Origin of the sequence: Clostridium ragsdalei P11 (assembly GCF_001675165.1) — a bacterium.
Classification (GTDB): Bacteria; Bacillota; Clostridia; order Clostridiales; family Clostridiaceae; genus Clostridium_B; species Clostridium_B ragsdalei.
In genome coordinates this window covers 1-57,671 of the sequence record NZ_LROS01000044.1, presented here as the reverse complement: position 1 = coordinate 57,671, position 57,671 = coordinate 1, and the positions used below count along the sequence as shown (strand labels likewise).

The 57,671-nt window shown below is 30.7% G+C and carries 46 protein-coding genes, 1 pseudogene and 2 other annotated features (1 of these 49 running past the window's edge); of the genes and pseudogenes, 38 read left to right on the top strand and 9 right to left on the bottom strand.

Annotated elements, in window-relative coordinates:
* Positions 1-2,765, bottom strand: the 5' portion of a protein-coding gene (locus CLRAG_RS15405; RefSeq protein WP_065079211.1) for an ATP-binding protein. 268 nt of this gene lie to the left of the window's left edge; 2,765 of the gene's 3,033 nt are visible here — the first part of the coding sequence; the start codon lies at positions 2,763-2,765; its stop codon lies beyond the left edge, outside the window.
* 335 nt (positions 2,766-3,100) lie between these two features.
* On the opposite strand from CLRAG_RS15405, the gene CLRAG_RS15400 reads away from it, so the two are divergent.
* The 6 genes from CLRAG_RS15400 (at position 3,101) to CLRAG_RS15375 (ending at position 12,978) form a co-directional block, all read left to right on the top strand.
* Entirely contained in the window at positions 3,101-5,128 is a 2,028-nt protein-coding gene (locus CLRAG_RS15400) for a urocanate hydratase (RefSeq protein WP_013238798.1), read from the top strand.
* Between the two features lie 217 nt (positions 5,129-5,345).
* The gene (hutI, locus tag CLRAG_RS15395) at positions 5,346-6,599 is read left to right on the top strand and encodes an imidazolonepropionase (protein ID WP_013238797.1); all 1,254 of its coding nucleotides are present in this window, start codon (positions 5,346-5,348) and stop codon (positions 6,597-6,599) included.
* A 71-nt stretch (positions 6,600-6,670) separates the two neighbouring features.
* Positions 6,671-8,191 carry a histidine ammonia-lyase gene (gene hutH, locus CLRAG_RS15390; RefSeq protein WP_065079210.1) on the top strand — a complete coding sequence of 507 codons (1,521 nt, stop codon included), beginning with the start codon at positions 6,671-6,673 and terminating at the stop codon, positions 8,189-8,191.
* Between the two features lie 385 nt (positions 8,192-8,576).
* On the top strand, positions 8,577-9,980 hold the full coding sequence (locus CLRAG_RS15385) for an APC family permease (RefSeq protein WP_013238795.1): 1,404 nt from the start codon (positions 8,577-8,579) through the stop codon (positions 9,978-9,980).
* Positions 9,981-10,187: 207 nt separating this feature from the next.
* Entirely contained in the window at positions 10,188-10,826 is a 639-nt protein-coding gene (locus tag CLRAG_RS15380) for a cyclodeaminase/cyclohydrolase family protein (protein WP_013238794.1), read from the top strand.
* 157 nt (positions 10,827-10,983) lie between these two features.
* Positions 10,984-12,978 carry a methyl-accepting chemotaxis protein gene (locus CLRAG_RS15375; RefSeq protein ID WP_065079209.1) on the top strand — a complete coding sequence of 665 codons (1,995 nt, stop codon included), beginning with the start codon at positions 10,984-10,986 and terminating at the stop codon, positions 12,976-12,978.
* A 35-nt stretch (positions 12,979-13,013) separates the two neighbouring features.
* On the opposite strand, the gene hutG is transcribed toward CLRAG_RS15375, so the two are convergent.
* A complete protein-coding gene (gene hutG / locus CLRAG_RS15370; RefSeq protein ID WP_013238792.1) occupies positions 13,014-14,033 on the bottom strand; it encodes a formimidoylglutamase in 1,020 nt (339 codons plus the stop codon).
* Between the two features lie 242 nt (positions 14,034-14,275).
* Between hutG and CLRAG_RS15365 the strand changes: the two genes are divergently transcribed.
* Entirely contained in the window at positions 14,276-14,878 is a 603-nt protein-coding gene (locus tag CLRAG_RS15365) for a molybdenum cofactor guanylyltransferase (RefSeq protein WP_013238791.1), read from the top strand.
* A gap of 74 nt (positions 14,879-14,952) precedes the next feature.
* Here CLRAG_RS15365 and CLRAG_RS15360 read toward each other — a convergent pair whose 3' ends face one another.
* Positions 14,953-15,708, bottom strand: coding sequence for a tRNA threonylcarbamoyladenosine dehydratase (locus CLRAG_RS15360; RefSeq protein WP_013238790.1), 756 nt, complete (start codon positions 15,706-15,708; stop codon positions 14,953-14,955).
* Positions 15,709-15,954: 246 nt separating this feature from the next.
* Here CLRAG_RS15360 and CLRAG_RS15355 point away from each other — a divergent pair, with 246 nt between their 5' ends.
* Entirely contained in the window at positions 15,955-16,788 is an 834-nt protein-coding gene (locus CLRAG_RS15355) for a carbon-nitrogen hydrolase family protein (RefSeq protein ID WP_083985751.1), read from the top strand.
* Between the two features lie 115 nt (positions 16,789-16,903).
* Here CLRAG_RS15355 and yedF read toward each other — a convergent pair whose 3' ends face one another.
* On the bottom strand, positions 16,904-17,485 hold the full coding sequence (gene yedF, locus CLRAG_RS15350) for a sulfurtransferase-like selenium metabolism protein YedF (protein ID WP_065079208.1): 582 nt from the start codon (positions 17,483-17,485) through the stop codon (positions 16,904-16,906).
* A 250-nt stretch (positions 17,486-17,735) separates the two neighbouring features.
* Here yedF and CLRAG_RS15345 point away from each other — a divergent pair, with 250 nt between their 5' ends.
* The 8 genes from CLRAG_RS15345 (at position 17,736) to CLRAG_RS15310 (ending at position 26,661) form a co-directional block, all read left to right on the top strand.
* Positions 17,736-19,133 (top strand): glycosyltransferase family 2 protein, encoded by a 1,398-nt coding sequence (locus CLRAG_RS15345; protein ID WP_065079305.1) that lies wholly within the window; start codon positions 17,736-17,738, stop codon positions 19,131-19,133.
* 138 nt (positions 19,134-19,271) lie between these two features.
* Positions 19,272-19,985: a pseudouridine synthase gene (locus CLRAG_RS15340; RefSeq protein ID WP_065079207.1), complete on the top strand. Its 714-nt coding sequence runs from the start codon at positions 19,272-19,274 to the stop codon at positions 19,983-19,985.
* A gap of 172 nt (positions 19,986-20,157) precedes the next feature.
* Entirely contained in the window at positions 20,158-21,033 is an 876-nt protein-coding gene (locus CLRAG_RS15335) for a MurR/RpiR family transcriptional regulator (protein ID WP_063557126.1), read from the top strand.
* A gap of 86 nt (positions 21,034-21,119) precedes the next feature.
* Entirely contained in the window at positions 21,120-22,358 is a 1,239-nt protein-coding gene (locus tag CLRAG_RS15330; protein WP_065079206.1) for a BaiN/RdsA family NAD(P)/FAD-dependent oxidoreductase, read from the top strand.
* A gap of 117 nt (positions 22,359-22,475) precedes the next feature.
* Positions 22,476-23,141 (top strand): (d)CMP kinase, encoded by a 666-nt coding sequence (cmk, locus tag CLRAG_RS15325; RefSeq protein ID WP_065079205.1) that lies wholly within the window; start codon positions 22,476-22,478, stop codon positions 23,139-23,141.
* A gap of 19 nt (positions 23,142-23,160) precedes the next feature.
* The gene (locus tag CLRAG_RS15320) at positions 23,161-25,074 is read left to right on the top strand and encodes a bifunctional 4-hydroxy-3-methylbut-2-enyl diphosphate reductase/30S ribosomal protein S1 (protein ID WP_065079204.1); all 1,914 of its coding nucleotides are present in this window, start codon (positions 23,161-23,163) and stop codon (positions 25,072-25,074) included.
* Positions 25,075-25,294: 220 nt separating this feature from the next.
* Positions 25,295-25,675 carry an adenosylmethionine decarboxylase gene (gene speD, locus CLRAG_RS15315; protein WP_013238781.1) on the top strand — a complete coding sequence of 127 codons (381 nt, stop codon included), beginning with the start codon at positions 25,295-25,297 and terminating at the stop codon, positions 25,673-25,675.
* A gap of 98 nt (positions 25,676-25,773) precedes the next feature.
* The gene (locus tag CLRAG_RS15310; RefSeq protein ID WP_065079203.1) at positions 25,774-26,661 is read left to right on the top strand and encodes a GNAT family N-acetyltransferase; all 888 of its coding nucleotides are present in this window, start codon (positions 25,774-25,776) and stop codon (positions 26,659-26,661) included.
* 22 nt (positions 26,662-26,683) lie between these two features.
* Here CLRAG_RS15310 and CLRAG_RS15305 read toward each other — a convergent pair whose 3' ends face one another.
* From CLRAG_RS15305 to CLRAG_RS15300, 3 genes are read right to left on the bottom strand one after another with little or no spacing between them, the layout of a single operon-like run.
* Entirely contained in the window at positions 26,684-27,880 is a 1,197-nt protein-coding gene (locus CLRAG_RS15305; protein WP_065079202.1) for a pyridoxal phosphate-dependent aminotransferase, read from the bottom strand.
* A 60-nt stretch (positions 27,881-27,940) separates the two neighbouring features.
* Positions 27,941-28,096: a hypothetical protein gene (locus CLRAG_RS20900; RefSeq protein WP_167351581.1), complete on the bottom strand. Its 156-nt coding sequence runs from the start codon at positions 28,094-28,096 to the stop codon at positions 27,941-27,943.
* Positions 28,097-28,151: 55 nt separating this feature from the next.
* Complete coding sequence (locus tag CLRAG_RS15300) at positions 28,152-29,336, bottom strand: aminotransferase-like domain-containing protein (RefSeq protein ID WP_065079201.1); 1,185 nt, start codon at positions 29,334-29,336, stop codon at positions 28,152-28,154.
* Positions 29,337-29,688: 352 nt separating this feature from the next.
* On the opposite strand from CLRAG_RS15300, the gene miaB reads away from it, so the two are divergent.
* The 14 genes from miaB to CLRAG_RS15235 all read left to right on the top strand — a co-directional run bounded on the left by miaB (position 29,689) and on the right by CLRAG_RS15235 (position 45,346).
* Entirely contained in the window at positions 29,689-31,032 is a 1,344-nt protein-coding gene (gene miaB, locus CLRAG_RS15295) for a tRNA (N6-isopentenyl adenosine(37)-C2)-methylthiotransferase MiaB (RefSeq protein ID WP_065079200.1), read from the top strand.
* 16 nt (positions 31,033-31,048) lie between these two features.
* Entirely contained in the window at positions 31,049-33,724 is a 2,676-nt protein-coding gene (gene mutS, locus CLRAG_RS15290) for a DNA mismatch repair protein MutS (protein ID WP_065079199.1), read from the top strand.
* 26 nt (positions 33,725-33,750) lie between these two features.
* A complete protein-coding gene (gene mutL / locus CLRAG_RS15285) occupies positions 33,751-35,580 on the top strand; it encodes a DNA mismatch repair endonuclease MutL (protein ID WP_065079198.1) in 1,830 nt (609 codons plus the stop codon).
* A gap of 8 nt (positions 35,581-35,588) precedes the next feature.
* Complete coding sequence (miaA, locus tag CLRAG_RS15280; RefSeq protein WP_065079197.1) at positions 35,589-36,524, top strand: tRNA (adenosine(37)-N6)-dimethylallyltransferase MiaA; 936 nt, start codon at positions 35,589-35,591, stop codon at positions 36,522-36,524.
* 49 nt (positions 36,525-36,573) lie between these two features.
* The gene (gene hfq, locus CLRAG_RS15275; protein ID WP_013238771.1) at positions 36,574-36,816 is read left to right on the top strand and encodes an RNA chaperone Hfq; all 243 of its coding nucleotides are present in this window, start codon (positions 36,574-36,576) and stop codon (positions 36,814-36,816) included.
* 75 nt (positions 36,817-36,891) lie between these two features.
* Positions 36,892-38,169 carry a methionine gamma-lyase family protein gene (locus CLRAG_RS15270; RefSeq protein ID WP_065079196.1) on the top strand — a complete coding sequence of 426 codons (1,278 nt, stop codon included), beginning with the start codon at positions 36,892-36,894 and terminating at the stop codon, positions 38,167-38,169.
* 220 nt (positions 38,170-38,389) lie between these two features.
* Positions 38,390-40,411, top strand: coding sequence for an oxidoreductase (locus tag CLRAG_RS15265; RefSeq protein ID WP_065079195.1), 2,022 nt, complete (start codon positions 38,390-38,392; stop codon positions 40,409-40,411).
* Positions 40,412-40,637: 226 nt separating this feature from the next.
* Entirely contained in the window at positions 40,638-41,051 is a 414-nt protein-coding gene (locus CLRAG_RS15260) for a CGGC domain-containing protein (protein WP_065079194.1), read from the top strand.
* A gap of 176 nt (positions 41,052-41,227) precedes the next feature.
* A complete protein-coding gene (locus CLRAG_RS15255; RefSeq protein ID WP_065079193.1) occupies positions 41,228-41,578 on the top strand; it encodes a GlpM family protein in 351 nt (116 codons plus the stop codon).
* A gap of 383 nt (positions 41,579-41,961) precedes the next feature.
* On the top strand, positions 41,962-42,261 hold the full coding sequence (locus CLRAG_RS20245; protein ID WP_083985749.1) for a methyl-accepting chemotaxis protein: 300 nt from the start codon (positions 41,962-41,964) through the stop codon (positions 42,259-42,261).
* 398 nt (positions 42,262-42,659) lie between these two features.
* Positions 42,660-43,286, top strand: a complete 627-nt coding sequence (locus CLRAG_RS15250; RefSeq protein WP_065079192.1) for a cobalamin B12-binding domain-containing protein — start codon at positions 42,660-42,662, stop codon at positions 43,284-43,286.
* Position 43,287: 1 nt separating this feature from the next.
* Positions 43,288-44,394, top strand: a complete 1,107-nt coding sequence (locus tag CLRAG_RS15245; protein WP_065079191.1) for a uroporphyrinogen decarboxylase family protein — start codon at positions 43,288-43,290, stop codon at positions 44,392-44,394.
* A 128-nt stretch (positions 44,395-44,522) separates the two neighbouring features.
* Entirely contained in the window at positions 44,523-44,756 is a 234-nt protein-coding gene (locus tag CLRAG_RS15240) for a DUF4829 domain-containing protein (RefSeq protein ID WP_065079190.1), read from the top strand.
* 131 nt (positions 44,757-44,887) lie between these two features.
* The gene (locus tag CLRAG_RS15235) at positions 44,888-45,346 is read left to right on the top strand and encodes a YbaK/EbsC family protein (RefSeq protein WP_065079189.1); all 459 of its coding nucleotides are present in this window, start codon (positions 44,888-44,890) and stop codon (positions 45,344-45,346) included.
* A 114-nt stretch (positions 45,347-45,460) separates the two neighbouring features.
* On the opposite strand, the gene CLRAG_RS15230 is transcribed toward CLRAG_RS15235, so the two are convergent.
* Positions 45,461-46,801 (bottom strand): MFS transporter, encoded by a 1,341-nt coding sequence (locus tag CLRAG_RS15230; RefSeq protein WP_065079188.1) that lies wholly within the window; start codon positions 46,799-46,801, stop codon positions 45,461-45,463.
* 224 nt (positions 46,802-47,025) lie between these two features.
* Here CLRAG_RS15230 and CLRAG_RS21135 point away from each other — a divergent pair.
* Both CLRAG_RS21135 and CLRAG_RS15225 read left to right on the top strand, forming a co-directional pair.
* Positions 47,026-47,115: pseudogene (locus tag CLRAG_RS21135) on the top strand (GNAT family N-acetyltransferase); the annotation flags it as partial.
* Positions 47,116-47,173: 58 nt separating this feature from the next.
* Positions 47,174-47,370, top strand: a binding site (T-box leader).
* A gap of 38 nt (positions 47,371-47,408) precedes the next feature.
* Positions 47,409-47,606: a binding site (T-box leader), on the top strand.
* A 103-nt stretch (positions 47,607-47,709) separates the two neighbouring features.
* Positions 47,710-49,047: an MFS transporter gene (locus tag CLRAG_RS15225; protein ID WP_065079187.1), complete on the top strand. Its 1,338-nt coding sequence runs from the start codon at positions 47,710-47,712 to the stop codon at positions 49,045-49,047.
* A gap of 108 nt (positions 49,048-49,155) precedes the next feature.
* Here the strand turns inward: CLRAG_RS15225 and CLRAG_RS15220 are convergent, their stop codons facing one another.
* Positions 49,156-50,304, bottom strand: a complete 1,149-nt coding sequence (locus CLRAG_RS15220) for a double-cubane-cluster-containing anaerobic reductase (protein WP_065079186.1) — start codon at positions 50,302-50,304, stop codon at positions 49,156-49,158.
* A 271-nt stretch (positions 50,305-50,575) separates the two neighbouring features.
* Here CLRAG_RS15220 and CLRAG_RS15215 point away from each other — a divergent pair, with 271 nt between their 5' ends.
* The 6 genes from CLRAG_RS15215 to CLRAG_RS15190 all read left to right on the top strand — a co-directional run bounded on the left by CLRAG_RS15215 (position 50,576) and on the right by CLRAG_RS15190 (position 56,886).
* Positions 50,576-52,300 carry an ASKHA domain-containing protein gene (locus CLRAG_RS15215; protein WP_065079185.1) on the top strand — a complete coding sequence of 575 codons (1,725 nt, stop codon included), beginning with the start codon at positions 50,576-50,578 and terminating at the stop codon, positions 52,298-52,300.
* A gap of 41 nt (positions 52,301-52,341) precedes the next feature.
* Complete coding sequence (locus CLRAG_RS15210; RefSeq protein WP_065079184.1) at positions 52,342-53,001, top strand: corrinoid protein; 660 nt, start codon at positions 52,342-52,344, stop codon at positions 52,999-53,001.
* Positions 53,002-53,016: 15 nt separating this feature from the next.
* A complete protein-coding gene (locus CLRAG_RS15205; RefSeq protein ID WP_065079183.1) occupies positions 53,017-54,093 on the top strand; it encodes a uroporphyrinogen decarboxylase family protein in 1,077 nt (358 codons plus the stop codon).
* A 30-nt stretch (positions 54,094-54,123) separates the two neighbouring features.
* Positions 54,124-55,149 carry a methylcobamide:CoM methyltransferase MtbA gene (locus CLRAG_RS15200; RefSeq protein WP_065079182.1) on the top strand — a complete coding sequence of 342 codons (1,026 nt, stop codon included), beginning with the start codon at positions 54,124-54,126 and terminating at the stop codon, positions 55,147-55,149.
* Between the two features lie 299 nt (positions 55,150-55,448).
* On the top strand, positions 55,449-55,901 hold the full coding sequence (locus CLRAG_RS15195) for an Lrp/AsnC family transcriptional regulator (RefSeq protein ID WP_065079181.1): 453 nt from the start codon (positions 55,449-55,451) through the stop codon (positions 55,899-55,901).
* Between the two features lie 307 nt (positions 55,902-56,208).
* Positions 56,209-56,886, top strand: a complete 678-nt coding sequence (locus CLRAG_RS15190) for a GntR family transcriptional regulator (RefSeq protein ID WP_065079180.1) — start codon at positions 56,209-56,211, stop codon at positions 56,884-56,886.
* Positions 56,887-57,671: the final 785 nt, after the last annotated feature.

Genomic DNA, 57,671 nt, shown 5'->3' with positions numbered 1-57,671 from the left:
TCATTTATTTTTAGTAAAGCCATAAAAGCCTCAGCTATGGAACGTCCCCAAGCTAGATCAAAATGCTTGTATATATTAAGAGACCTTTTAAAGTACTCATTTGCAGCAGCATAATTTCCCATGTCAAAGGCTGTTTCACCTGCATTTATACTAAATATAGCAGTGCTGGACATAACACCTTTACCTTCACACATTTTAATGGCCTTATCGTAGTAGCAAATAGCTTTAGAAAACTCTAAGGAGTGTCTCCTAATTTCACCTATATAATTGTAACAAGCAGCTATGTTAAGTACATATTTGTCCGATGTTATTGCATCTCTAGTAAATATATGTATTGCTTCGTTTAACAGTTTTTCTGCTTCCTTATAATTTCCACACATATTATTATAAAGAGCTTTTAATTTTAATATTATGGCTTTTTCATCCTCATAGTTTTGTTCTTTAGCAATGGAAAGTGCTAGGTTTATGTACATGATCATGTTTTCTACGTTATAAGTTTGAATACAATAATAAATCATTTGTTTATAACCTTCAATGGCATAACTAAGAGCAGCTATATTAAGAGCTTTATCTATCATATTTTTTATTATGGAAGTTCCATTTTCGTAATCTCCTATTTTAATTAAGTATCTTCCCTTCATAAGTAGAAATGTTATTTCTAAATCTACAGTTTCCTTGGATCTACTTTGATTTTCAACTTTATTTAAGAGTTTTTCCACTTTCTCTAAACTTTTCAAAGTTTTTTCATCACTAAAGTATAAATTGTTGTACTTATTTTCACCATAATGAAGTACAGGAAAGAGTTCATGGCTGAAACTAAGATATATATTCAGATTTTTCATCCTGTATGTTAGTTCCTTAATACGATTATTAGAATTTGAAAAATGATATATTAATTTATAGTAGGTATTTAGATCATTCTTATCTTTAAGGAGATTTTTCTCCAAAAATTCACCTATTTTATTATGTAAAATTTTTTTTCTAGCCATAGACTGGTTTGAATATATGAATTCTCTAAATTTTTGGTGGGTAAATTTTAAGCTTATATTATTGTCATTTAGTACTTCTTTAAGTATAAATTTGTTTTCCAGTTCTTCAACCACATCAATTATTTCAAGTTCATCCTTGCCAATAATGCTAGCTAATATATTAAGGGGTACTTCGTCAAAAAACATAGAACATATGTTTAAAATCTTTCTTCCTTCCTCAGAGACATCCAAATATCTGCTCCTTAATATATCTTGCATTTTAGAGGACATTAAGTTTATATTTCCATTGGATTTTATTATATTCATGTATTCAGTTAAAAAGAATAGATTTCCTTCTGTCTCACTGTATATTTTATTTGCCATTTTTTTAGACAAATTGTAGTTAGGTAGTGCTTTTTTTATGAAATCTTCTGTTTCTATATGATTGAGTCTCTCTAATTTAAGTGTATTTAATTTGTTATATCTATTCATGGAAGTTATGAATTTATCCAGTTCTTCATTGTATTCATTTCTACAGGTACAAATTAAAATTATATTTTTAGATTCACTTAGAAGTATACTATTTAAAAGAGATAGACTCATTGAATCCAACCATTGAATATCCTCAAAAACTAACATTATTTTTTTATGAGAACTAACTATCCCTAGTATATCTCCTAGAGCCTTTCCTATTATTTCATATTTTAAATTATTACTTTCAATTAGTTTTAGATTGTCTAAATAATTTTTACTAAACTCAGGAAAAAAACTAGCTATTATGCTTTTGCAAGATAAGGAGATATTTATATTATTCGTTTCTATTATTTTTGACAATTTTAGTGTAATATTATTCCAAGGTTTTAAAATATAGTCTTTTTCAAGGGGATAGCAGGGGGTTTCTAATACAAATATATTATTTTGAGAAATGCCTTCTAAGAACTTTTCTTTAAGTTTTGTTTTACCAATGCCAGCTTCTCCTAGTATCAGAATAGACTTTGCTTGTATTCCATTTTTAAATTTTAGGTAAGCAGCTTCTAAACATTTTAGTTCTTCATACCTTCCAAAAAAGAATTCTTTTGATTTTGAACTGCAATTTGTAAGACTCATTTCATTTAATATTTCATTAAATAATTTTTTTGTAGCTGGCTGTGGCTCTACATCTAATTCTTTGTTTAAAATTTCTGAAAGTTTATGATATACTTCTACAGCTTTATTGCATTTATTGCTATTTTTTAAGCTTTTCATAAGTTCTCTGTATGGTTCTTCATCAAACTCATCCATTTTTATGAGCAATTTACAGTAATTTTCTACTTTATTGTAGTTTTTATTTTCCTTTTCAATAGCTATATTTTCTTTTAGTCTATTTATATATATTTGCTGGAAATGTTCCCTAGTTTCTATTACCCAAGTTTGAAAAGTTTCTGCATTTTTCACATAAAAACCAGTCAAAAAGTGACCCTTATATGTATTTAAATCATCTGTATTACTCAAGAAATTATCTACATCCGTTTTTATTTCTATATTGGGATTTATCATAACTGTTGACTTTCTTGGTGATATTAATACTTCTAGGTCAAAAGCTTTTTTTATTTTATAAATAGCATTTCTTAAATTCTTTTTTGCTATGTTTTCTTCTTCTTCTGGCCATAAAAGACCAGCTAGCTTTTCTCTTGTACATTCTTTATTAATAATTAAGTAACAAAAAAGAGCTTGTACTTTGTTATATGGAAACAAAACTTTTTCGTTGTCTATAGTTACATTAAAATTTCCCAACATTTTTACATATATAATGTTCAATATATCCCTTCTTTCGTAACTCCTTAACCTAGTGTTTAATGTGTAATCATTTAGAGTACGTATTATATTATATTATAATACAATATCAGCGTAAATTTCCATTGATAAATCAAATTTTTGTTTATAATGATTAGAAAAGGTCGAAATTAAAAAATGATCTAACGTCTACAATATAAAAACATTTAAAAATATTTTTTTTATATTGTAGACAAATTTGACTTTTTAGAGACGTAAACGTTTTATTATATAAGCAAAGATAAATTTCATTAAATTTTTTATATTACAAATAGTTTAAATATAATGAAATTATTATATTTAACATAGGAGGACATGATATGATTAAGAACATTGATGTTAGTGAAGCTATGACTGTAAAACTAGATGATGAATTACCTGAAATGCCAAAATTTGTAGAAGGCATAAGAAGGGCACCGGATAGAGGATTCAATTTGACACAATCCCAGACGGAAATTGCTTTAAAAAATGCTCTAAGGTATATACCACCTAAATACCATGAACAATTAATACCAGAATTTTTAGAAGAGCTTACCACAAGGGGAAGAATTTATGGATATAGATTCAGACCTGAAGGAAGAATACATGGAAAACCTATAGACGAGTATAAGGGAAAATGTACAGAAGGTAAAGCCTTCCAAGTTATGATAGAAAATAACTTAGATTTTGAAGTAGCTCTATATCCATATGAATTAGTTACTTATGGAGAGACAGGAAGCGTTTGTCAGAACTGGATGCAGTATAGACTTATAAAAAAATACTTGGAAGTTATGACTCAAGATCAAACTTTAGTAGTTGAATCAGGACATCCTCTTGGACTGTTCAAATCAAAACCAGAAGCACCTAGAGTAATAATAACAAATGCCATGATGGTTGGAATGTTTGACAATCAAAAGGATTGGGAAATAGCAGAAGAAATGGGAGTTGCAAACTATGGACAGATGACTGCAGGAGGATGGATGTATATAGGACCACAGGGTATAGTTCATGGTACATTTAATACATTATTGAATGCAGGAAGAATGAAGCTTGGTATTCCGAACGATGGAGACTTGAGAGGACATTTATTTATAACTTCAGGTCTTGGAGGAATGAGTGGAGCTCAGCCAAAGGCTATAGAAATAGCAAATGGAGTAGGCATAATAGCAGAAGTAGACCAGTCTAGAATTGACACAAGACTTAATCAAGGATGGGTAAAAGAATCATCTTCTGACCTTGATAGAATATTTAAGGTTGCAAAGGAATACATGGAGAAAAAAGAACCTATGTCCATTGCATACCATGGAAACATAGTAGATTTGCTGGAATACGTAGTTAAAAATAATATAAAAGTAGAGTTATTGTCAGACCAGACTTCCTGTCATGCCGTATATGAAGGTGGATACTGTCCTCAGGGAATTAGCTTTGAAGAAAGGACAAGACTTCTTGCAGAAGATAGAGAAAAGTTTGATAAATTAGTAGATAAGAGTTTGAGAAGACATTTTGAATTAATAAAAGCTCTTGTAGATAAGGGAACATATTTCTTTGACTATGGAAATTCCTTTATGAAAGCAGTATATGATGCAGGAGTTAAAGAAATATCCAAAAATGGAATAGATGAAAAGGATGGATTTATATTCCCTTCCTATGTAGAGGATATAATGGGACCTCAACTGTTTGACTACGGATATGGACCATTTAGATGGGTATGCTTAAGTGGAAAGAGTGAAGATTTAATAAAAACAGATAAAGCTGCCATGGAATGTATAGATCCAAATAGAAGATACCAGGATAGAGATAACTATAACTGGATAAAGGATGCAGAAAAGAATAAGTTGGTAGTTGGAACCCAGGCAAGGATACTATACCAGGATGCAACTGGTAGAATAAATATTGCACTTAAGTTTAATGAAATGGTAAGAAAAGGTGAAATTGGACCTGTAATGATGGGAAGAGACCACCATGATGTAAGTGGAACAGATTCTCCATTTAGAGAAACTTCAAATATTAAAGACGGAAGTAATGTAATGGCAGATATGGCTGTCCAGTGTTATGCAGGAAATGCAGCAAGGGGAATGAGCTTAGTTGCACTCCACAATGGAGGCGGCGTTGGTATAGGAAAATCTATAAACGGAGGCTTTGGACTTATACTTGATGGAAGCCATAAAGCAGATGAAATAATAAAATCAGCATTAAGCTGGGATGTAATGAGTGGTGTTTCAAGACGTTCTTGGGCAAGAAATGAGCATGCTATTGAAACAGTAGTAGAATTCAATAAAAATAATAAGGGAACAGATCATGTAACTCTTCCATATTTAACAAATGAGGAAGATGTAAAGAAAGCAGTAAGTAAGTATTTTCAAAAGTAAAAGTACTTTTATAAACAGAGTTCTTGGCATGAGATGGAGTTTTGACTCCAACTCATACTTAGAAATCGTTATCCAGGGACGTAGCTGCTATTTACTCCAACTAAGAGAAAAGCAGATATCCCAAATCTTTGATTTGGTGATAGTCGCTTTCGCTGTGTGCGTGGGAGTATTAGAGCAGGTAGTCATCGGATAAAATTTTTGAAGGGAGGGAATTAGTATGATAATTAAAGATATAGATTGTCTTGTAACTTGTGCCGGCAGTTATCCAAAGACAAAAGAAAAGTTAAAAGATGCACAAATAATTAAAAATGGATACATAGTTGCAGACAATGATACAATAGTAGATGTTGGCAGCGGCGATGGATACAAAAAGTATTTAAATGACCGTGAAGTTGTAATAGACGGAAAAGGTAAAACTGTTACGCCAGGTCTTGTAGACAGCCATACCCATGTGGTATATGCAGGGTCAAGGGAATTTGAATTATCTTTGAAGCTGAAAAATGTAAAATATATAGATATATTGAAAGCTGGAGGAGGAATATTAAGCACTGTAAACAGTGTGAGAAATACTTCTCTTGAGAAGATCCAAAGTGAAACTAAAAAGAGATTGGATTTAATGCTTTTACACGGAACTACTACTGTTGAGAGTAAATCAGGTTATGGACTTGATTTTGAAAATGAAATAAAAATGCTGAATGTAAATAAAAATTTAAATGACGAACACCCAATTAGTATAGTTTCTACTTATCTAGGTGCTCATGCAGTTCCAGAAGAATTTAAAGATAACAGGGATGGATACATAGACCTTATAATAAATAAGGTAATTCCATATGTTAAAGAACAAAACTTAGCAGAATTCATTGACTGCTTTTGTGAAAAAGGTGTATTTTCAGTAGAAGAGGCAAGAAAAATTTTAGAAGCAGGCAAGAAAGCTGGATTTAAGGCTAAAATTCATGCAGATGAAGTGGAATCCATATCAGCAGCAGAACTTGCAGGTGAGATTAAAGCAGTATCTGCAGAACATTTAGTGTCAGCTTCTGACGAAGGTATAAAATCACTTGCAAATAATAAAGTAGTTGCAGTACTTTTACCTACGACTTCTTTTTACTTGATGTTAAATAAATTTGCACGGGCAAGGAAAATGATAGAAGAGGGAGTTATAGTTGCACTTGCTACAGACTGCAATCCTGGTACTTCTCCTACAGAATCCCTTCAAAGTACAATGACTTTTGCATGCTTTGGACTTAAAATGCTGCCAGAAGAAATAATAAATGCAATGACTATAAATGCAGCAGTTGCAATTTCAAAAGAGAAAGAAATAGGAAGTATTGAAAAAGGTAAAAAAGCCGATATATCTATATTTAATGCAAAAAACCTAGATTATTTAATTTATCATTTTGGTGTAAATGCAGTAGATACAGTAGTTAAAGATGGTACAGTTGTAGTAAAAAATGGACAGTTAGTATATTAAAAAGTAAAGATAAAAAACAGAAAGTTATAGAAAACAAATTAGCATAATGACATTAGGAGGTAATATAAGATATGAAAACTATTAATTTAAATGGAGAAAATCTTACTATAGAGGATATTATAAATGTTGCATACAACGGATATAAGGTTTCTGCTACAGAAGAAGCTAAGGAAAAAATTAAAAAATCAAGAAAAGTAGTAGATGGCATAGTTGAGAGAAATGATACAAAGTATGGAATTACTACTGGATTTGGAAAATTTTCCGATGTAACTATATCAGGAGAAGAATGCAAAACACTTCAGAAAAACTTAATAATGTCCCATTCATGCGGTGCTGGACGAAAGTTTCCAAAAGAAGTAGTAAGGACAATAATGTTATTGAGGGCAAATAACCTAGTTAAAGGATATTCAGGAATAAGACTTAGTGTTTTTGAAACTCTCTTAGATATGTTAAATAAAGGTGTACATCCATGTATACCGGAAAAGGGTTCTTTAGGAGCCTCTGGTGATTTAGCACCTTTAGCACATATGGTATTACCTATGCTTGGGGAAGGAGAAGCTGAGTTCCAAGGTGAAATTTTACCTGGAAAAGAAGCTATGGAAAAGGCAGGAATAGCTACAGTAGAACTTGTAGCTAAAGAAGGTTTAGCTCTTATAAATGGGACTCAGGTAATGACTGCAGTAGGTTCATTAGCTTTGTATAAAGCTATAAATCTTTTAAAAGTTAGTGATATTACAGCAGCACTTACTATAGAAGCTTTAAGAGGAGTAAGAGATGCTTTTGACTTAAGGACACATATGTTAAGACCGCATGCAGGTCAAATTCAAACAGCTAAAAATATAAACGCACTAACGGAAGGCAGTTCTTTTATGACTAATCAAGGTGACTTAAGAGTACAGGATGCTTATACTTTAAGGTGTGTACCACAAGTTCATGGTGCCAGCAAAGATGCTGTAAATTATGTTAAAAATAAAGTAGAAATAGAGATAAATTCCGTTACAGATAATCCCATTATATTTGACAATGCGGATGTAATATCGGGAGGAAACTTTCATGGACAGCCTATGGCTTTAAGTTTTGATTTCCTTGGAATTGCAATGTCAGAGGTTGCTAACATATCAGAAAGAAGACTGGAAAGATTGGTAAATTACCAATTAAATGATTTGCCTCCTTTCTTAGCAAAGAACGGTGGACTTAACTCAGGATTTATGATTACACAGTATGCAGCAGCATTGGTATCAGAAAACAAAGTGCTTGCACATCCAGCAAGTGTAGATTCTATTTCTTCATCAGCTAACCAAGAAGATCACGTAAGTATGGGCACTATTGCAGCAAGAAAGAGTTTAGCAATTGTAAACAATGCAACAAGAGTAGTTGCAACAGAACTTATGGCTGCTTGTCAGGCTATAGATTTTAGAGATGGACTTAAGCTTGGTAAAGGTACTCAGGAAGCATATAATGTAGTAAGAAATAAAGTAAGCTTTATAGAAAAAGATAAAATTATGTATAAAGAATTGGAAAAATGTGATGAACTTATAACAAGTGGAGAACTTCTAAAAGCAGTTGAAGAAAAAGTAAATTTAGGAATATAAAATAAAGTTCAGGATACTTGAAAATCATAATTCTATTAATAGTAGAAATAGATTGAGGCTAGGTATTTAATAATTTATGGCTGGCATTAAAATGAATATAAAATTCATTTTGTGTCCAGTTATAAATCAAGTACCTTATACAAATCATGCTGTAATATGTTATACTATGGAAAATTAAATTTTTATCAATGTAATCGTTTATCTAATTTTAACATTTTTAACACCAATAAAATATAGCTAGTCCGTTAAATTTGAATAAAGATATTCGATGAACAGGGTTATTATTAAAGTGTTATTTTCATCTACCACTTTTCTAGTACGCGTTTTGGTTATTGAAAATATGTTTTAAATTAACTACTAAACTAATTATATGGGGGGATTAGATGTGAATTTATTTAGGAAAAAAACCGTGGAGGATTTTAGCGTTTCTGTAAAAAAAAGTGGACTTAAAAAGGAACTAAATTATATGGATTTAGCATGCTTAGGAATTGGTTCCGTAGTAGGCAGCGGCGTCTTTGTTTCTGCAGGACAAGGGGCTCAAATAGCAGGACCTGCAGTTATAATGTCATTTATAATAGCTGCTATTACAAGTGGATTCTGCGGACTTACTTATTCAGAACTTGCTACTATGTTTCCTGTTGCTGGAAGTACTTATTCCTATTGCTATGTTGCTTTTGGTGAAATTATAGCCTGGATTATTGGATGGAATTTAATGCTTGAATATCTTGTTTCTGGAGCAGCAGTTGCTTCAGGATGGTCTGGTACTTTTGTTGGGGTTTTAAAATCCTGTGGTATCAATTTACCTGCAGCAATTACCGCTTCTCCACTTAAAGGCGGAATTGTTGACTTACCTTCTGTTTTAATTGTTGCTGCTATAACATGGGTATTATATATTGGTGTAACTCAAAGTACTAAAGTAAACAATATTATAGTTGCTATAAAAGTAGCTGTAATACTTATATTCATATTTATTGGCGTAACTCATATAAATCCTGCAAATTATCATCCTTTTGCACCATACGGAATGAAAGGTGTAATGTCCGGTGCTGCAATTATATTCTTTGCTTTTATAGGTTTTGATTCAGTATCTACTGCTGCAGAAGAAACAGCAAATCCTAAGAGAGATGTTCCTATTGGACTCGCTATTTGTTTAGGTGTAACTATTGTATTATATGTAGCTGTTGCATGTGTACTTACAGGAATGGTGCCATTTAAAGCTATAGATATAACTAATGCACTTCCAGCTGCTTTAGCTAGAGTGGGAATCAATTGGGGTTCTGCATTAGTTGGTGTAGGTGCAGTTGTTGGAATGATTTCTACAATTCTTGTAATATTGTATGGACAGGTTAGAATATTTATGGTTATGGCAAGAGATGGATTACTGCCTAAAGCATTTTCTAGTGTAAACAAGAAACATAGTACGCCAGGTATATGTACTATAATAACAGGAGTTATAACAGCTGTTATATGTGGACTTTTCCCACTTGACGTGATTATTGATTTATGTAATATTGGTACATTATCGGCTTTCTTGTTTGTATCCATAGGAGTAATTGTTCTCAGAAAAACTTTGCCTAATGTTGAAAGAAAATTTAAATGTCCGGGAGTTCCGTTTGTACCAATATTAACAGTACTATGTTGTCTATATCTTATGATAAGTTTGCCAGGTGTTACTTGGATTAGATTTGCTATATGGACTGGAGTAGGTTTGTTATTATACTTTGCTTATGGAATGAAACACAGTATATTAAATGATGAAAAACATAATTGTGTTGGAGATAAAAATTAGGGTATAGATTTTTAATGTATAAACAAAAGATTGTAATATATAATTAAAATAATTTATAAAAGGCACATTTTATAAATAGTGAAAATGTGCCTTTTTATAATAAATAATGAATTGAATTTATTTTAAGCACATTTTACATTGTGTTTGATGGAAGATAAAGTCGACTGCTAGTATATTAAAAAATTTTTTTGCTTAGGAGGAAAAAATATGCTGCAAGATTTAAAATTAAAAGATTTTATAAACGAGTTAGGTTCTAATTCACCAGCACCGGGTGGGGGAAGCATTGCTGCTCTTTCAGCAAGTATGGCTAGTGCTCTAGCAAGTATGGTTTTTAATTTGACTATAGGTAAAAAGGAATATTTAGAATACGATGATTCTATAAAAAAGAATATTGATACTTCCTTAGAGGAAGTTAGCTTGTGCAAAAAAGATTTCTTGAATTTTATGGAAAAAGACACAGATGCTTTTTTATCCTTGATGAAAGCATACAAGATGCCTAAAAAAACAGAAGAGGAAATAAAGTTTAGAAAAGAAGCTATAAAAAAAGGTAATGAAAATGCACAAAATATACCTTTTGAAGTAGCAAAGAGTGCTTATAAATTATATTCCTATATAGCCATAGCAGTAAACTATGGAAATAAAAATGCAATTTCTGATGCTGGTGTTGCAGCTTCATTAACGGAGACGGCAATAGAAGGAGCACTACTTAATGTAAAGATAAATATTCAGGGCATCAAAGATGAAGTTTATAAGAAAAAAATGACGGATGAATGCAGCAAGCTGTTGAAAAAGAGCACTGATAAAAAGAAAGAAATTATGGAAATTATAGAGGAAAAATTAAAATAGAGTTTAATTTAAAACAATTTATGATGTAATGTAGTAATATTTAGCATATGAAAAGGCACTTTTTAAAAATGTGTCTTTTCATATGCTTTAAGTTAGTACATTTTATTGTGATAGCTATAATAATTTAAGAAAAATATAACAAAATAGGAGAATATTTATGAAAAGTATTAAATCAAAAATAGTATTGCTTGCTTCATTAATATGCATTTTTAGCTTATTGATATCGTCTGCAGTTACATATTACATATCTTATCGAGTTGTTACTAGTCAAGCCAAAGATAAGATTTTAGTTTCATCAGACAAATATGCAGAGTCAATTGATAAATGGTTTGATGGCGAGGGAAAAATAGTAAATGAAATTGGAGACTCTGTAGAAAATATAGGTATTGTACAAAAAAGTAGTGAGCTCAGTTATCTTCAGGAAAAATTAAAAGATAATAAATCTGCTACAGACATATATATAGGAGCTGCAGATAAAAGCAATATTGATGCCGGTGGATGGGTTCCTCCAGCTGGATATGATTGTACACAGAGAGACTGGTACAAGAAAGCTGTAGAAAAAAAAGGAATAATCTATTCTTCTCCTTATTTAGATATGGATATAAAAAAAATGGTTATAACTATAGCTAGACCTATATTTCAAAATGGGAATATAGTTGGTGTTTTAGCCTGTGATATTAATTTGGAAACAATTACTAACATCATTCAAAAAGCAAAGGTAATAAATAATAGCTATGGATTTCTAATAGATAATGATAATAATTTTATAATTCACCCCAGCAAGGATTTTCAGCCTAAGGAAAAGAAACTTGAAAATGTGAATAATGTCATGAATGGACAATTTAAAAATATTTTAAGTAATAATTTTGTAAAGTTAAAAGATTATGATGGTGGTGAAAAATATTTTGTAACTTCCCAAATACCATCTACCAGCTGGACAGTTGGATTTTCAGTACCTGTATCCGAACTTACTAAAGCACTTCAAAGTTTAGTAAAATCCTTTATAATAATTATTGCCCTATGTATAATTGCGGCTTTTATGGTTTCTGTATATTTTGGTAAAAAAATAGGGGATCCTATATTGTCTCTATCAAAGATGGCAGATAAAATATCTAAGTTTGATTTGACTTATGATGATAAATATAATTACCTGCTAAATTATAAAGATGAAATAGGAAAACTATCAAATTCTTTTAATATAATGCATAAGGAGCTAGTTCAACTTATAAAAGAAATACTGGGTGATTCGGATGATATAAATAAATCCAGTACGGAATTAACTAAGCTTGCAGAGCAGTTATCTTTAAAGTCTGAAACTATGAATAGTGCAGTGAAAAATATAGTAGACAGCATACAGGAAACAAGCGCAGTATCAGAAGAAATCAGTGCCTCTATAGAAGAAATAGGTGGGAATGTAAACCAATTATCTGAAAGGGCTGTAGAAGGAAATAGTAGTGCAGAACAAATTCAAAATACAGCTGTGGATATACGAAATAAAACAGGTGAATCCATAGAGAAAACAAGAAAAATGTATGAAGAAAAACGAGAAAAAATGCTAAAAGTAATTGAGGACATCAAAGTAGTAGAAAATATAAAAGTTATGGCAGATACCATTGCAAGTATAGCAGAAAACACAGAATTATTGGCATTAAATGCAGCTATAGAAGCAGCTAGAGCAGGGGAAAAGGGCAAAGGATTTGAAGTAGTAGCAGGTGAGGTAAGAAGACTTGCAGAACAGTCCTCACAGGCTGTTGTAGCTATTCAGGGTACTATTTCAAAGGTATATGAAGCTTTTAAGTCTTGCTCGGGTAACGGAAATGATATACTAGATTTTATACACGAAAATGTAGATCCCCAATTAGAAGCTTTCAGAGATACAGGAGACAAGTATTACAAGGATGCTGAATTCTTAAATAAGATGTCTTATGATGTAGCGTCTATGTCAGAGGAATTAAATGCTACTGTAAGCCAAATGAATGATGTAGTACAAAATATGGCACAAAATGCATTTAAATCTTCTGAAAATGCAGAGACAATAAGAGGAAACATTGATGAAACCTCTACACATATAGAGAAAATAGTATCAACAGCCGAAAGGGAAGAGCAATTAGCAGAAAAGTTAAATAGTATAGTTAAAAAATTTAAAATTTAAAAAATGTGTCCTGTTTTTAAAGCAGGACACATTTTTTAATAACCTACAAATAGATTATTTATTGTAGATAATGTATTTACTACTGAAAATATTATGACAGCAGCTAAATTTGCCGTAGTTTTATCCTGGTCAAACCTAGGAGAAACTTCACATATGTCAAAACTTACTACTTTGTTGGATTTTAATATGTATTTTAAGAATTTTAAAACTTTTTCTGGGTCAAGTCCCAGGGATTGGGTAGCACTTACTCCAGGTGCATAAGATGAAGTAAATACGTCAGAGCATATTGTTATGTAAATGTCCTCATGCTCTTTAATAAAGTCATTCAGCTTATCTAAGGTATTCCACTCAGTATCGTTAGTTACATCTTTAGCTAGTACATATTTTACTCCAAATTTATGTGCTGTTTTAAAAAGATCTACAGTGTTACTGTGATTTTGTATACCCATGCAAAAATAGGAATAGTCAATTCCCTTATCTGCATTGAGATCATGAATTTGTCTGAACATTGTTCCTGAACTGGCACCTTTTTCATAAGGTCTAAGGTCAAAATGAGCATCAAAATTTATAATACCAATGTCAGGAGTTTTAGTATGTTTACTTAAGTTATTTAATACTCCTTTGTAATTTCCAAAAGTAGTTTCATGACCTCCTCCTAGAATTATAGGAAAAAGATTTAAACTTAATATTTTAGATACTGCTTTTGAAAGTAGATCTTGACTTTCTTCTAGAGAATTATCATCACAAATAATATTGCCAAAGTCAAATAAATTAACGTCTTTTGTAAAAAAACAAGGAAGGTTTGCCATTTCTTTTCTAATACTTTCTGGGCCTTTTGAAGCACCTGTTCTTCCATTATTGCGTCTTACACCTTCATCGCAGCAGAATCCAATAAAACCAAATCCCAGCTTACCGGTATAAGGAGAAAGATTATCTTTTCTTAAATCAATGCACTTAATCCATTGATGCCATCTGAAGGCATCAAAATTAGTTTCACTATCAACTCTACCTTTCCATAGTATTTTGTCCATAGGTTTGTAATTAGAATCAAACATTTTAAAAAGTCTCCTTCTAGCTAATTTTGTAGTTTAAATATATAGTAGCATATATATATTTATAGTATATATTTTTTTGATAAAAATGAATGAATTTTTTTAGTAAAATCTTATATTTGTCTTATAAGTACAATTAGTTAACAGTATAAATATTATGTAAATTAAAAAAATGTAAACCAAACTAGATATTACAAAAAATAAATGATAAAATATAAAAGAAAACGCACTTAGGAGGGAAAAACTTGAAAGAAAAATATACAGCAGTAATTTTGTGTGGTGGAAAAAGTAGCAGGATGGGATTTGACAAAAGTAAAATAAAAATAGGAGATAAATTTCTAGTAGAAATAACAGCAGAAAAGTTGGAGAATATATTTGATGAAGTAGTTTTTGTAGCTGAAAACAAATATAAATTTGGAAATATAAAATACACTGTACTAGAAGACTTAAAAAAGGAATATGGACCCGCAGGTGGAATATTTACAGGACTCAATTATTCTTCATCTCCATATACATTTTTTATAGCCTGTGATATGCCTTTTGTAAATTTAGAATATATAAAATACATGATGAATTTTACAAAAGAAAAAAAATTTCATGTTATAATGGCTCACAATGGAAAAGATATAGAGCCCTTGTATTCTTTTTATTCTAAAGATCTTGTACCTTATTTCAAACGGGGTATAGATTCTGGAAGATTATCTATTAGAAAAATAATAGAAGGCACTAATATAAAATATATACCAGAAACTATAAAAGAAAAATATGATAATTCACTAAGCATGTTTACCAATTTCAATTACAAAAGCGATCTAGACAACATATATGGTAAATATACACAAGATTAATGCCATATTTCTTTACAAATTAAAAAGACACAGACTAAAATATAAGTAATTAAAGCCTGTATCTTTATATGAGTTTAGATATCTATTATATCTTTTATTACCTCTCCGCCTATTATCATTCCTGCTACAGGAGGTACAAAAGAATTACTAGCCGGTATCTGACGTTTGGCAAGGCATTTTCTAGATCCTCCTGCACATACACATCCTTCTTTGCAAGTTACAACCTCATCTATCTTGGGTTTTCTAGGGACTTCTTCTGAATAAAGTACTTTTACCTTATCTATACCTCTTTTTCTAAGTTCATGCCTCATAACTTTAGCTAAAGGGCATATTTTCGTATCATATATATCAGCTATCTTAAATTTAGTAGGGTCTAATTTATTTCCAGTACCCATGCAGCTTATTATATCAACATTGTGTTTTTTACACCACATTATTAAGGATATTTTCGAAGATACGGTATCCACTGCATCTATTACATAATCCGTTTTATCTGGTATGATTTCATCTATATTGTCTTCCTTTACAAAGGTTTTGTAAGCTTCTATTTTACAATTAGGGTTTATATCTAAAACCCTGTCTCTTAAAACATCTACTTTATATTTACCTATTGTGTGAAAATTAGCTTGTATTTGTCTATTTATATTTGTTAAACAAACAGTATCATCATCTACAATTACAATGTGGCCTATACCTGCTCTGGCTATAGCCTCAAGGCTAAAACTACCTACGCCTCCTAATCCAAATATAACCACTGTACTGTCCTTCAATTTTTCCAAAGCTTCTTTACCAATTAATAATTCAGTCCTTGAAAGTGAATGTTGTTTCATTAAATAATCTCCCTCTTATCTATATTAATATCATAAAAATTATATAATTTTACCTATTTTTAAGCAATAGATTTTTCACAGTAATTCTAAAAGTAATAAATATTATTAAATTATGAAGTTTTTACGAAAACTCAAATAGTTTGGAGTAATAAATTATAGTTAATGTTATAATATAAAGTATACAACTTACGGCTATAATATGTTTTAACGATTAAATAAAACGATTTAATTTTAAGAGGTGTTTTTGTGGTAAAGATAGGTTTATGCCAAATGAAAGTTTTAAGTTGTTCTAAAAAAAGCAATATAGAAAAGGCAAAAAGCATGATAGTACAAGCTACAGATAAAGGGGCAGATATAGTAGTTCTACCTGAGATGTTTAACTGTCCTTATGACATCAAAAATTTTAGGGAATATGCAGAAGCAGAATATTGTTATGGAGATACCTTAAAAATGCTTTCCTCTGTATCAAGAGAAAAAAAGATACTTTTAATAGGAGGTTCTATACCAGAACTTGACCAGAAGGGGAATGTCTATAATACTTCCTTTGTATTCAATAAGGACGGAAATTTAATCGGCAAACATAGAAAAATGCATTTATTCGATATAGATATAAAAAATAAGATAACTTTTAAAGAATCTAAAGTTTTAACTCCAGGTAATAAAATTACAATAATAGATACGAAATGGGGAAAGATAGGTATAGCGATTTGTTATGACATAAGATTTCCTGAACTCATACGATTAATGGCTCTTAATGGTGCTAAAATACTATTTATTCCAGCAGCCTTTAACATGACTACTGGTCCAGCTCATTGGGAACTTTTGTTTAGAAGCAGGGCAGTGGATAATCAAATTTATATAGCAGGAATATCACCTGCTAGAGATATAAATTATTCTTATGTAGCTTATGGACATTCCCTTGTAGTAAATCCTTGGGGAACAATAACAGATATATTAGATGAAAAAGAGGGAATACTAATATCTGAATTAGATTTAGACTATATAAATGATGTTAGAGAGTCTTTACCCATTATTAAAAACAGAAGAAAAGATATATATGACCTAACTCTTTTACACTAAAAATTAATAAGTTGATTAATTTTTAAACTGCGTGTTGTAATTCAATCAGATATAATGAAAAGAAATAGGTAACTTTTCGTTATATCTGATGAACAGGTGAATGTAAAAGCTTAAATTATAGCTTTATGGTTTTGTCTGAAGAATTCATTTTTTCAACTATATCATACATATTAGTTATTTCACCTACAGATAATTTTTCTTTTAAACCATAAAAATCAAGGCAAGTTCCGCAGCTGTATATATTTACTCCTTTTTTATTGAGCACTTTTAAATTGTCAATGCAATCGGAACCTTCTACTGTTAGTTTTACACCACCATTTAAAAATATTAAGTTAGTTGGAATATATTTACTTTCACTCAGCGCATATAGATAACTTTTCATTAAAGTGGTTCCAAGTTCATCATCGCCAAGTCCAAGTTTATTATTTGATATAACTATAGTCAGTTTTTGTTGACTAGACTCACATAACTCACAATTACTAGCATCTTTTTTAATAGTTATATAGAATAGATCTTCCTTTTGTTCTACTTTGGCAGTAAAATTATTGTTCTTAGCAAACTTGCATACATTATTTTTTGAGACTTCATTGTCCACAACAACAGTAGCAGTTCCTTCTTCTATAGAATCAAAATACTTTTTAGTATTTATTACTGGTTGAGGACATTTTAGACCTTTACAATTTATTATATGTTCCATTATTTTATCACCCCTTAAAATATCTATGTTTCACGATAATTATAACATAGTTGAAAATATGCAAATTATATTTTTTAGTAATATAAAGTCACTTGACTATTAAAAAAATTTATAGTATGGATATATATATTAATCAGAATATTACAACAAATACAGTATGACTAAAAATTTGTGGTATTATGATATACGATAATTATGTTTATTCGTTATATAAAATAATAGAGTAAATATATTAAGGAAGGATTTTATGATGAAAGGGTTTATTTTTAATTCTACATTTGTTTTCCAAATATTAGTTTGTATACTTGCATCTTACTATCTAATACTTTCTCTATTTGGATTATACAAAAAAAAGGATAATGGCGCTGAAAAATGCACACCTAAAAATACTTTTGCACTTTTAGTGGCAGCTCATAATGAAGAAATGGTAATTGCACAAATAATAGAAAGTTTAAAAGACATTGATTATCCTAAAAATATGTATGATATCTTTGTCATTGCAGATAATTGTGATGACAATACTGCATCTATATCAAAAAAATACGGTGTTAATGTATGCGAAAGAAAAGTTCCTGATAAAAAGGGAAAAGGTTATGCTCTTGAGTGGATGTTTAACAAAATATTTAAAATGGATCGTAAATACGATGCCATAGCTATTTTTGATGCAGATAATTTAGTTTCAAAAAATTTTTTAACTGAAATGAATTACAAATTGTGCAAAGGATATAAAGTTGTTCAAGGTTACATAGATAGCAAAAATCCAAATGATTCATGGATAACAGGTTCCTATTCAATTTCTTTCTGGTCTACAAACAGACTTTTTCAACTTTCTAGATCAAATCTTGGATTGTCAACTCAAATAGGTGGAACTGGATTTTGTATGAAAACAGATATATTGAAAAAATTAGGTTGGGGTGCTACCTGCTTGACTGAAGATTTGGAATTTACATGCAAACTAGTATTAAATGGCGAAAAAGTTGGTTGGGCTCATAATGCAATAGTTTATGATGAAAAACCTTTGACCTTAAAACAATCTTGGACTCAAAGGAAAAGATGGATGCAGGGGTTTACTGATGTTGCTTCTAGGTTTTTCTTTAAGCTTATAAAAAAATCTATTGTAAATAGAAGCTTTACAGCATTTGATTGTGCAATATATACAATACAACCTTTTGTAACCTTATTACTTGGAGTTTCAGCACTCTTAACTATACTGCAAAACAACAATCCACATGGCCTAAATATATTTGTTATAAATTCGCTGTTTACATCGATTGAATGGAAAATTTTTAGTATATTTCAGTTTTTATTTACTCCTTTAATAATGCTTTTGGAGAGCAAACTTTCTAAAAAGATGTTTTCTGTATTTGCATTGTATTCTTTAAATATAATTGTGCTTTCATACGTATTTACATCTCCAACTTTTTCTCAAATGTTAATTGGAAATGTATTATATCTCTTAGTGTTTTTAATAGGTGTATCTTTGCTATGTGGTAAAAATTGTTTTAAAGTATTTATATGGTATCTTTTATATGGTATCTATACCTTAACTTGGATACCTATAACAATACAGGGTATATTGGACAAGAATAATAAAGAGTGGAATCACACGAAACATATAAGACAAATAAGCATACAAGAAATGGAATAATATAAATAATCCTTAATGGCAATGTCATTGAGGATTATTTATATTGTATATAATTGATTTTCTTATTTTAGAAGAAAAATTTTCATTAATTGTGAGCTGTGAATTGTGAATTGAAGAACTTATAGGTAGGTGTTAATTATGGTGGAAAGATTACAAAAATATATGGCTTACTGTGGTATAGCTTCAAGAAGAAAATGTGAAAGCATAATATTACAGGGAAGAGTTAAAGTAAATGGAGAAACTATTAAAAGCTTAGGAACAAAAATTGATGACAAGGTAGACAAAATTACTGTAGATGATCTAGAAATTGAAAAAGAAAATAAGAAAGTATATATACTATTGAATAAACCTACAGGATACGTTTCTACAGTTAAGGATGAGCGCGGAAGAAATACTATTTTAGATATTGTCAAAGTAAAAGAAAGAATATATCCAATAGGTAGGTTGGATTATAACACTTCTGGTATCATTATACTTACTAACGATGGAGAAGTGTACAATAAAGTAGCCCATCCTAAAATGGAGAAAAATAAAGTATATGTTGCAGTTATAAAGGGAATCCCTTCAAAGGAAGATATAGATAAATTTAAAAATGGAGTGAATATAGATGGCTATATAACAGCCAAAGCAGATTTTAATATACTTAATGTAAATAAGAGCAAGAATAATTCCAAAGTTAGAATAAAGATACATGAGGGGAAAAATAGACAGATAAGAAAGATGTGTGATGCCATTGGCCATCCAGTGATATCTTTGACCAGAATTTCTATAGGTAATATAAATGTAGGAAATTTAGAAGAAGGAAAATGGAGATATTTGAATGAGGATGAAATAAAATATATAAAAAATTAAATTTGCGTATTGCTTTATTCCTAATAAAAGTATCAATTATTAAGGAATATACAAAAAATTAAGGGAAAAATTAGATAAACAAATGAATAATCTATTGAAAATTTGGTCAATAGATGTTAAACTGAAGTAAATATTGCAAGAATTATAGCAATGAAAGAAAGGAATGAAGCAAATGGAGAATGTTGACAATCACGACCTGATAAGAACAATTCAAGTTAAATTTCCCAGATTGAGCAAAGGCCAAAAATTAATAGCTGAATATATATTAAAACATTATGATAAAGCTGCTTTTATGACAGCTGCTAAATTAGGTGTGAGTGTAGGTGTAAGTGAATCAACAGTAGTTAGATTTGCAAATGAACTTGGATTTTCTGGATATCCTAAATTGCAGAAATCTCTTCAAGAACTAATAAAGAACAAATTGACTACAGTACAGAGAATTGAATTGTCAAATGATTTTGTAAGCCAGGAAAGTCCATTAAAAAGCGTTTTAAAGTCAGATATGGAAAACATAAGAGCTACACTAGAAAAGATAAATCATAAAACTTTTGATGATGTAATTACAAACATATTCAAAGCTAAAAAAATATATATAATAGGTCTTAGAAGTTCCACTGCAATTGCAGATTTTTTAGGATTTTATTTAAACTTGATATTGGATAACGTAAAAGTTGTTGGATACGGAATAAGTGATATTTTTGAACAGATGATAAATTTAACTGGAGATGATTTAGTAATAGGTATAGGATTTCCAAGATATGCAGTAAGAACTATTGAGTCCTTAACATTTGCTAAAAGTAGAAATGCAAAAGTAGTTGCCATTACAGATAGTCTTCTATCACCACTTGCAGCAAGAGCAGATTACACATTAATAGCCCAAAGTAATATGGCTTCTTTTGTAGATTCACTAGTGGCACCTTTAAGTGTAATTAATGCTTTAATAGTAGCTGTAGGTATGCAGGAAAAGGATAAAATATCTTCCACTTTTTCAGATTTAGAAGACATTTGGAAAGAATACCAAGTATATTCTTTTAGAGAACAAAATTAAAGATGAATTTTCTACAAGGGACGAATTTATTTTGAATTTGTCCATTTTAGATTAGGCATTTGAAAGAAAATAAGGTGTGTGGATTAATGTCAAAAGTAATAGTAATTGGTGGTGGCCCCTCTGGTATGATGGCAGCCATAAATGCAGCAAAAAATAACGATGTCGTTTTAGTTGAAAAAAACAACAAGTTAGGTAAAAAAATGTTTATATCGGGAAAAGGAAGGTGTAATATAACCAATTCAAAAGATATAAGTGAATTTTTTGATTACATTCCCCGAAATCCGAATTTCTTATACAGTTCTCTTTATTCGTTTACAAACAATGATACTATAAATTTTTTCAATAATTTAAAAGTTAAATTGAAAGTTGAAAGAGGAGATAGAGTTTTTCCTGAATCTGATAAATCATCAGACTTAATTGGTGCTATGGAAAAAGAGTTGCTTAGAAAAAGGGTTGTTATAAAATTAAACTCTCAAGTTACAAAATTTATCTGTAGAGAAAATCGTATACAATCGATTCAACTTCAAGATAATTCCATAGTAGAGGGCGACTATTTTATATTGTGTACAGGGGGAATGTCTTATCCCCAAACCGGTTCTACCGGGGATGGTTACAGAATGGCAAAAGATTTAGGCCATACTATAACACCTATAAATCCTGCTTTAGTACCAATAGAAATAAGTGATGATTGGATCAAATCTCTCCAGGGACTTTCTTTAAAAAATGTAGAGCTAAGTATAATAGATCCTAAAAAAAATACATTATATAAGGAATTTGGAGAAATGTTGTTTACCCATTTTGGTATCTCTGGACCTATAGTATTAAGTGGAAGTAGGGTTATAGAGAACAAACATAATTTAAAGGCAGTTATAAATCTAAAACCTGCACTTAGCTTTGAAGATTTAGATAAAAGAATACAAAAGGACTTTTTTAAGTATTCAAATAAAAGTTTTAAAAATTCCCTAGATGACCTGCTTCCTAAAAAATTAATAGATGTAATTGTAAGTTTGAGTAATATAGACCCAAATAAAAAAGTTAATTCTATAACAAAACTTGAAAGACATACATTAGTAAATTTGCTTCAAAATTTATCAATGAATATAAAAGGACTTCGCCCTATAGCTGAAGCTATAGTAACTTCTGGCGGTATAACTGTTAAAGAAATAGATCCATCTAATATGAAATCTAAAATAGTTTCAAATTTGTATTTTGGTGGAGAAGTAATAGATGTAGATGCTTATACGGGAGGATTTAACATGCAAATTGCTTTATCTACCGGTTTTTTAGCAGGAAATGATATTGGAAATATTCAAGAAAATAACTAATTTTATATAATATCATAAAATAAAGGATTTTATAGTTTTATATAGAATTATAATAGAATGTGGATATGTAAATTTTTATCTTTATATGGACTATTTTAAGAAAGGCGGAATAACATTTTGAAAATATCTGTAGCAATAGATGGACCTGCAGCTGCAGGTAAAAGCACCATAGCAAATATCATAGCCCAAAAATTTAATTTTATGTACATAAATACTGGAGCTATGTATAGAGCAGTTACTCTTATGTGTATAAGACAAAATGTAAGCTGTACAGATGTAAATAAAGTATGTGAAATCACAAAATCGCTTAAGATGCATTTTGAAGGAGAGAAGTTAATTGTAAATGGGGAAGACTTAACAGAAAGTATAAAGCATCCTACAATAAGCAATACTGTATCCAATTATGCTGCAATTTCTGATGTTCGAAAATTACTTGTAAAGTTGCAACAGCAGATGGCAGGAGAATATAATGTAATTATGGATGGAAGAGATATTGGCAGTGTTGTTTTAAAAAATGCACCTTTAAAATTTTTTCTAACTGCCAGTCCAGAGGAAAGAGCTAAAAGAAGATATAATGAATTGAGTGAAAAAAATATATCTGTAAACTATGACGAAATACTAAATGATATAATTAAAAGAGATCATATAGATTCACATAGATCCTCTTCACCTTTTGTAAAGGCAGAAGATGCTGTAGAGATAGATTCATCTTTTCTCTCTCTTTCTGAAGTTGTACAAATAATTTCATCCTATATAAAAAAATATATTGAAGAACATATATAAAATAATTAAGGTGATAAAATTGAATATTATTTTAGCAGACAAATCCGGATTTTGCTTTGGAGTAAAAAGAGCTGTAGAAGAATCCTTAAAGACTCAAAAAAAATTTAATAAAAAAATATATACTTTAGGTCCTTTGATTCATAATAGTGATGTAGTAAATAAATTAAAGGAAAAAGGTATATATCCTATAGAAATAGATAATATAGATAATCTAAGGGAAGATGATGTAGTTATAATACGTTCTCATGGTGTTCCCGAAAAAATATTTTTTACTTTAAAAAGTAAAAAAATAAACATAGTAAATGCAACTTGCCCATATGTTTTAAATATACAAAGAAAAGTACAAGAATATTATAAATTAGGGTATTCTATATTAATAGTAGGAGATAAAAATCATCCTGAAGTAATTGGAATAAATGGGTGGTGTGAAAATAAGGCTTTAATATCTAAAGATGGCACCAATTTAGAAAAGTTACCATCAAAACTGTGTATAGTTTCTCAAACTACAGAAAAACAATCTAACTGGGAAAAAGTGCTTAGTATAGTGGCTAAAAATTGCAAAGAATTTATTGCTTTTAATACTATATGCAGTGCCACAGAATTTCGTCAGAAGGCAGCAGCAGATATTTCTAAAGAAGTAGATATGATGGTAGTAATAGGTGGTAAAAATAGCTCTAATACCACTAAACTTTATGAAATATGTAAAGATAACTGCAATAATACTATTTATGTTGAAAATTCAGGAGAAATACCTGATGATATAAGTAATTGTAATAAAATTAAAACTATAGGTGTTACAGCAGGAGCTTCAACACCAGATTGGATAATAAAGGAGGCAATTTTAAAAATGAGTGATGACAAAAATTTAGAACTAAATGAGCAACTATCTTATATGGACAAAAATGATACCCAAATAATATTAGGTGAAAAAATTAAGGGTACAGTAATATCTGTAAATCCAAAAGAGGTTTTTTTAAATATAGGATATAAATCAGAAGGTGTACTTCCAAAACGTGAGATAACAAAAAATGAAAGTGACAACTTAGAAGAATTAATTCATTGTGGAGATGAATTATATGTCAAAGTAATAAGAAGACAAAATGAAGATGGATATGTGGTATTATCTAAGATAGAATTAGAGAGAGAAAATGCTTATAAAGAATTAAAAGAAGCTAATGGAAATAGTCAGGTATTAAAAGTTATTGTAAAAGAAGCTGTAAATGGAGGTCTTGTTGCCAATTACAAAGGTGCTAGGGTCTTTATACCTGCTTCTCATGTAGAATTATATCATGTAGATGATCTTTCACAATATGTAGATAAAGAGCTTGATGTAACTATAATTGAATTTAAAGAAGAAAAGAAAGGTACCAGAATAGTAGCTTCAAGAAGAGACCTTTTGAGAATGGAAAGAGAAAAAATGGAAGAACAGACTTGGAATGTGCTTGAAAAAGATACTGTAGTAGATGGTGAAGTTAGAAGATTGACTGATTTTGGCGCATTTGTTGATGTACAAGGAGTTGACGGACTTCTACATGTATCTGAACTTTCCTGGGGAAGAGTTGGAAAACCAAGTGATGTTTTAAAAATTGGAGATAAGATTAAAGTTTATATCTTAGACATTGATAGAGAAAAGAAGAAGTTATCTTTATCTTTAAAAAAGCTCATGGAAGACCCATGGATCAACGTAGACATAAAATATCCTGTTGGCAATGTAGTACTTGGTAAAGTAGTTAGGTTTGCAAATTTTGGTGCATTTGTTGAATTAGAGCCAGGTGTAGATGCATTAGTTCATATATCACAAATAAGCCATAAGAGAATAGATAAACCAGAAGATGTACTTAAAATAGGTCAGGAAATAAAGGCTAAGATCCTTGAAGTAAATAAAGATAGCGAAAAAATAGCTTTAAGTATAAAAGAAGTAGATGAAATCTAAGTTAAGTATTTTTAATTTACTACCCTGAAGTAAGAATTAGAAAATAGAAACTTTATGTAAATTCTGATTTCTTATACAATATACATAGAAAATGGGAGCAATGTTTAATTAAATAGAGCTATTGTTAACTAATGTTTTATAGCCATATTTATATTGACTTTTCTCTTATTTTTGATAAAATTTAATTGTTGTATTTTTTTCTAAGGGGGTAAGTTGAAGCATGCATGAATTAGGAAGACATATTTTAGCAGAAATTTATGGATGTGATGCTAAAATATTAAATAATAAAGATTTTATAGAAAAAATTATGATTGATTCTGCAATAAAGGCAGGTGCCGAAGTTAGAGAAGTTGCTTTTCATGAATTTAAACCTCAAGGAATAAGTGGAGTAGTAATAATATCTGAATCCCACTTAACTATTCACACGTGGCCTGAACTTGGTTATGCTGCTGTAGATGTGTTTACTTGTGGAAGTAGGATAAATCCTTGGGATGCATGTAATTATATGACTGAAAAGTTTCATGCCAGAAATATGACAGCAACTGAAATAAAGAGAGGTATATTTGAGCAAGTTGTAGAGGTAAAAGCTTCAAATATATAAGAGATCATCACCTGAGATGGTCTCTTTATATATTTGACCAAGATTTATTTTAAATTTATACTTATATTAAATAACAATCCTATGGGGAAAAATAGAGTATGTATAAATGCGTAAAACTAACAAACAAGAATCTAAAGTATTTTAGGGAGTTAAACAATAAAAGATATTTATTTAATCCTGTAAATGAGGATTTTTTTAAAACCTATGATAGGTATAATTTTGCTAAACAGCTAATTTTAAGAAGAAGGGTAAAACTTATAAAAAAAGATTTACACTATATAGGCTATATTTGGTCTGATGTCTCTTATAATAAAATATGTACTATAAACGCCATGAATGTATTATGTAACTGCATTGCCCCAGATAATTCGCCTTATAAGTATCTAATAAACACTATAAAAGAGCCTTGCACTATAAAGTATATATGTCAAAACAATAATTATAACTTCAATTTATTAAAAAGTATTGGATTTAAAAAAGGAGAGGGAACTTTAACCCTTTATAAAAATTTACTTGAAAATATACCGTTAATTTTTGACGAAAAACTTCAATTCAAAATATTTGAAAAGGGAAAAGATGAACAAAAAAGATGTGAAATACAAAATGAAATATTTAAAACTGATACTAGAGTTCCTTTGACTTTAGAGGATATATATTTTGATGAAGCTCAAGATTACTATTTTGAAAAAGGGGCAATTTTTCTAAAGCAAAATGATGAGTATATAGGTTATGGGCAAATTGTAATGGAAAATGATATACCTGTTATAGTGAATTTTGGTATATTAAAAGAATTTAGAGGAAAAAAATATGGTAAGGCACTGTTAATCTATCTTTTAAAAATAATGTACTGTAGTGGATTTAATAGAGTAATAATAAAAGTAAAAAGTTCTAATTATATAGCCTTACAATTATATACTAACATGGGATTTCGTATTGAAAGTGAGAGGTATAACTGGATATTGGATAAAAAAAGTTTCCATAAATAATTATGGAAACTTTTTTTATAATTTATTTTATAACTTTTTGATACTCTTCTATTGCTACTTTGAGAAGGTCCATAGCATCTTTTAAATCATCACAATTTAAACAATAAGATATTCTCACTTCATCTTTTCCAAGACCAGGAGTAGCATAGAACCCTCCTGCAGGTGCTACCATTACAGTTTTACCATCTTTATTAAACTCAGTTAATAAGTATTTAGCAAAATCTTCTGCATCTGGGACAGGTAACTTAGCAACTATGTAGAAAGCACCTGTCGGCTTTTGACATACAACTCCAGGGATTTTTTTAAGACCATCCATAAGTATGTCTCTTCTTTTTTGGTACTCTTTTCTAGTTTCAATGAAGTAACTTTCTGGAGTATCTTTTAAAGCTGCAGCGCCTATCTGCTCTACTGTAGGTACACAAAGTCTAGACTGACATAATTTCATTATATTGTGAATAAGGTTCTTATTCTTTGAAGCTACCAGACCAATTCTTGCACCACAAGCGCTGTAACGCTTTGATATACTGTCTACGATTATTACTCTGTCTTCAATATCCTTCAAAGTAAGGGCTGAAGTATATTTCAATCCATCATATACAAATTCCCTATAAACTTCATCTGCGATTAAGAATAAGTCATGTTCTTTAGCTATATCTCCAAGCATCCTGAGTTCTTCTTCAGTATACACTGTTCCAGTTGGATTTCCTGGATTTGAAATCATAAGAGCACGTGTTTTGTCAGTTATTTTACTTTCTATTACTTCTTTAGATGGCAAGTGAAATCCATCTTCAGCTTTTGTTAAATAAGGAACCATTTTAGCTGAAGCTACTTGTGCAAATCCATTATAATTTGTATAAAAAGGCTCAGGTGAAAGTATTTCATCACCAGGATCACATAAAGTCATAAAGGTAAGCATTATGGCTTCACTTCCACCATTAGTTACCAAAAGTTCATCTTTTGCAAATTCTGTGCCCCATTTTTTATAATATTCTATAAAACTTTCTTGAAGTGCATCCATTCCTTGTGATTCAGTGTATTTAAGTACATTTTCCTTAAAATTTGAAATTGCCTTAAAAAATATGTCAGGAGTAAGTACATCAGGTTGTCCAATGTTTAAGTGATAGACCTTTGTTCCTCTCTTTTTAGCTTCAGCTGCATAAGGCGCCAATTTACGAATAGGCGAAAATTGCATATTTAAAATTCTGTTTGATAATTTCATATAATTTATCCTCCGACTATTAATTTTAATCAAGCTAAAGATAATTTAAGTTAAAAACTTCTATTTAATTAAGCTTTCTGTAGGAATATGCATTGACTTAAATTGAAACATGCTTTCATAATAAGTACTTTTAAAATAACCTCTGTCTCCAATACAATCAGCCCTTAGCTTATTTTTGCTCTCTTGTAGTTTTTTGAAATCTTTTATATCATACATAGTATCCTCTCCCTTAAGAGAAGTTTAACCCAAAGGGAGAGATATTATTCATATATCAATAGTATTTAGCAAGAACTTTTCCTAATCTTTTGATTCCTTCAACGATTTTGTCTTCTGACATACAGGAGTAGTTTAATCTAAAGTGATTTTTATGCCCACCATTTGGGAAGAAAGGACCTCCAGGAACATAGGCAACATTCTCTTTTAAAGCTTCTTTTAATATTTCAGCAGAATCTAAACCTTCTTTTAAATAAACCCAAGTAAAAAGTCCTCCATAAGGATTTGTATGTGTAACTTCTTTTGGAAAATATTTATCCATACTTTCAAGCATAAGTTTTCTGCGTTTTCCGTATACTTTTTTGATTTCTTCTACATGTTCATTTAAATCATACTTTTGCATAAAAAGTGCAGTTGCCCTTTGATCTAAAGTACTACACTGCAAGTCTACACCTTGTTTTATAATAATGTATTTTTCAAGTATTTCAGGTGCAGCACATATCCAACCAAGTCTCAAACCTGGACAAAAAGTTTTAGAAAATGTTCCAAGGTATATTACCCAACCATCTTTATCAAAACTTTTTATAGATGGATGTGTAGTGCCTTCAAAAATAAGTTCTCCATATGGATTATCTTCAATTACAGGAACCTGGTATTCTTTAGCAAGCTCTGCAATACGCTTTCTTCTGTCATCTGACATAGTTATTCCTGTTGGATTTTGAAAATCTGGAATTGTATATATCATTTTAACTCTTTTATTTTTCTTTAATTCTTCTTCTAACTTTTCTATTATGATACCATGCTCATCCATTTCTATTTCAGTAAAATTAGGTCGATAAGCTTTAAATGCTCCAATAGCACCTAAATAACTTGGACTTTCACATATTATAGTATCTCCCTCATTTACAAATATCTTAGCTGAAAATTCAATTCCCTCTTGAGATCCAGATGTTACAATTATGTCATCTCCAGTTACATCTACACCTTCACGAGACATTCTCTGCTTTGCTATTATATCTCTTAAAGGCTTAAACCCTTCTGTTGTACTATATTGTAAAGCAACTTGTCCATCCTTTTCCAAGACCTCTTGAGTAACTTTCTTCATTCCGTCTACAGGGAATAATTCCGGTGCTGGTAATCCTCCGGCAAAAGAAATGACTTCAGGCATCTCTGTTAATTTTAAAAGCTCTCTTATTTCAGATGCTTTTAAACCATTTGCCCTTTCTGAAAAATTTATTTTCATAAAAAAACCCCCTTAAGTAAATATTTTGTCATATAAATATCTATTTATCGCCACCTTATAAATAGATATATTACAATAATATAGTTTTTGAATGATTTTTTCAATAAAAACTTTATTATTGTATAATTCTGAATATGAAATTTATTCTATATATTTATTATACTTAAATTTAAAGAGCTATGAAAACCATAACTCTTTAAAGATTTTATAAAAGATTTAATGAATTAAAGTCTATTTCTAAATTATCATAGATATTAACTTTAATCTTATTTAAATGGATTATGTTTATTTTTAATTGCTTATTATGTTATAATACAGTGTAAAGCTAAGACTATCGGAGGTTATAATACACATGATAAATAATGTAGAAAAGGCAGCTAAAAATTTCTTTATTGAAACTTGGGGATGTCAGATGAATGAAGAGGATTCTGAAAAATTATCTGGCATGTTAAAAAGATTAGGATATAAAAGAACAGAAGATAGATCTTCTGCGGACTTAATAATATTCAATACCTGCTGCGTAAGAGAAAATGCAGAACTAAAAGTATATGGGAATCTTGGAATGCTCAAAAAGCTAAAGATTAAAAATCCAAATCTCATAATAGCCATATGTGGATGCATGATGCAGCAAAAAGACATGGCAAAAAATATAATCAAAAGGTTTCCTTTTGTAGATATAATATTTGGAACTCATAATTCTTATAAATTTCCTGAATACTTAAATAGAGTTCAGCAGGAAAATACATCTGTAATTGAAATACAAGACAAAGAGTCTGGGATCGTAGAAGGGCTTCCAATAGATAGAGAAAGTACTGTAAAAGCCTTTGTTACAATAATGTACGGATGTAATAATTTTTGTACCTACTGTATAGTTCCCTATGTAAGAGGAAGAGAGAGAAGCAGAAAACCTGAAGATATTGAAAAAGAAATAAAAGAATTGATTTCAAAAGGGTATAAAGAAATAACCCTCCTTGGACAAAATGTAAATTCCTATGGTAAAACTTTAGAACCTAAAATAAGTTTCAGTGATCTTTTGAGGAGAATTAATTCTATAGATGGTGTTGAAAGAATTAGATTCATGACATCCCATCCTAAAGATTTAACTGAAGATGTAGTAGATGCCGTAGCTGAGTGTAGTAAAGTATGTGAGCAAATACATCTTCCAGTACAATCGGGTTCAACTTCTCTTTTAAAAAAAATGAACAGAAACTATTCAAAGGAAGGGTATCTAAATCTTGTTAAAAAGATAAGAGAAAAAGTGCCTGATGCCGCTATTACTACAGATATAATAGTTGGTTTTCCAGGTGAGACGGAAGAAGATTTTGAGGAAACATTAAATCTTGCAAGAGAAGTACAGTATGATTCAGCATTTACTTTTATATATTCAAAAAGGAAAGGTACTCCTGCTTATGATTTTGAAGATCAGATTCCAGAAGATATAAAACATGAAAGATTTAATAGACTTGTTGAAGTTATAAATGAATCCTCTGCTAGAAAAAACAAAGCCTATGAGGGAAGAACGGAAGAAATATTAGTAGAGGGTACAAGTAAAAATGATAATACAAAACTTACAGGCAGAACAAGATCAGGTAAGCTGGTAAACTTTGAAGGTAATAAAAAAGATATAGGCAAATTAGTTAAAGTACACATAACAAAAGCAACTTCTTTCTCACTTTTAGGTGAGGAAATACAGTAGCAAGGAGGACAATAAAGTGGCATTAACTCCAATGATGCAGCAGTATATGGAAGTAAAAGAAAGTTATAAAGACTGTATACTGTTTTTTAGATTAGGTGATTTTTATGAAATGTTTTTTGAAGATGCAAAAATAGCATCTAGGGAACTTGAGTTAGTACTTACAGGTAGAGACTGTGGTTTAAAAGAAAGGGCTCCTATGTGTGGAATACCCTATCATGCTGCAAATTCGTATATAGGAAGACTTATAAACAAGGGATACAAAATAGCTATATGTGAGCAGCTAGAAGATCCCGCTCTAGCAAAAGGTATAGTTAAAAGGGGAATAATCAAGGTTGTAACTCCTGGGACTTACACGGACTCTACTTTTTTAGAAGAAAATAAAAATAATTATATAGCGTGTTTGTACATAGATACCCAGACAAATATTTCTGCACTGTGTTTTGCAGATGTGTCTACTGGAGAGTTCAATTGTACGGACACTCCTTTTAATTTATCTACAATTTTAGATGAAATATCAAAATACTCTCCAAGTGAACTAGTAATTCAAAATATCATAAGTATCGATATATTGAATAAAATGAAAGATATTTTTAATGGTTCATTCACTAAATTAGATGAAAGCTATTTTGCAGACGAAACTAAAAATATGTTAGAGGATCAGTTTGAAAATTTTGCAGGAGAAGATTATAGTAATGAAATTATAAAATGCTGTGGCTCCCTACTAAAATATATAAGGGAAACTCAAAAGAATGATCTATCTCATATAAATAAATTTTCCTATTACAATATAGTAGATTATCTCACTATAGATGGGAATTCCAGAAGAAATTTAGAAATTACAGAAAGCTTAAGAGAAAATAATAAAAAAGGATCTCTCCTCTGGGTTATAGATAAAACAAATACATCTATGGGAGGGAGACAGCTTAGAAGATGGCTGGAACAGCCCCTTATAAATAAGGTTAAGATAGAAGAAAGACTGGATTCTGTAGAGGAAATTTCAAATAATATATCCTATCATGAAGATCTAAAAGAGGCTTTAAAAAACATATATGATATTGAGCGATTAGTTGGAAAAATATCTTCTAAAAGTGTAAACGCAAAAGAACTAAATTTTTTAAAAAATTCTATAGAAAAAATACCTGAAGTAAAATCCATACTATCCAATTTTCATACAAAATTATTGAAGGATATGTACGAAAACTTGGATGAACTAAAGGACATATATTCACTTTTAGATAAATCTATATTAGATAATCCTGCAATATCTTTAAAAGAAGGTAACCTTATAAAAAAAGGATATAACAGTGACATAGATGAACTTAAAGAAATAAAGGCTCACGGTAAGGAGTGGATAGCTTCTCTTGAGAATTCAGAAAGGGAAGTTACTAAAATAAAATCTCTTAAAATAGGTTATAATAAAGTATTTGGTTATTATATTGAGGTTACTAAAAGTAATTTAAGTCTTGTACCAGAAGGTAGATATATAAGAAAACAAACTCTTACAAATGCAGAAAGATACATAACTCCTGAATTGAAAGAAATGGAAGATAAAATATTAGGTGCAGAGGAAAAGCTTATAAATCTAGAATATAGTGTCTTTATAGAAGTAAGAGATAAAATAGAAAATGAAGTAGACAGAATGCAAAAATCCGCTAAAATAATTTCAGAAGTAGATTGCTTAAGCTCCCTTGCAAGAGTTGCTATAGAAAATAATTATTGTAAACCTGAAATAACAAATTCAGATAACATAATTATAGAAGAAGGTAGACATCCTGTAGTAGAAAAGATGATTGACTCTGGAGAATTTATATCAAACGATATAAACATAGATACTGGTAAAAATCAACTTCTTTTAATAACAGGGCCTAATATGGCAGGCAAATCTACCTACATGAGGCAGATAGCTTTGATCGTTATAATGGCCCAAATTGGTAGCTTTGTACCGGCAAAAAATGCTTCTATATCTGTTTGTGATAAGATATTTACAAGGATAGGTGCATCAGATGACCTGGCATCAGGAAAGAGTACCTTTATGGTGGAAATGTGGGAGGTTTCCAACATACTTAAAAATGCAACTAACAAAAGTTTGATTTTACTGGATGAAGTAGGACGTGGAACAAGTACTTACGACGGCCTTAGCATAGCCTGGTCAGTAATAGAATATATATGTAAAAACAGCAAACTAAAATGTAAAACCTTATTTGCAACCCATTATCATGAACTAACTAAATTAGAAGGTAAGATAGATGGAGTCAAAAATTACTGTGTATCCGTTAAAGAAATGGAGGATAATATAGTTTTTTTGAGAAAAATTATAAGAGGAGGAGCCGACCAATCCTACGGCATAGAAGTTGCAAAGCTTGCAGGACTTCCAGAAGAAGTTTTAAAAAGAGCAGGAGAAATATTAAATAGCCTTGAAAGTAAAAAGCTAAAAGAAAATAAAGGTGTTGATTCTGAAATTGCATTAGATTCAGAGTATTCAATAAATGAGAAAAAAGCACCTCTTAAAAATGAAGATATAATTATAGAAAAAGCTCCTATGCTTGAACCAACTAGACAACTGGGCTTTTCAGATATAGAAAAGACAAATTTAGTAAAAGATATTACAGATATAGATATACTAAACATGACTCCTATGGACGGATTTAATAAACTTTATGATATAATAAGAAGAGCAAAGTCCATAAGATAAAACTTAGTCATAAGGAATGATGTACGGTGAAAAGAATAAATTTACTTGATGAAAATACTTCAAATAAAATTGCCGCTGGAGAAGTAGTTGAAGGCCCTTCATCTGTAATAAAAGAACTGCTTGAAAATAGCATAGACTCTGGAGCTAAGAACATAACTATAGAAATAGAAGAAGGTGGAGAAAAATCCATAAAAATAATAGATGATGGATGTGGAATACACCCTTTGGATATAAAAAAAGCCTTTATGCCTCATGCCACAAGTAAAATAAGCACTGTAGAAGATTTAGATAAAATAAGTACTTTAGGATTTCGTGGAGAGGCTCTATGCAGTATAGCTTCCGTATCAAACACTATACTTAAAAGTAAAGCAGAAGGCTTTGATGTGGGAAATGAAATAATTATAAGTGGTGGAGTCCTAAAGGAAACTCAAGAAATTGGCTGTAACAAAGGTACTACAATTTTAGTAGAAGATTTGTTTTTCAATGTACCTGCCAGGAAAAAATTCTTAAAATCCCCAAGTAGGGAAGCTGCAGGTATATCGGATATAGTAACAAGACTTTCTCTTGCCAATCCGGATATATCTTTTAAATTTTTTAAAAATGGGAAAAAGGCTCTGACAACTTATGGTACAGGAAAAGTGATGGACGTTATACGATGCGTATATGGAAAAAACATATATGAAAACATAATTTCTGTGGAAAATCACAGCGATATTATCTCAATTTGTGGATACATAGGTAACTCCGAAATAAGCAGAGGAAGCAGAAATAACCAAAGTATATTCATAAATAAAAGGTATGTTAAAAATAAATCCATAACTTCCGCTGCAGAGCAGGCTTTTAAATCATTCTTAACCATAAATAAATTTCCTTTTTTTATATTGTTCATAGACATATTTCCTGAATTTGTAGATGTAAATGTGCATCCAGCCAAATGGGAAGTTAAATTTAGTGACTCCAGAATGGTATTTAAATTTGTATTTGATGCAATTCATGAGGCTTTAAGGGAAAGCTTAAAGGATTCCTTTACCATTGATTTAAAGGAAGATGATTTAAAACCCAAAAAAGCTGAAGCTGAAATTAAGGAAGTTCAAATACCAATAGATTTGAAATCTCCAAATGAGGGGATTTATGTAGAAAAAAATGAACCTGGCTTATTTAAAGAAACTAAAGGAAGCTCAAATAAAAATGAATTTATAAGAGAACCTAAGGTATCTTTTACTGCTAAAGAAAATGCAGTATCTAAAAATGAATCAGAAGAAATTAGAGTGGCTAAATTTCCACCCCTTAGAATAATAGGACAATTTCATAGTACTTATATAATAGCAGAAGATAATAGTAATCTTTATATGATAGACCAGCATGCAGCTCATGAAAAAATTCTCTTTGAAAAATATAAAAAGAGTATACAAAAGGGTATGGTATTATCTCAAGTTTTAATAACACCTGTAGTAATGGAACTTACAATTAAAGATTATAATTGTTTTATAGAAAATAGAGGTTTATTTAAAAAAACTGGTTTTAATGTAGAATTATTTGGAAATAATACAATAAGTATAAGAGAAGTACCTATGATACTTGGAAAACCCGATATGAAAAACTTATTTATGGATATATTAGATAATTTAAAAAACATGGGATCAGGCGATACCTGGGAAGTTAAATATCTTTCACTTGCAACCCTTGCCTGCAAAGCTGCAATAAAGGCAAATGCTAGCATTTCAGAAATAGAGATGAATCATTTAATTGAAGAGCTGCGCTTTATAGATGACCCATTTAACTGTCCCCATGGAAGGCCAACTATAATAAAACTTACATTAAATGACCTGGAGAAAAAATTCAAAAGAATACAATGAGGAGAGAAATGAAAAACTTATTTATACTTTCGGGACCAACTGCAGTTGGAAAAACCCATATATCTATAGAACTTGCTAAAAAATTAAAGGGTGAAATAATATCTGCAGATTCCATGCAAATATACAAGTATATGGATATAGGTTCTGCTAAAGTTACAGAAGATGAAATGCAGGGGATTACCCATCACTTAATAGATTTTATTGAACCAGATAAAAACTTCAACGTATCTGAGTACAAAGTCCTAGCTAAAAATGCAATAGATGAGATATGTAAAAAAGGTAAGCTTCCTATGTTAGTAGGTGGTACTGGACTTTACATAAATTCTCTCATTTTAAATTATAATTTTACAGATGCAAAAACAGACAAAAGTTATAGAGAATACCTGGGAAATTTAGCAGAAGAAAAGGGGAAGGAATACGTACATTCCATTTTGAAAGAGGTAGACATAGATTCTTACAAAAGATTATATCCAAATGACTTAAAAAGAGTTATACGTGCCCTAGAAGTGTATAAACTCACAGGAAAAACTATAAGTGAGTACAATGCAAATACTAATTTGTATGACATACCTTATAACATATACTATTTTGTACTCACTATGGATCGGGCTAAATTATATGATAGAATAAATAAAAGGGTAGATTTAATGATGGAAAATGGCCTTATAGATGAAGTTAAAAAACTAAAATCCATGGGATATACTCCTGATATGCAATCCATGAAAGGTATAGGCTATAAGGAAATTTTAGATTATTTAAATGGAAATTCTACCTTAGATGAAGCTATCTATTTAGTAAAAAAAGGAAGCCGAAATTATGCCAAAAGGCAGCTAACCTGGTTTAGAAAAGATAAAAGGGTAATTTGGATAAATAAGGATAATTTTAGTTGTGACGAAGACATTGTAGAACATATAATACACGTCTTTAATATAATGAAAATTTAAATTCATTATATTGTATGAATATAAATAAAAGTTACGGAGGGTGAGAACTATGAGTAAAACAGCTAATAACTTACAGGACATATTTTTAAATGGGGCAAGAAAAAATAAAATTCCAGTTACTATATACTTAACAAATGGATTTCAAATTAAAGGAAATGTAAAGGGCTTTGACAACTTTACTGTTATAATGGATTGTGATGGAAAACAAATGATGGTATATAAACATGCAATTTCAACTATGACACCTATAAAATGCATTTTATTTAACAACTTTTCAGGAAATGAGCTATAGGGGAATGGACATTTGTCTATTCCTTTTTTATATGTTAATATGACATTTAGTACATACATTTAGGAGGTAATATTTTTGCTAAATATAACAAAAAAAGTACTTAAAGATAAATATAAAATAAGCGACAAGGTAATTGATTTATATGAAAGAGCTTTAAATGATGTGAAAGACCAATTTCAATACTACAATGAAATAAGAGAATTCAATCAATTAAAAGTTTTAAATGCGCTGCAAGAAGAAGGAATAAGTGAATCCCATTTTACAAATTCATCTGGATATGGATATGGAGATATAGGTAGAGATTCCTTGGACAAAGTCTATGCTAGAATATTCAATTCAGAAAGTGCCCTTGTAAGGCCCCATTTTGTGAATGGAACTCATGCTCTTGGCTGTGCACTTTTCGGAAACTTACGTCCAGGAGATACTATGCTTTCAGTATGCGGTGATCCCTATGACACCCTCCATGAAGTAATTGGCATAGAAAACAAGGGTTCAGGTTCTCTTAAAGAATATGGAGTAAATTATGAACAGGTAAATTTAACTGATGATAACAAGATAAATTTTGAGGACATAAAAAAACATCTTGAAAATAATCACACAATAAAATTGGTACATATACAGAGATCTACAGGTTATGGCTGGAGAAAATCTCTTCTTATATCTGAAATCAAGGAAATTATAGATTTCGTTAAAGGTATAAATCCTAATGTAATATGCTTTGTAGACAATTGTTATGGTGAATTCATAGATACCATAGAGCCTACAGATGTAGGAGCTGATTTAGTAGCAGGTTCACTTATAAAAAACATAGGTGGTGGAATAGCACCAACTGGCGGATATATAGCAGGAAAAAAAGACTGTGTTACAAAAGCTTCGTATAGGCTAACTGTACCTGGAATAGGTGGAGAATGTGGTTCTACTTTTGGAGTTATGAGACTTTTATATGAAGGATTATTTTTTGCACCTCATGTTGCCATAGAAGCACTAAAGGGAGCTATATTCTGTTCTAGAATAATGGAACTTGCAGGATTTGAAGTACTTCCTAAATATACGGATAAAAGAAGCGATATAATACAGTCTATTAAGTTTAACGACAAGGAAAAGCTTATAAATTTCTGTCGTGGAATTCAAAAGGGATCTCCTGTAGATTCTTTTGCCCAGTGTGAACCTTGGGATATGCCAGGATATTCAGATCAGGTCATAATGGCTGCTGGAGCTTTCATACAGGGAGCTTCTATAGAGTTGTCTGCAGATGCACCTATAAGAGAGCCCTATATAGGTTATCTGCAGGGTGGACTTACTTTTGACCATGCTAAGATTGGAATATTAATAGCTCTGTCAAATATATTATAGAAATGCGTATGAAAAAAGTATATAACACATAGAATTTACTATTTTATGTGTTATATACTTTTTTTAATGTGCATAGTGTACATTATGGCATATGAAATCTATTCATAATGTGTCTTTAAACTTAAAATGAATTAGATTATTATTAAAATATAGTTGGTTAAACATTAATACCATGTAAAAACATGAAATGCCAAAATTTAAAACAGAAAGGATGAATGAAATGAGATCAAAATTTGAACATGTATTCTCACCTATTAAAATACGAGGAATAGATTTTAAAAACCGTATCGTCCTTGCACCACCGTCTCCTAATCTTGCCAGTACTAATGGTCTAGTTACACCGGAATTTGTAGACTGGTTCCGCATGTTTGCACGTGGTGGGGTATGCACATTGTATGTCGGCAACTGTTCCATTGATATTACAGAATCTAAAGATGAAGCTTTTCAGCTTGATCTTAAGGATGATAGCTGCATTTTTCCATTAACATTATATGCTGATATGGGCAAACAGTATGGCTGCCATGCTTCTTTGGAGATTAATCACAATGGTGAAAATACGGCTTTTGAAACTGTAGGCCACGCTCCTTACAGTTCATCACCAAATATTTCTTCAAGTGAAGCTACACGTTCTGTAGCACTTGGAAGAGATCCTATCCCTGCAATTGAAATGACACATGAAAAAATTGTACAAACTGTTGAAAAATACGCCAATGCTGCTGCGCGTATGAAAAGAGCAGGAATGGATATCTGTCTTGTTCATGGTGGACATGGTAACCTTATTTCACAGTTTACTAGCCCGCTTTATAATCATAGAACAGATGAATATGGTGGTTCAATTGAGAATAGGGCACGTTTTGCTATTGAAGTATGTGATGCTATCCGCAGAAAAGTTGGTGAGGACTTCGTAATCGAATTTCGTATTTCTGCTGATGAAATTGCAGAAGAAGGTATGCATTTTAAAGAAACACTTGAACTCATCGGATTATTAAAGGATCATATTGATATTCTTCACGTTTCTGCTGGACTTCACAGTGACTTCAATATGAAATATTACCGTAATTGGTGCCAAAACTATATGATGGATCGCTGCTTTAATGTTCATTTTGCACGGGATGTAAAGAAGGCTTATCCTGATCTCCTTGTAACTACAGTAGGTTCTATTACAAGTATTGAAGATGCTGAAAAAATTATTGCTAATGGATGGGCTGATTTCGTTGCTATGTGTCGTCCACTTATGGCAGATCCTGATATGCCTAGAAAGTATGCTGAAAACCGCCCTGAAGACAGGCGTCCATGTTTACGCTGTGATACTTGTACAAAACATCTTTTTATTCCGAAACCAATCTATTGTGCTGTTAACCCTATTTCAGGAATGACAAGTGAACTTAAAGATGGTGTTGTTCCAAAGGCGCCTGTTAAGAAGAAAGTTGCTATAATAGGAGGAGGCCCTGGTGGAATCCAGGCAATGCAGACATTACTTGACCGTGGACACAATGTAACTCTTTATGAAAAATCAGGTTCACTTGGTGGTAATGTACAAGGAGCTGCACTTCCTCCATTTAAAATTGATTGCCAGGATTATTTGAAATGGCTTAAGCACACAGCTGCACAGTGCCAAGCTGCAGGTGCAAAAATTTTATTTAATACAGATGCAACACAGGATATGCTTGATGCTCAGAATTATGATGCAATTATAATTGCAGTTGGTTCGGATCCTATCATTCCTTTGAGTATACCGGGAATTAATAAAAAGCATGTACACTGGGCCATTGATGCTGAATCTGACCAAAGTCTTGTTGGAGACAAAATTGTTATTGTAGGTGCCGGTGCTGTTGGTATTGAAGCTGCAATTGAATTCCATGATGAAGGAAAAGATGTAATCGTTATCGAAATGGAAGATCAAAAAAAGAGCTTTTCCAAGCTGATAAAAAGTTCAGGCACAAGTGCTAAGGAATTTCAGACTATACTTAAAGACAAAGGTATTCCTGTAAAATACTTGAATCGTCTTAAAGAAATTTGTGATAATAAAGTTATCTGTGATAATATTGAAACTGGAAAATCTGCTATATATGAAGCAGATACGGTACTGCTTGCTATGGGAATGCGTCCAAGAACAGATACTGTAGAAAAACTTCGCCACTGTGCTCCTGAAACCAATGTTTATATAGTTGGTGACTGTCAGAAAGTTGGTACAATCGGTACAGCTGTTAACCAGGCGTTCCAAGCTGCTCTTCATATCTAGTGTTAAATTATCTTGTAATAAGTATTAATTAAATAATATAATTCTTATCCGAGAATAAGAATGTTAAAAAGCACTGAATATTATTCCATTATGACCTTTTTAATGAGAAATAATATTCAGTGCCTTTTTATGCCCTCCAATAACTGATACCATAAGATATGTTAAAACTGACACTTTTTATTATACCAGGTTAGAATTATAATTAAAAGAAAAAGGGGGAATAAGTATGAATACTAAATATGTTGTTATCATTCAATGTGATATTGCACAAAGAAGGTGCAGTGGATTTGCATGCACAAATGCTTTTTATAATAAGGATGAAGTTTTTGAAGATTATGATGATGCCACAAGATATATTTCTTTTACTTGTGGTGGATGTAGTGGAAAAGGAGTTGCAGCTAAATTAGAGCAATTCTCTAAGAAATTAAATAAAAAAACTGATATTAGCAAAAATGAAGTTGTAGTTCATTTAGCATCTTGCATGGTACATGATAGTCATCATTCTGATAGATGTCCACATGTAGACTATATTAAGAGTATAGTTATAAAGAAAGGTTATAAAGATGTAGTAGAGGGATCTTATATAAGTAATAATGCAAGAATGAAAAGAGAAGAAGGTATATATAACTGTTATGATTAGAATCAGCTTTAATACTAATAACTGCGTAGTTTGCCCTCTCAAAAGATGAAAGACTAAAAAAGATTTCAAGAATATTGCTCGCATGATCTCAAAATTACAAATAATCTGTTAAAATGTTATAATTATTAAAAGATAAATGTAGTTTATTTTTTATAATGGAGGTAAAAGTTATAGTTATGAATGTAGGTTTAATAATTAAGCCTTTAGTAGGAGCGTTAGTTGTAATTGTTATTCAGGTTTTATCAAAATCAAAGAATTATTATATAGCAGCATTAGTTCCGTTGTTTCCATTGTTTGGCATAATGGCTTATTATATTGTTGGCTTGGAAAGAGGTACAAGCGTTTTAGAAAATACAATTATCTTTGGAATGTTTTCTCTAATTCCATACTTTGTCTTTTTAATAACGCTATATTTTAGTATCAAACATTATAAGCTAGGGTATTCTCTGATTATTGGTTCAATAGCTTGGGTTGTTATTGCTGTAATACTTGTTGTTTTATGGAATAGATTTAAAATCGGTCAATAACTATTAATGCACATCTTTTTTATATTTTTTACTAAGTATAAGGCCACATCAGGATATTAATTTCAGAATGTGGTCTATTTTTATACATATAGCTACTATACATTGTACTGTTTTTTATATATTTTTTCTTAGTTTCATGGCTATGTGGTATTACCCTTATTAGGGGAGTTTAAGCATTATATTGAAATCTAATAAATGAAAGCAATGATTAAATCTAAAATTACAAATATCAAAACATATTGAAATGTGGAACAAAAAAGGGTTAAAAGCTTTAAATATTCACATTGTATAAATAAATATGTAAAATTTAGTCACTATGTACGATGATTTGTAAAAATGTATATGTTAATCTAATATAGAAATGTTGTGAATATACGAAAGTTCTGTATTATAGGCCAGGTAATACACTAGATATAAAAGCTAATGTAGGAGATAATGGAAAAGGATTTTCAGTTGTCGCAAACGAAATAAGAAAATTAGCTCAATTAAGTAACCAATCATCAGAAAAAGTTTCACAATCTTTGTCAGAGACAAATAAATATATTAGAAATATTTTTAATGTAATAAGTGAAGCACAATCTATTTCTGAAGGACAAGCTGCTTCTACGCAAGAGATGAATGCCACATTAGAAGAGATTACAGCAAGTGCTCAAACATTAACAGAAATTTCAAAAACTAAATAAGTTTAAATATAATTGCAATTTACATAGCATAGTGTGAATTGCATATTTTTTTGACTAAAATAATGTCTAATAACTCATATTCCGCACAATGATTTTCATATTTACGATATTTAAATTTTAGACTTAAAAATTCGTTAATTATCAATGCATTAGTCTAAAAATATAGATAGATATTCGCAAGTTTATGCCACATAAAGGCAAAAACTGCATACAACTATAAAATAACTTATATTTTTATGCATTCAGCGGAATATGAGTAATAAAAGTACTCACAGTGTATAAATAAATATATTAAATTTAGTCAGTATGTGCGCTGAATTTCCACAATATATATGTTATTCTAACATTAGTACAAATTAACACAAATTTTTATTTTGTATTAAAGGGAGGATATGAAAATGAGCAAAAAATTAATTGATGCAATGGCGGACTTAGATGAAGACGTTGTTTTAGCAGAAGTAAAGGCACAAAAAGAAAGTGGAATCCCAGTATTAGATATTATAGCAGATTTACAAGAGGGAATGGGGATTGTAGGTAATAGATTTGAAAAAAAGGAATATTTTTTATCTGAACTTATTATGTCAGCTGAAGTGTTTAATGAAGCTTCTGAAATTATTGGAGGATTGGGAGAAGCTTCAGGACCAAATAACGGCATATTTGTAATGGGAACTATTTACGATGATATACACGATATAGGAAAAAATATAGTAACTACTGTAATGAAAAGTAACGGCTTTAATGTAAAGGATTTAGGTGTTGATGTGCCTACAGCAAAGTATATTGAAGCTATAAAACAATATAAGCCTAAGGTAATAGGAATCTCATGTCTTTTAACTACTTGCTTTGATAATGTAAAACAATGTATAAAGGAAATAGAAGATGCAGGACTTAGAAAAGATTTAAAGATTCTAGTTGGAGGTGGTCCTGTAGATGAAAATGCAGGAAAATATATGGGTGCAGATTTAGTTTGTAAAGATGCACAGCAGACAGTAGATTTCTGTAAAAAAGCTATGGGGGTAAAATAATATGAAAACCACAAAAGAATTATATGATGAACGTTTAAACAGAGTTAAAAAGGTAATTAAGTTGGAGAAGACTGATAGGACACCTGTTGTTCCATTTGGAATTTGTATTTTCCCAAAGTTAACTGGTGTAAAAATGTTTGATTTTGTAGCAGATTTAGATTTGTCAAATAGAGTTATATTAAAAGGAATGAAAATGTTTGGAGATGTTGATGCAGCACCAGCTTCATTTTCTTTCGCATCAACTATGGGAACTACATCTTTTTCAAATATGAAGCTTCCTGGACGTGAACTTCCAGATAATATGCTGTGGCAGGTTGATGAGCGCCAATTGATGACCACAGATGATTATGATACCATAATAAATAAAGGATTTGAAGCTTTTAGAGATGATTATTTTGCTTCAAAGATAAACTTAGATTTAGATGTATTAAATGAAGTAATAACTAAATGTCCACAGTATATGAAAAATATAAATGATGAGGGATATCCTCTTTATGGTGCAGTTCAAATAGTACATCCTATTGATTACTTAAGTGTAGGCCGTACACTATCAAAATTTATGATGGATATAAGAAAGATGCCTGAAAAGGTAGAAGAGGTAATGGACATAATTACTGATGCAAACATTAAAGCAATGAAACAAGCTGTTAAAAATGCTGTTGACCCTTTAGGCGTATTCATAGCTATGGGACGAGGATGTCCTGATTTCTATAATCCTAAACTTTGGGAAAGATTTGTATGGAAAAACCTTAAAAAGATAACTGACGCTATAATAGAGACAGGAGCTGCTGCAAGTTTTCATGCTGATTCCAATTGGGAGCGCGGACTTGACTATTTTAAAGAATTTCCAAAAGGTACTTGTGTATTTGAAACAGATGGTACTACAGATATTTACAAAATTAAAGAAAAACTAGGAGATCGTATGTGTATTAAAGGAGATGTTCAGGCTTCAAAATTTGTTCTTGGAACTCCTGATGAGGTATATGATTACAGCTCTCGCCTAATAAAAGATATGGGTCCAGGATTTATTCTATCATCTGGTTGTGATATACCTGCAAATGCAAAGATAGAAAATGTGAAAGCAATGATTTCTGCTGCTAGCAAATAAAATATATTAAAATTTAACAGTATTGACTGAAACAAAAAAATTTCATTTTGATAAAGTAAGTTTATAATCAAAGTGAAATTTTTTTGTTAAAAAAGCTTTTTCAATATTTTAAGAGGAATAATTGGGAAATGGTCTTTTTCGCTAAAATGAACTCTATGGTTGAAGATATGGCAAACATTAAGCCAACATCCTTTATTCTTAAAGATTCTGAAAATCACTTAGATATAAAAAATGTTGGTAATAGAACAGAAGTGGCAGTTGATACTGCTTGGTTTAATAGTGATAATAGTAAAGATGGTACATTTGTAACGTTGAAAAAATATGCAAATGGATGGAAAATTAAAGGCATGGGTAATATCTAGGTGGTAAAATGGTTGCCCTAGAAAAAAAGCAAAAATTAAAAATTACATTTTTATACAATATTTACCTTGTAAAAAGTTAGGCACTTATTTATACTTAATTTTAATAATTATACATAATAGGGAGTGATTTGATGAGTTTAGAAAGTGTAAAACAGTATTTCAAAGATAACAATTTATCACTTGAAATAATCGAAATGGGTCAAAGTACTGCTACCGTTGAATTAGCAGCTAACGCTCTTGGAGTCAAACCTGCTTTAATAGCTAAAACTATGGCCTTTAAATTAAAAGATAGAAATATACTTATATTATCAGAAGGCGATGCAAAAATTGACAATAGAAAATTTAAAGATTATTTTCACACAAAAGCCAAGATGCTAAGTGCTGATGAAGTACTTGAATTTACTGGGCATCCAGTAGGAGGAGTTTGTCCATTTGGATTAAAAACTCAAATGGACACTTATCTTGATGAATCACTTAAAAAATTTGAATATGTATATCCTGCTGCTGGCTCACGTAACTCTGCTGTAAAAATTACCCCAGAAGAACTATCAAACGTAACTTCTGGCACATGGGTTGATGTATGTAAATAATAATAACTTTTAATATAGGGAAACATATTAAATGTATCCCTATCCACCAGTTAAGCAGAGAAGCCCAAATCTATGATTTGGGCTTCTCTAAATACTCTTAAGTACCTAGTGTAGTTAAGACACATTGATTTCATCAAGGGCTCGACCTTTAGTTTCAATACCAACTAGAGCAACTACTATTGCAACCACTGCGAACACTATGGTTAGCATGAGAAAGACATAAGTGAAGCCAGCTTGTTTGCCTTTAGTTTCATATACTAATCCAACGATGTAAGGAGCAGCGATGGCACCAATTCGGCCAATTGCAGCTGCCCAACCGGCTCCACTGCCTCTAACACGTGTAGGATAAACTTCCGGTGTATAAGCGTACACTGCACCCCAAGCTCCTAGACTGAAAAAGTAGAGTAGGCATCCAAAAGCAAGCACAGTAGATGCAGATGTTGCTTGACCAAATAAATATGCTGATAAAGAGGTACCTATTAGGTAGACCACTAAAACTACTTTACGTCCAATCTTTTCTATTAGATAAGCTGCACTGTAATATCCAGGCAGCTGAGCAATGCTCATAATTAATGTAAATTGGAACCCCTTTACTAAGCTGAACCCTTTGCCAACAAGCAGGGTTGGAGTCCATAAAACAAACCCATAATATCCAAAATTAATACCTAACCATAGAACCCACAGCACAATGGTACGCCTAAAATAAGCTTTGGACCATAAATCAGCAAGAGTGATACTACTCATTTTTTCATTTTTGGGCAAATCAGTTACAGCTATTTCATTATTAATTATTCCAGCCTGTTGTTCCATTTTACGTACAATTCCATCTGCTTCTTCCAAACGTCCTTTCTGTTCCAAGTATCGAGGAGATTCTGGAATATTCCTTCTCAGATAGGCTGCATACAGTGCTGGTATTCCTCCTAAGAAAAATCCAATACGCCATCCATATATCGGTATCAAAAGGTAAGCAATTAAAGCTGCGGCAATCCATCCCCAAGCCCAGAAACTTTCTAACAAAACAACCATCCGACCCCGGGATTTAGCAGGTGAAAATTCACTAACCAAAGTAGATGCTGCCGGCAGCTCTCCACCTAGCCCTAATCCAGTTAAAAATCGCAGCAACAATAATATACTAAAGTTAGGAGAAATACCGGATACGGCACTGGCTAATCCATATAGAACAAGAGTAAATGTAACAACTGTTCTTCTACCATATTTGTCAGCGACCATTCCAGCTACAGCGGCACCAATAGCCATTCCCACTGCTGAAGCACTTCCGAGTAAGCCTAAATCGGCAGGAGTAAGTTTCCATGACTTTCCAATTGAAGCCATTACACCAGCCATCATGCCTTGATCCATGGCATCAAACAGCCATCCGATGCCTGACAAAAACAGCACTGTCCAAAGCATGGGCGTAACTGGCAATTTTTCAATTCTTCGCGAAATACTACTCATTTAATTCACATCACTTTCTTAAAGAGCTATTTATTTTTTTATCTTTTTAAATAACTAACCTCTTATATTTTTTGTATAATACCACAGAATATTTACGTCAATAATGACTTCCTACATAAATACTCACCTCTAATAATATAGATTTTATAACTTCAACATTTATATTATAATGTATATACATGTGTAAATTCAATGCTTTTTCCACATTTTAGTTTGCTAAATTTAACTTTTACAGAAGCCTTGGCTTTAAAGAAATTTCAAAGGAGTATTTAGAAGATAACATTCCACATATAGATATGCTATATAAAAAATAATATTTAAAAATTTATTTGACAATAGGTTAAATTAGTACTACAATAAAGAAAATCAAATTTAAAAACTATGACAGGAATCAAGTAGATATATAATATTCAAAGAGAGTGATGTTTGCTGTAAATTCACAATACTTATATATTGAAAACTCATCCTCGAGTTATTGGCTGAAATATCAGTAGGCTGTATCGGTTGAACCCGTTATTTTATAAAGAAAAAATTTGGATGGTACCGCGGTATTGTTTCTCGCTCCAAGAGAAACAATACCGCTTTTTTATTTTAACAACTTAATATTATAAAAATAATGATAGGGACAAGTAGATATAATTATACTTTAAAGAGAGTGCGCATGGTGAAAAAACACATTTATATTATATTGAAACTCACCCTTAAATTGTAATCTGAAATCAGTAGGACTTGTGCCGGCATAAAGCCGTTAAACTATTTAAGTGATAAATTTGGGTGGTACCGCGATAGACCTTTCGCCCCATGGAAAGGTCTATTTTTTATACTCAATTTTAGAAAATAATTTTTACTGGCCAGTGAAATTATATATAAAAAAATTAATTTTGTACTTATTGGATGGAGGTATTTTAATGGAATCAGTTAGTTACATTTCTGAAAAGATGGATTATGTTCCAGTATCTAAATTACATTACAAGATATTATGGCTTATAGGCCTTGGAATATTTTTAGATGGTTTTGATGTATATCTGGCAGGTGGAGTTTTAGGAGTATTATTAAAAAGTGGATGGTCAAATATTGGATTAAATGCTACTTTTATCTCTGTAACTTTTTTAGGACTTTTAATAGGTTCACTTCTTACTGGATTTTTAGGGGATAGTTTCGGACGTAAATTTTCCTATCAGTTGAATCTTTTAATATTTGGAGGAGCCTCTCTTGTAGCTGCATTTTCTCCTAATATGATTTTTTTAATAGCTTGTAGAGGAATAATGGGGATTGGTCTTGGTGCTGAAATTGTTACAGGATACGCATTACTTGGAGAATTTGTACCATCAAAGACGAGAGGAAAGTGGGTATCCATGCTTTCTCTTATAACAAACTGCTCTACTCCAGCAGCTGCATTTTTAGGATATATCATAATACCTAGATTTGGATGGAGATGGATGTTTGTATTTGTAGGAGTATTTTCCCTAATTGTATGGTATCTTAGAAAAAGTATGCCTGAATCTCCAAGATGGTATGAATCAAAGGGAATGGAAAAAGATGCACAGGATGTAGTAGACATATTCTACAGTGCAGCAGAAGATGAATCAAGAAATTCCATATCTCAGCCCAGCGTAATAAAAAAAGAGAAACATAGGGATGAAGGAAAATTTACTGATTTATTTAGTAAAAATATGATTTCCAGAACTATTGTAGGCTGTGTAGTTTTAATTGCAATAAACACCTTAATATATACCTTTGTAAGCTGGGCACCTACGTTTTTCTTGAGAAAGGGTATAAATATTTCCAAATCCCTAGGATATACAACTATAATGATGATAGGTGCACCACTTGGAGCTTTAATTGGCAGTTTTATTGTAGATAAGCTTGGACGTAAATGGTGTCTTACTGTATTTATGCTTGTAGCTGGTGCACTTGGATATGCCTATGCTTCACAAAATGTTATGGGAATAATATTAACAATTGGATTCTTCTTAACTGTAATAATATATATTTTACTTACACTTGGCCTTGCTATCTACGTTCCGGAATTATTTCCTACAAATATAAGAATGAGAGGATCTGGATTTTGCAATGCTATTGGAAGACTAGCAACTATATTTAGCCCCTATGGAGTAGCATGGATACTTAAAAACTATGATACCAAAGTTGTGTTTATAACACTTGGATTTATACTTATAATAGTAGCATTTGTTATTGCCACTTTAGGAGTTGAAACAAAACAGAAATCTTTAGATGAAATATAGTGATTCTAATATAAGTATAAAGTTAAGCTAGTTGTTTCCAATATAAAAACTCCACCTATGAAACTTTTCATTATTTTAAATGGTGGAGTTTTTTATCAAGTGATTAAATTATAGCATTTCTACAAAAGCAGCAACTCTTGTCTTAATCTGACCTACATCTGCTTTTGAATAATCTGTTTCGATAGCCATATATGCTACTTTTTTCTCTTCATTTACAAATTTCTTTATTCCATAAGATTCTACACTGTATGGATGACAGGATTGCAGTATTACGTCTACTACTCCATCTATTTTATAGTCATCTATAAGCTCTGAAAGTAAATTTGTCCTATTGTTGTTTGGAGTCATGCAAGCACAGCCTATTTTTAAATATTTTTCAGCGATTGCATCTATTGGATCTTTAGTTTCATCTACAAGTTTAGAGATTTCCTTAACACCTGTACAATCTTCATAGCATACTACTACTCCACCGTTATCTTCTATAGCATGTACAATTTTCTCTGTAGCTTCACCCATTGGACATCCTGTAATCAATATTCTCTTTGCATTTTGTGATACTTTTCTTTCTCCCTTATCATAAGCATCTTTAATTTTTGCTGCTGTATTATGTAAGTCATTGATTAAAGCTTCCTTGTCCCATTTAAAAGATGATCCATTTAAAATTTTAAGTAATTCTATACCTGTTATTGGAGGAGGGCACATTTTTTCTAATTCATAAAATTCCTTTAAGGCTTTTCTTTCTCTATTACGAAGCTTTATAGAGTTTTTTAGTTTTTCATCAGTTATAGTTATATTGAATTCCTTTTCAAGCTTTTCTTTTAATTTCATCAATTCATCTTTCCATAATTTATAGCTGTCAGCATTATCAGGCATCTGTGGCAGGTGCATTACATGTACATTTTTTAATTTACCTAAGTATTCATACATCTTTTTCTTGCCATCACAAGTAGTTTCTCCCACAATTAAATCTGAGAAATAGAAATAAGGACATTTATCCGTCATAGCAAAGCCGTAGCTTGACTTAATAAGGGGGCATAGATTCCTAGGTAAATGCTTTTCCGCATCCTCTATGGTTTCATCACTTTTTGAACACAGTGAGACAGCTAAGGCTCCTGAAGCATTTATAATTTCCCAGGGGGTAAAAGTGCAAAAAGTTCCTACAACCTTTTTACCCTCATCCTTTAGATTTTTTATAGTTATAAATCCTTGTTTTCTAGAATCACTAAAATCATTAAATATTTGGGGTAAATCATTCATTTATCAATACCTTCTTTACTTTTAATTTTTAATACTATATTATTACAAAAATTGACTTTTATTTTAATTTTTAATAGATTACATATTTTATATATTATCACAGATTATATCGTTAATTTTATCTATAAAAAAATCTTATATCATTTAAGTTGATTATTTGTTTTATATATAATTATTGTTAAATTTTCACATGCAGGGATATAATTGAATTAACATTGTACTGTTATGTAATGTTACATATCATTTTGCTAACTAGAGGAGAAAAGTTAAAATGTGCTTAGTAAAATTTATAAATAGCGATGTAGAGATTAAAGTAAAAAGGAAAACTACTTTAATGGAATGTATTAGAACGGCTGGATTTAAAATGGAGACGCCCTGTAATGGTGAGGGAAGATGTTATAAATGTAAGGTAGAAGCCTTTGGAAATTTGTCTAAAAAAACAGAAGAAGAAAAAAAGCATACTGAAAATGATTATACAAGACTTGCTTGTATGACAAAAATTTTAGGTGATGCTAAAATAAAACTTTTTGATAGTACAAAGGTTTTAAAAACTATTAATGGGGGCAGTTGTATAGAAGTTCAGGTAGACAGTGCTATAAAAAAAGTAAAATTACCTTGCATAGATGCAAAAAAAGCTGATCCTTACATAAATGCTCTTAAATTTAAATCAGATACTTTTTCTAACTTAAAAAAAATAGGACAACTAGAAAAAAATAAACCTGAAGAGATCTATGGAATAAGTTTTAAAAATAAACTCTTAAGTTTGCAAACACGTAGTACTGATTTACTCGGAGTTGCATTAGATATAGGAACAACTGGATTGTCAGCATATCTTGTAGATTTAGAAAATGGCAGTGTTGTAAATAGAGTATCTGCATTAAATCCACAAACAGAATATGGTGGAGATGTACTATCTAGAATAACTTTTTCTATGAAGAAAAAGGATGGCATAGATATCTTAAGCAAATGTATAAGAGATGAACTTAATCGCATAGTAGAAAAGCTTACTTACAAAAAGTATTCTCTTTGCAGCATATACAGGATTATGATAGCTGCAAATACTACTATGCTGCACCTCTTTTTAGGAGTATCACCAAATTTCATAGCAAAAGCACCTTATAGAGCTGTATTTTTAAATGAATTAAATTTAAAAGCAAGTGAATTAGACATACATATTAATGAAGAAGGGATTTTGACTCTAATCCCATCTGTATCTTCTTATGTTGGAGCTGATATAACAGCTGGAATTATTGCCACAGATTTTCACAATAGAAATTATCCAGCTGTATTTATAGACATAGGAACAAATGGAGAAATAGCAGCTATATCTAATGGAAAAATGGCAGCTTCTTCTACAGCTGCAGGCCCTGCCCTGGAAGGAATGAATATTTCCTGTGGAATGAGAGCAGAAGAGGGAGCTATCGAAAGTTTTGATATAGATGATAACCTTAATTTAACTTATTCAACTATAAATAATAAAAGTGCTAAGGGAATATGCGGAAGCGGCCTTATAGATATAGCATCTTCTTTAGTAAAGAGAAAGGTAATATTAAGTACCGGAAGATTTAATAAGGAATTACAAAATAAACTTAAGGATAGAATAAGAGATAAAAAATTTTATATTACTGATAATGTGTATATATCGCAAAAAGATATAAGACAAATACAACTGGCTAAAGCTGCCATTTCATCGGGTATTACTATGCTCTTAAATCAAATCAACATAAGCATTGAATCTATAGAAGAAATAGTGATTGCAGGTGCTTTTGGCTATCATATAAATCCTGAAAGTATAAAAGAAATAGGCCTTATACCTAAAGGGTTTAATAATAAAATAACTTTTGTAGGTAATTCAGCTATAGAAGGAGCGAAGATAGCCCTTATAAACGAGGACAAGCTAAATGAGATGAGCACTATTAGAAATAATATAAAAATAGTAGAGTTATCAACAAGAGACGATTTTCAAGATCACTTTGTAAAAGCTTTAAATTTTTAATTGTATATACAAATATAAATTTAAGAAGGGATGATTTTATTATGAAGGATGATTTATTAAAAGAACTATCTGATTCTGTAGTAAATATGCAAGAGGAGGAAACTATAGAAATATCAAAAAAGTGTGTAGAAAATAATATCAATGCTTATGAAGCTATAGATAAAGGATTAGCTGATGGCATGAATAGAGCCGGGAAGCTCTATGAAGAAGAAGAATATTATATACCTGAACTACTTTTGTGCTCTGATGCTATGTATTCTGGTTTAGATATATTAAAGCCGCATTTGGAAAAAGAAGAAACTGAAAATAAAGCTAAAGTAGTAATTGGTGTAGTAGAAGGAGACACTCACGATATAGGCAAAAACTTAGTTAAAATAATGATGGAAACAGAAGGATTTGAAGTTATAGACTTAGGAAGAGATATACCTCCTATAGATTTTGTAAATAAAGCCAAAGAAGTAGGAGCCTCAATTATTGCACTGTCAACTCTTATGACCACTACTATGGATGGCATGGCTGAGGTAATAAACCTTTTGAAAAAAGAGGGCATAAGAGACAAAATATCAGTCATGGTAGGTGGAGGCCCTATATCTCAAAACTTTGCAGATAAAATAGGGGCAGATGCTTATACCTTAGATGCTTCAAAAGCTGCTAAACGAGCTAAAGAATTAGTAAAAAAACAAACAGCAGAAATTATATAAGGAGAGATAAAAATTATGGAAGATCAAATGACACCTATAGAAAGATCTATAGCATTAAATAAAAAGCAAGAAGTAGATAGGTTACCCTGCAATCCTAATATAGCTAATGGCGTAGCAAGAATTTATGGCTGCAAGATTTCAGATTTTAATACTAGTGGACAAGCTATAGCTGAGGCACAAATAGCAGCGTATAAAAAATTTCATATGGATGGGTTAAGAGTATTCACAGATTTATACGCTTGGGCAGAAGCTATGGGATGTGAGCTTACATTTCCAGAAGATAATACTGCTGATATCTTAAAACCGGCCATAAAAAATATTGACGATATAGATAAAATAAAAATAGCAAATCCTTATAAAGATGGTAGATTGCCCGTATATATTGAGGCAATGAAATATTTAGTTGATAAAGTTGGAAAAGAAGTTGCTTGCTCTGGAGGTATAGTAGGACCATTTTCAAATGCCTTTTTCCTGGTAGGAATAGAAAACATGACAAGACTATTTTTTAAAAATCCAGAGGCCGTACATAAACTTTGTGAACTTTCCTTACAGACATGTATAGAATATGCAAAAGTTGTAATGAGTTTAGGACTTTCTATTACTATTTCAGAACCTTTATCCTCTTGCACTGTAATTAGCCCAAAACATTTTGAAAAATTCTGCATTCCTTATTTAGAAAAGCTTGTACGATTCATTCAATCTCAAGGAAAAACATGTGTGCTTCATATATGTGGTAAAACTAAAAAAATATGGCCTTACGTTGGAAAACTTTCTGAAATAGGTGTCAGTGGTTTTAGTATGGACAATGTAGAAAGTTTAAAAGAATGTAAAGAAGAACTAGGTGATAAAGTAAAAATAATGGGCAATGTAGATCCTTCAAATATAATGTATGGAGGTACAAAAAAAGAAATTGTAAATACAGTTGCCAAATGTGTATTAGATGGACATGATAGTTTAAAAGGTTATGTGGTAATGTCCGGGTGTAGTTTACCTGTAGAAACCCCTTCAGAAAATATACAATTAATGATGGATACTGTTAGGAAAATTGGATATCCAATAGATGTTGAAAAGGTAAAATCATTTATTGTATAACACAAATTCAAAATAAAGGTTGGTGGTTTTTTGTTATCTGAAAAAGAAAGGCTTGGATTAGCTCTTAAGAGAAAAAAAGTTGATAGACCTCCTTGTATATGTCCTGGAGGAATGATGAACATGATAGTGGAAGAAGTAATGGACTTAACCCATTGTGCATGGCCAGAGGCTCATACAAACCCAAAAATAATGTCGGATTTGGCTGCAGGTATGTATGAAAATGGAGGCTTTGAAAATTTTGGAGTGCCATTTTGTATGACTATAGAAGCTGAAAGTATGGGATCAAAAGTATTTTTAGGGACAAAAATAAGCGAGCCTAGAATTTCTTCTTATGCTATTAATTCAGTAACTGAGTGGAAAAAATTAAAGAATTTAGACATTAACAGTGGCAGAGCTCAGGTAGTACTAGATGCAATTAAACTTTTAAAAGGAAAAAACAAAAATGTGCCTATTATAGCTAATTTAACAGGTCCTATTAGTACCGCATCATCACTTATGGAACCTGTTAAATATTATAAAGAACTCATAGTAAAACCAAAGGAATCCCATGAAATGATGGATTTTGTAACTGATAATCTTATAAACTTTGGAAAGGCACAGTTAAATGCAGGAGCTGATTTAATTACTATTTCAGATCCAAGCGGCACAGGTGAAATATTAGGTCCTAGGACTTTTAGAAAATATGGACTCTTTTATATAAATAAAATAATTGATGGATTAAGTAAATATTCAAAATACGGTATTATAGTTCATATATGTGGAAGACTGAAAAGTATTTACAAGGAATTAAACGAACTTCATAGTGATGCTATAAGTTTTGATGCTGTAACTAGTATAAAGCAGATGTGTGAAAATGTAATAAATAAAGCCATAATGGGAAATGTAAGTACTTTTTCTCTTCAAAATAGTTCTTTAGAAGAAGTAACTAGCTTGTCAGAAAACTGTTTAAAAAGCGGTGTTCATATATTGTCTCCAGCTTGTGGTTTGGGAACTACAACTCCACTGAAAAATATACAAGCTATGGTACAAACAGCTAAGAATTTAAAAAAAGAATAGTGTAAACAGAGTTCTTGGCATCAGATGAAGTTTTGACTCCATCTGGTGCTTAGAAGTCGTTATCCAGGGACGTAGCTGCTATTTATTTCCACTTGAAAAAGTGGGAATATTAGAGCAGGTAGTCATCGGATAAATTAAAATTTTTAGGAAATCCAATGAATTTAATACGAAATTTTAAAAAAAATAAGGTTAAATGCTATTTTAAGCTTATTTTTTATTTTATTATCTGAAATATATTTAATAATTTAAACTATATACTATAATATATTTAATAAATTAAAAAAGAGGTTTTGCTTAATATGGATGCTATAGATGTTAATATATTAAAATTACTAAAGGAGAATTCTAGAATTTCAGCTTCAGAAATAAGCAGTAAAATCAATTTATCAATACCTGCTGTAAGTGATAGATTGAAAAAACTTGATGCGTCAGGAGCAATAGAAAAATACACTATAATTATTAGCAATAAGAAAATGAATAAAAATATCACAGTAATAATGTTTGTAAGTCTTAAAAATCCAAATTTTACAGAAAAATTTGTAGAATTTGTTCAAAATGAAAATGAAATAATTGAATGTCACTACTTAACGGGTGACTTTGATTATGCATTAAAAATTGTTACTGAAGACACAGAAACTCTTGAAAAGATTTTAAATGAAATAAAACTAATTAAGGGAGTCTTAAGGACTAAAACTATAGTTACACTTTCTACCATTAAGAATAATTATTCAATACCACCTGATGAAAGTTAAAAATGCTTGACTTTATTAACAAAAATTAAAGAAATTATTTGCCATGAATCAATTATAAATTTTGTAAATCATATAGATAGATTATATTAAACATTAAAGCTAGCTTTACTCTTGATACTTTTTGAGAGTAAAACTAGTTTTTTAGTTTAGTATAATTGTAAATTTCATAGTTATACAATTTTAGATATTTTTAATATAGTTACTATAAATTGACACGTAAAAGCTGTTGATGATATACTTTTCTTAATGTAGTAAAAGTATATCATCAATTTTCATATCAGGGAATTTTTAAAGGGGGTAAAATAAATTGACTTATGAATTTTCACCTATAAAATTTGATAATATGGGTTATATTAGGGATTCGGTATTTTCTATTTTACGTAATGCTATTCTTGATGGAAAATTAGAACCAGGTCAACGTCTTATAGAACGTAATATTGCAGAGCAATTAAAAATAAGCAGAACCCCAGTAAGAGAGGCCATTAGAAAACTTGAATTCGAGAAATTAGTTACTCATATTCCCCGCAAAGGGGTGGTTGTTTCTGGATTTACTAAAGAAGACATAGAAGAAATTCAGGTAATTAGAATATCACTAGAAGCTCTCAGCTGTAGTATTGCAGCTTCAAAAATAAAAGAATATGAATTAGAGCGTTTAGAGTCTATTAACAATAAAATGTTAGAAGAGTACCAAAAAGGAAACGTTTCCAAATCAATTTTATTAAATAGAAAATTTCATGAAGTTATTTATAAAGCTGCAGAAAGTCCACATTTATATTATTTTGTTAGTACACTTCGTGAATACATTAGTAAATTTACAAAACTAACCTACACCAAGTCTGGTAGACTTCAGGAAGTGTTTACTGAGCATAATGAAATCATCAAAAATTTGCGTCAGCATAATAGTGATAAATCATATAATTCGGCTAAGAGACACATTGAAAAATCCAATGAAGTATTTTTGAAAATGGCATATTTAAAAAAATAATAGTAACATTTTTAATACTTTATGAATATTACAAATAGAGCAAATAGTGCGGACTACAAAGGTACTTGCTTTTTTAGTATTATTTATCTTATTATCTAAGTAATATATTTTTAGTCAGAATATTGAAAAAATTAGTTATCTGTGATATTATATGAGTATAGCAATGAATTCAAAGCATTTTATAATTACTTGAAGCCTTAAAAATATATAATACAGCATAATTTATCAACAAATGGTATACCGAATACCATACACTACTTTTCATAGTAACAAATATTCTAATTAATATTTTTCTAATTAATATTTATCAAATAACTATCTGTTCCAATATTCTCATCGCGTATTGCAAACTTGTAATAATTTTAAATCTTAAACAATATATATAATATATCATTAAAATTTTTTACTCAAAGTTGGTATACCGTATACCAATATTAGGAATGCAAAAACACTAAAACTCAACTTTATTTAATTAAATTTTTAAAAACTTTACTAGACGTTCCTCTGCACAATTTTAAATTGTGTAAAGAATATAATTTTACTCATCCAAAAGGTATTTTGTTTTCGGATGAAATCGATGCCATATATTATTCTAAGTCTAACACAGCAAATAATTTAACTGATAGGCTCATAAGTCTTCATTCATAGCACTTAAAACAGGATTAAAGATTAAAATAGATGATAAAATCTTTAATCAAGCCATTGCTGAGGTAAATCATAAAAAGAAATTTGAGGAGGTGATTGCCCCCAAATAGCAGCTTTACAGCTGTGTACATTACCAAGTA

Coding starts and splice junctions, on each gene's coding strand:
- CLRAG_RS15400 (WP_013238798.1), top strand. CDS start 3,101: ATGATTAAGAACATTGATGTTAGTGAAGCTATGACTGTAAAACTAGAT.
- hutI (WP_013238797.1), top strand. CDS start 5,346: ATGATAATTAAAGATATAGATTGTCTTGTAACTTGTGCCGGCAGTTAT.
- hutH (WP_065079210.1), top strand. CDS start 6,671: ATGAAAACTATTAATTTAAATGGAGAAAATCTTACTATAGAGGATATT.
- CLRAG_RS15380 (WP_013238794.1), top strand. CDS start 10,188: ATGCTGCAAGATTTAAAATTAAAAGATTTTATAAACGAGTTAGGTTCT.
- CLRAG_RS15375 (WP_065079209.1), top strand. CDS start 10,984: ATGAAAAGTATTAAATCAAAAATAGTATTGCTTGCTTCATTAATATGC.
- hutG (WP_013238792.1), bottom strand. CDS start 14,033: ATGTTTGATTCTAATTACAAACCTATGGACAAAATACTATGGAAAGGT.
- CLRAG_RS15360 (WP_013238790.1), bottom strand. CDS start 15,708: ATGAAACAACATTCACTTTCAAGGACTGAATTATTAATTGGTAAAGAA.
- yedF (WP_065079208.1), bottom strand. CDS start 17,485: ATGGAACATATAATAAATTGTAAAGGTCTAAAATGTCCTCAACCAGTA.
- CLRAG_RS15345 (WP_065079305.1), top strand. CDS start 17,736: ATGAAAGGGTTTATTTTTAATTCTACATTTGTTTTCCAAATATTAGTT.
- CLRAG_RS15340 (WP_065079207.1), top strand. CDS start 19,272: ATGGTGGAAAGATTACAAAAATATATGGCTTACTGTGGTATAGCTTCA.
- CLRAG_RS15335 (WP_063557126.1), top strand. CDS start 20,158: ATGGAGAATGTTGACAATCACGACCTGATAAGAACAATTCAAGTTAAA.
- CLRAG_RS15330 (WP_065079206.1), top strand. CDS start 21,120: ATGTCAAAAGTAATAGTAATTGGTGGTGGCCCCTCTGGTATGATGGCA.
- speD (WP_013238781.1), top strand. CDS start 25,295: ATGCATGAATTAGGAAGACATATTTTAGCAGAAATTTATGGATGTGAT.
- CLRAG_RS15310 (WP_065079203.1), top strand. CDS start 25,774: ATGTATAAATGCGTAAAACTAACAAACAAGAATCTAAAGTATTTTAGG.
- CLRAG_RS15305 (WP_065079202.1), bottom strand. CDS start 27,880: ATGAAATTATCAAACAGAATTTTAAATATGCAATTTTCGCCTATTCGT.
- CLRAG_RS20900 (WP_167351581.1), bottom strand. CDS start 28,096: ATGTATGATATAAAAGATTTCAAAAAACTACAAGAGAGCAAAAATAAG.
- CLRAG_RS15300 (WP_065079201.1), bottom strand. CDS start 29,336: ATGAAAATAAATTTTTCAGAAAGGGCAAATGGTTTAAAAGCATCTGAA.
- miaB (WP_065079200.1), top strand. CDS start 29,689: ATGATAAATAATGTAGAAAAGGCAGCTAAAAATTTCTTTATTGAAACT.
- miaA (WP_065079197.1), top strand. CDS start 35,589: ATGAAAAACTTATTTATACTTTCGGGACCAACTGCAGTTGGAAAAACC.
- hfq (WP_013238771.1), top strand. CDS start 36,574: ATGAGTAAAACAGCTAATAACTTACAGGACATATTTTTAAATGGGGCA.
- CLRAG_RS15265 (WP_065079195.1), top strand. CDS start 38,390: ATGAGATCAAAATTTGAACATGTATTCTCACCTATTAAAATACGAGGA.
- CLRAG_RS15260 (WP_065079194.1), top strand. CDS start 40,638: ATGAATACTAAATATGTTGTTATCATTCAATGTGATATTGCACAAAGA.
- CLRAG_RS15255 (WP_065079193.1), top strand. CDS start 41,228: ATGAATGTAGGTTTAATAATTAAGCCTTTAGTAGGAGCGTTAGTTGTA.
- CLRAG_RS15250 (WP_065079192.1), top strand. CDS start 42,660: ATGAGCAAAAAATTAATTGATGCAATGGCGGACTTAGATGAAGACGTT.
- CLRAG_RS15245 (WP_065079191.1), top strand. CDS start 43,288: ATGAAAACCACAAAAGAATTATATGATGAACGTTTAAACAGAGTTAAA.
- CLRAG_RS15240 (WP_065079190.1), top strand. CDS start 44,523: ATGGTCTTTTTCGCTAAAATGAACTCTATGGTTGAAGATATGGCAAAC.
- CLRAG_RS15235 (WP_065079189.1), top strand. CDS start 44,888: ATGAGTTTAGAAAGTGTAAAACAGTATTTCAAAGATAACAATTTATCA.
- CLRAG_RS15230 (WP_065079188.1), bottom strand. CDS start 46,801: ATGAGTAGTATTTCGCGAAGAATTGAAAAATTGCCAGTTACGCCCATG.
- CLRAG_RS15225 (WP_065079187.1), top strand. CDS start 47,710: ATGGAATCAGTTAGTTACATTTCTGAAAAGATGGATTATGTTCCAGTA.
- CLRAG_RS15220 (WP_065079186.1), bottom strand. CDS start 50,304: ATGAATGATTTACCCCAAATATTTAATGATTTTAGTGATTCTAGAAAA.
- CLRAG_RS15215 (WP_065079185.1), top strand. CDS start 50,576: ATGTGCTTAGTAAAATTTATAAATAGCGATGTAGAGATTAAAGTAAAA.
- CLRAG_RS15210 (WP_065079184.1), top strand. CDS start 52,342: ATGAAGGATGATTTATTAAAAGAACTATCTGATTCTGTAGTAAATATG.
- CLRAG_RS15205 (WP_065079183.1), top strand. CDS start 53,017: ATGGAAGATCAAATGACACCTATAGAAAGATCTATAGCATTAAATAAA.
- CLRAG_RS15195 (WP_065079181.1), top strand. CDS start 55,449: ATGGATGCTATAGATGTTAATATATTAAAATTACTAAAGGAGAATTCT.